This is a genomic window from Nonomuraea sp. NPDC049269 (assembly GCF_043197155.1).
Taxonomy (GTDB): domain Bacteria; phylum Actinomycetota; class Actinomycetes; order Streptosporangiales; family Streptosporangiaceae; genus Nonomuraea.
The window spans coordinates 914,170-971,840 of record NZ_JBICSO010000003.1 but is presented as its reverse complement, the minus strand read 5'-3'; the positions used below and the strand labels follow the sequence as shown (position 1 = coordinate 971,840).

Below are 57,671 nucleotides of genomic sequence, written 5' to 3'. Positions count from 1 at the left end.
GCCGGGCCGTGCGAGCCGACCCGTACGGGCCGCTCGGCGGGCTTGACCGGCCAGTACGCGCACGGCCCCATGTTGACCGGCATGCCCGCGGTCAGCGGGTGGGCGATCCGGTCACGCGCCACCTGCCGCTGGTGCGCGGCGACCGAGTCCGGCCACTCGACGTCGTTGCACATGGTGGCGCCGGCGGTGGCGGCGGTGTTCTGCAGGGCGGCCGCCGGCGGTGTGTTCGACGGGGGCAGTTCGCCCGTGGTCAGGGCGGCTCGCATGAGCCCGGCCAGCATGGGGAAGTTCGCGTCGGAGTAGAGCGCGTTGAGCATGGTCTCCCGGAGGAGGTTGCCGTTCAGCTCCGCGGGATTGGCCCCCGGCCACGGCAGGGGCTCGCGGTCCAGGTCGGCGGCGAGCTTGAGGAAGGTCTGGCGGACCGCCGCCGCGTCGGTGCCGAGGCCGTACTCGCCGTCACGGGCCGCGGCCCAGGCGGCGAAGTCGGGGAAGCGGTCCTCCACGCCGACGGTGTAGTTGGCCAGCCACTGCCGCGCCACCCGGTTCGGATCGGGATCGTCGTTGCTGTCCAGGACGACCCGGTCGGTGCGCTCGGGGAACATGGTGGCGTAGACGGCGCCCGCGTAGGTGCCGTAGGAAACGCCCCAGTAGGAGATCTTCCGCTCGCCCAGCGCCCGGCGGATGCCGTCGATGTCCCGGGCCTCGTTGCGGGTGGAGATGTGCCGGATGAGCGGCCCCCCGTTGCGGGCGCAGGCCTCGGCGATCCGGCGTGACCAGGCGGCGTTCTCCGCGATGCCGCCGTCGGCGTCGGGATACGGCTTGAGCCTGGTGAGCGAGAGGTCACGGGTCTCGAGCCCGCACGAGACCGGTGAGCTCTGGCCCACACCGCGCGGGTCGAACCCGACGATGTCGTAGCGGTCGAGCACGTCCTGCGGCAGCTTCTTGACCAGGGCGCTGGGCCGGTTCAGGCCAGGGCTGCCCGGCCCGCCGGGGATGAGCAGCAGCACGCCACGGCGTGAGGCGGGCTTGGCGGTCCTGATCCGCGACACGGCCAGCGAGATCGTCGGCCCGCCGGCCGCCTGGTAGTCCAGGGGGACCTGAAGGGTGGCGCATTCCTGCCGTGCGTCGACACCGGGCCCGCCGGGGCAGGCACTCCATGAGGTGGCCGCCGCCTGCGCGGGGGCGACGATGCTCGCGGCAAGGAGGGCGGCGGTTGCTCCGGTGGCGGACAGTCTCGCTAGGTTTCGCATCGGGGGTCCTCTTCAGTTCGGCTTGTGTGATCGACTCTGTCGGGCCGTGGATCTTCGAACCAGAGACCGCGTCACCGAAGACCCATGACCTGCTCACGAAACGGACAACCCGTAGGCTTGCCCCCGGTCTGAGACGGGGGAGTGAGTTGTCGCAGGTTCCGGTGCCGCGCCTGGCGCGGGGGATCGTCATCGTGGTGCTCGCCGGGTTCACGTCCGTCTATCTGCTGGCGGGCTCGCCGCTCGCGATCGTGGCGTTCGGGCTGCAGCTCGTCTACGTGCTGCGCTCCCTGCGGCGGTTCAGGGGGCCGTGGCTGCTGGTCGTACAGGCGCTGGTCGGTTACGCGGCCACGCTCGGCTTCGGCACCTCGGTCGGGCTGCTCGGCTTCCTGGGCGGGTCGCTGCTGCTGACCCCGGCCTGGCCGCTGGCTCCACTGGTGGCGGTCAGCGCCGCCGTCGCCGGACCGGCGGACCCCGCGATCAGCATGGTGCTGATCGCCCTGGTGGTCTACGGTCTCACCCGGCTCACCGACCGGGTGGACGAGATCCACGCCGCCCGGCTGGCGCTGGCGCTGGCGGCGGCGGACGAGGAGCGGCTGCGCATCGCCACCGGGCTGAGCGACGGCCTCGGCAGGAGCCTCGCCGCCATCGCGGCCGGCGTCCGGTCGGTTGTGGATCAGCCGGAACGCGCCGCGGAGGTGCTCGGAGAGGTCGTCGGCACCGCCCGCAGCTCCCTGGCCGCCGCCAGGAACGCCGCCGCGGACTACCGCGCCACATCTCTGGCGCCCGAGATGACGACCGCCCGCGCGATGCTGACGGCCGCGCTGATCAAGACCGAGACGCGGGTCGGGCACTCCGAGCCGCTCGGTCCCGCGGGCGCGCTGCTCGCGGCGGTGCTGCGCGAGGTGGTGACCGAGGCCGTACGGCAGAACACCGCCAGAACGTGCGTGATCGAGACCACCACCGCCGACGGGACGGTCCGGCTGCGCGTCACCCACGACGGCGCCCGCACGGCCGAGGACGAGAGCCTGGCCGACCTGGCCGCGCAGCTCAGCCAGGCGGGCGGCAGCCTGACCACGGGCCTGTCCGCCGAGGGCTGGCTGACCGTCGACGCCGTGCTGCCGGAGGGGCCGGTGCGGGCCGAGGAGGACCCGGGCGCCTACCGGCTGTCCGTCGCGCTGCTCGCCGCCGTGCTGGTCGGGTTCTCGATCAAGGCGCTGCTGCTCGTCCCCGCGAGCCTGCTGGTGCCGGCTGCGGCCTGTCTCGCGGTGATCGTCGTCATGCAGCTCCGGTACGTCAACGGACGGCACATGGCCGCGCTCACGGTGCTGGCGCTGCTGGTCTACCTGCCGATTCCGGTGTTCGGCCGGGCCTGGGTGGGGGTGGCCGGGTTCCTCGCCGGCCCGATCCTGCTCGCGTTCCGGTGGCGGGTGGCCTGGCCCCTGGTCGGGTGCGTGACGGCGAGCGTGGCGGCGAGCGCGGTGCTGCTCGGCCTGCCGGTCCCGGTCACGGTCAACTTCGCCGCGAGCACGGTCGTGACCGGGCTGGTCATGTACGGGCTGATCGAACTGGCCCAGCTCGTACGGGAGTTGCAGGAGGCCAGACAGGCGCTGGCCCGCTCCGCCGTGGTCGAGGAGCGCCTGCGCGCCGCCCGCGACCTGCATGACCTGCTGGGGCACAGCCTGGCCGCGATCCTGCTCAAGTGCGAGTTGGCCAGACGCCTGGACCCCGCGCGGGCCCGGGACGAGCTGGCGGACGTGCTGGCCATGGCCGAGAAGGCGGAGGCGGACCTGCGGGTGATCTCCGGCGAACAACCGGTGATGTCGCTGGCCGCCGAGGCCGCATCGGCACGGTCGCTGCTGGCCGCCGCGGGCATCCAGGTGGAGCTCGACCTCGCGCACGGGGAGCTGTCCACGGAGGTGGAGAACGTCCTGGGCACGGTGCTCAGGGAAGCGGTGACCAACGTGCTCAGGCACAGCTCGGCCCGGCACTGCGCGATCACGACGGTCGTGGAGGACGGAGTGGTACGGCTCCGCGTACGCAACGACGGCGTGCGTCCGGCGGAGGGGCGGCCTGGTTCGGCCGGGATCGGCAACCTGACCACCCGCCTGGCGGCGCTGGACGGACGGCTCGGCACGGCGCGCGAGGACGGCTGGTTCGAGCTGACGGCCCAGGCGCCCAGCTCGAACCGGCCGATCGCGCAGGTCGGTTAGATCCAGCCCGCCTCGGTGGCGATGCGGACGGCGTCCGTGCGGTTGCGGGCGTTGAGCTTGGCGACGATGGCGGTCAGGTAGTTGCGCACCGTCCCCGCGCCCAGGAAGAGCAGGGACGCTATCTCGGCCGCGTCGGCGCCGCCCGCCGCCATGCGCAGCACGTCGGCCTCCCGAGGCGTCAGCGGGTTGTCGGCCAGGTCCCAGGCGGTGACCGCCAGCGAGGGGTCGAGCACCCGCTTGCCGGCGGCGACCTCGCGGATCGCCGAGACCAGGTCCTCGGGCGGCGCGGTCTTCAGCAGGAACCCGTCCACCCCCGCCCCGAGCGCGCGGCGCAGGTGCCCCGGCTTGCCGTGCCCGGTCAGCATGAGCGTGCGGCACGACGGCAGCTTCACGCGGAGTTCGGCCGCGGCGGCCAGGCCGTCGAGCGTGCCGGGCATGTCGATGTCGAGCACCGCGACATCCGGCCGGTGAACCAGGGCCGAGGGGATGGCGGCGTCGCCCGACTCGACCGCGGCCACGATCTCCAGGTCCGGTTCGAGGCCGAGCAGCGCGACCAGGGCGCCCCTGATGACGTGCTGGTCCTCGGCGAGAAGCACACGAATCACAGTGGTATGTCTATCAGTGTCCGGATCATGATGACGTCATGGTGGATGCGTGATCGGCTCTCTGTTCCGCGCCGTCCCTGGTCAGCAGGGTAGAAGCCATGACAGACGTGCTGCGCTTGGACGCGGTGAGCAAGGTGTACGGGAAGGGGCAGGGCGCGGTCGCGGCCCTGCGCGAAGTGTCAGCAGGCATTCCCCGCGGGAGCTTCACCGCGGTCATGGGCCCTTCGGGGTCGGGCAAGAGCACGTTCCTGCACTGCGCGGCGGGGCTGGACGTGCCGTCCTCGGGTTCGGTGCGGCTCGGCGGCACCGAACTGGCCGGGATGGACGAGACCGCGCTGACCGTGCTGCGCAGGCAGCGGATCGGCTTCGTGTTCCAGGCGTTCAACCTGGTCTCGGCGCTCACCGTGATCGAGAACATCACGCTGCCGCTGCGGCTGGCGGGCGTGCGGACGGACCGCGCGTGGCTTGACGAGGTCGTGTCCAAGGTGGGCCTGGAGGGGCGGACGGGCCACCGGCCCGCGCAGCTGTCCGGCGGCCAGCAGCAGCGGGTGGCCATCGCCAGGGCGCTGGTCACCAGGCCCGAGGTCGTGTTCGGTGACGAGCCGACCGGTGCGCTGGACACGATGACCGCCCGGGACGTGCTGACGTTGCTGCGGGAGATCGTGGACGGGACGGGACAGACGGTGGTGATGGTCACCCACGACCCGGTGGCCGCCTCCTACGCCGACGCGGTGCTGTTCCTGGCCGACGGCAGGATCGTCGACTCCCTGGCGGCTCCCACCGCGGAGCGGGTCGCCGAGCGGATGACCAGGCTGGGAGCGTGGGTGCGATGATCTCGGTGGCACTGAAGACGCTTCGGCACCGCAAGGCCGCCTTCGCGGGGGCGTTCGTCGCGCTGTTCTGCGCCGCCGCCCTGGTCTGCGCCTGCGGCATGCTGCTGGACACAGGACTGCGCGGAAGCGTCGCCCCCGAGCGCTACGCGGGCGCCCCGGTGATCGTCACCGGGGATCAGTTCGTCCACCAGACGGTCCGCAAGTCGGAGGAGAAGACCAAGACCAAGGCCAAGCAGCTGTCCGAGCAGGCCTGGGTGCCCGCGTCGCTGGCCGACCGGCTGCGCCGGGTCCCCGGCGTCTCGCGGGTGGTGACCGAGGTGACCTTCCCCGCCTACGTGGCGGGCCGCCGGTTCCAGGGGCATGGCTGGGAGTCGGCGGCGCTCACGCCGTACACGTTGGGTACGGGACGGGCGCCGAAAGCGGAGGGTGAGGTGGTCGTGGAGGCCGCGTCGGGGTTCTCCGTGGGCGCCCGCGTGCCCGTGCGGACGGCGGCCGGGAGCAGGACCTACCTGGTGACCGGTGTCACCGCCCAGGATCTGCCCAGCCAGGACACGCTGTTCTTCGCCCCGGCCGAGGCCCGGCGCCTGGCGGGACGGGCGGGGCAGGTCGGCGCGATCGGCGTCTTCCCCCGGGTGGATGTGTCCGAGGCGCTGAAAGATGTGGCCTCGGATGGACGGGCGGCGCTCGCCTACACCGGGGACGAGCGCGGCGCCGCGGAGTTCCTGGGCGCCGAGAAGGCGCGGGTGAAGCTGATCAGCCTGGGTGGCGCGCTCGGCGGGACCGCGCTGCTGGTGGCGATCCTCGTGGTGGTCGGCACGTTCGCGCTCTCCATCCAGCAGCGCCAGCGGGAGATCGCCCTGCTCAGGGCCGTTGCGGCCACCCCCCGCCAGGTGCGCGGGATGCTCGGCGGCGAGGCGCTGCTGGTCGGCGTGGTGGCCGGGGCCCTCGGCTCGGCGGCCGGTGTCGGCCTGGGATTCTGGTTGCGGTCCAGGTTCGTCGCGCTGGGCGCGATGCCGGAGAACCTGCGGCTGGTGGTCAGCCCGTTCCCCATGCTCGCCGCGCTGGGCGCGGCCGTGCTGGCGGCCTGGGCGGCGGCTCACCTCTCGGCTCGCCGCGCCGTGCGGATCCGTCCGGTGGAGGCACTCGGCGAGGCCGAGTTGCCGACGGCGCGCGTTCCCGCGGGCCGGATGGTCGCTGGTCTGCTGTGCGCCGCGGGCGGCGTCGTGCTGACGCTGGTGCTGTCGGTCCTGTCGACCGAGGCGGCCTCCAGCCCGCTCACCCTGCTCACCGCGCTGGTGTGGACGGTCGCCGTGTCGCTGCTCGGCCCGGTGATCGCCCGTACGGCGACCGCCCTGCTCGGGGTGCCGCTCCGGGCGGCCAGGACGGCCGGATACCTGGCCGGCGCCGGCCTGCGGGCCACGTCCAAGCGGCTGGCCTCGGTCGTCACGCCGCTCAGCCTGATGGTGGCGATGACCTGCACGATCCTGTTCGTCCAGACCACGATGGGGCACGCCGCCCAGGAACAGGCGACGACAGGCACCAGAGCGGAGCACGTCCTCGGCCCGCACGTCCCGTCCGGCATGGCGGCGGCCGTGCGCGGGCTCCCGGGTGTCGAGGCGGTCACCGAAGTGCTGCGTACCTCCGTGCGGGTCGGCCTGGACAAGTACGGCGCGCAGGCCGTGACCGCCGACGGGCTCGGCAGGACCATGGACCTGGGCGTGGTCGCCGGCTCGCTCGACGGCCTCGATGACGGCTCCGTCGCGGTCAGCCGGACGGCGGCCGAGCGGCTCGGCGTCTCGGCGGGCGCGAAGCTCCGCCTGACGCTGGGCGACGGCACCCCCGCCGAGCTGCGCGTCGTCGCGATCTACTCACGCGGGCTGGGCTTCGGTGACCTCACGCTCTCCCGCGCGCTGGTGGCCGGGCACGTGGACGACCCGCTCGGCACCGTGCTGGTCGCGGCTCCCTCCGTGACCCGGGCGGAGCTGGAACGGGCCGCGCCGGGAGTCGGCGTGCTGGACCGGGCCCAGGCGGTCGAGGCGGGCGCGGCCAACGCCGAGGTGAACTACGTGGCGATGGGCCTGATCATCGCGTTCACCGCGATCGCCGTGGTCAACACCATCGCCATGTCCACCTCGTCGAGGTCGCGGGAGCTCGCCCTGCTGCGCCTGGTCGGCACCACCCGCCGGCAGGTGCTGCGGATGCTGAGCCTGGAGACCCTGGTCGCGGTCGCCATCGCGGTGGCACTCGGGACGGGGATCGCGCTGATCACCCTGGTGGCGTTCAGCACGGGCATGACCGGTTCGGTCGTGCCGCACATCCCGCCGCTCACCTACCTCGCGGTGATCGCCGCCGCCGCGGCCCTCGCCCTCCTCGCCACGGCGCTGCCCGCCCGGCTCGTCCTCAGCCGGCGTCCGGTCGAGCTGATCGGCGCACGTGACTAGCGGCGGTCGTACTGTTCTGGGCATGAGCTTCGCCGGCACCTCCCGGCCGCGCCCGCGCTGGTTCCACGCCCGGACAGAGCTGGACGACTTCGCGATCGTCAGCTACCGGGTGGACGAGGACGCCCTGGCCCGGCACCTGCCACCGGGTTTCGCCCCGATGAAGATGACCTTCGACGATGGTCCCGGAGCCCTGGTGTCCGCCGTCGCCTTCCGCGATCGGGACTTCCACTTCCGGTTCTTCTCGCCGGTGGGGATCGACTGCGGGCAGATCAACTACCGGGCCTACGTCACGGCGTACGGCAAGCCGGGCGTCTGGTTCTTCGGCACCCGCCTGGACCACCCGGTCGTCGCGATCCCGCAGCATCTGTGGGGGATGCCGTGGAGCCGCGAGCGCATCGTGATCGAGGCGGACTGGGACGCCGACCCGGCCCGCTGGCGACTGGTGGCCGGGGACGCCCGCTGCGAAGCGGCCGAGCTCACCCGGGAACCACTCACCCGGCTGGCCGGTTTCACCGACGAGTCGGACTGGCTGGAACGGCTCACCCATCCCACCCAGGGCTGGTACCGGCGCCGGGACGGGAAGGTGGGGGTCTACAGCATCTGGCACCCGCCGATGCGGCCCCGGTATCTCGTCGCCGACTCCGCGAGATTTCCGCTCTTCGAACGGCTCGGCCTGATCACGCCGGACGCGTCGCCGCACTCGGTGCTGGCCCAGCCGCGGCTGAGCTTCGACATCCACACCCCGCCGCGCCGCTTCCGCCCGGAAACATAGGCGGCGCTGCGGCCGTGGGATAGCCCGTCCGCGTTCGAGCACGGTCCGACGGCGGATGGCCCCGTCCGCGTTCGGACGGAGCCATCGTCAGGTTCTACCGGACCGGGGCGTAACCGGCGGCCCGGGTGGTGAAGGTGCCCCGGCCCTGGGTCCGGCTACGCAGCCGGGTCGCGTACCCGAACACCTCGGCCAGCGGCACGATCGCGGTGATCACCACCGTGCCGGCCCGCGCGGTCGAGCCCGAGATCCGGCCGCGCCGGGCCGCCAGGTCGCCGAGCACCCCGCCGGCAGCGTCGTCGGGCACGGTGGCCGTGACCTCGACCACCGGTTCCAGCAACACCATGAGGCTGGCGCGCAGTGCCTCGCGCAGCGCGAGCCGGCCGGCCGTACGGAACGCCAGCTCCGAGGAGTCCTTGGGATGGGTGGCTCCGTCGGTCAGGGTGATCCGCAGGCCGGTAACCGGGTGGCCCCCGAGGGGTCCATCGGCCAGGGCGTCACGGCAACCGGCCTCCACCGCCCGGACGTACTCCCGTGGCACCCGGCCGCCGACGACGGCCGAGTGGAACACCGCGCCGTCGGCGGCGTCCAGCGGATCCACGTCGAGGACGACGTGGGCGAACTGGCCCGCCCCTCCGTCCTGCTTGACGTGCCGGTACAGCAACCCGGAGACCCCGCGAGCGACCGTCTCCCGATGGGCCACCTGCGGCCGGCCGATGCCGACATCCAGCCCGTGGGCGCGGCGGATCTTCTCCGCCGCGACCTCCAGATGCAGCTCGCCCAGCCCGGACAGCACCGTCTGACCGGTCTCGGCGTCGGTGCGGACCACGAGCGAAGGGTCCTCCTCCACCAGCCTGGCCAGCGCCGACGCCAACCGGTCGACTTCGGTGCTCTTGCGAGCCTCGACCGCCACGGAGACCACCGGATCGGCCACCGTCGGCGGTTCGAGGAGCAGCGGCGCCTCGGGTGCGCACAGGGTGGCGCCGGTGCGGGCCGCCTTCAGCCCGACCACCGCGACGATGTCCCCGGCCGCCGCCCGGTCCACCTCGGTGTGCCGGTCGGCCTGCACCCGCAGGATCCGGCCGATCCGCTCGGTGCGCCGCGCGCCGGTGTCCAGCACCGCGTCTCCCTTCCGCATCGTTCCCGAATACACCCGCAGGTACGTCAGCCGCCCGGTGGCGGTCGACTGCACCTTGAACACCAGCGCGGCGAACGGCCCCGCCGGGTCGGCGGCGCGTTCCCGCACCTCGCCGTCGTGGGTGCCGCTCACCGCGGGCACGTCCAGCGGCGAGGGCAGATAGGACACGGCGGCGTCCAGGAGCGGCTCGATCCCGCGGTTGCGGTACGCCGATCCGCACAGCACCACGACGCCCTCACCGGTACGGGTCAGGTCGCGTAGCGCGGTGGCGAGGGTCCGCGCGGAGATCGCCGACTCCGCGCAGAACTCCTCCAGCGCGATCGGGTGCAACTCGGCCACCGTCTCCTCAAGCAGCCGGCGGCGCCGCTGCGCCTCTTCCCGCAGAGCGTCCGGCACCGGGCCTTCCTCGACCGTGTCGCCGGACCAGACCCATGACCGCAGACGCAGCAGATCCACCACCCCGGTGAACCCGTCCTCCTGCCCGATCGGCAGTTGGACCACCAACGGGACCACGTGCAGCCGCGCGCGGATCGACTCGACCGCCGCGTCGAGGTCGGCGCCCGCGCGGTCCAGCTTGTTGACGAAGGCGATCCGCGGCACCCCGTACCGGTCGGCCTGCCGCCAGACCGACTCGCTCTGCGGTTCGACCCCCGCGACGCCGTCGAACACCGCGATCGCGCCGTCGAGCACCCGCAGCGAGCGCTCCACCTCGTCGGAGAAGTCGACGTGGCCCGGGGTGTCGATCAGGTTGATCCGGTGGCCGTCCCAGGAGCAGCTCACGGCAGCGGCGAAGATGGTGATCCCGCGGTCGCGCTCCTGTGAATCGAAGTCGGTGGTGGTCGTCCCGTCGTGTACCTCGCCACGTTTGTAGGTGGCGCCGGTGATGTAGAGGATCCGCTCGGTGATGGTGGTCTTGCCGGCATCGACGTGGGCGAGGATGCCCAGGTTGCGGACCCTGGTCAGGGAGTCGGGGAGATGTCGGTGCAGGTTGGTACGCATGGCCTGTGGCCCTTCGGGACGCTCCAAAGAGGACAGCGCGATTCCCGGACGAACGCAGCTTGGGTTTGGGCAGGCTGAATGATCAGGTGTTCGTCAGGGACGTCCAGTGCCGGCCGCGCAGCCGACCCCGGGCCGACGAAGACACCAGGATCACCTCGTACCGTGACGGGGGGATGACCGAAGCGGTGCTGTGGCGCACGGTCGGCTCCCCTCACTCGTCAATGCGCCCGCAGCGGGCGCTGTTCGTGGCGAGTGTACTGAAACCGGCGTACGTGGGGAATCGGTTTTTCTTCCCGAGCTGCTCGGCGTGCCTCGAAAGGCGTGTCGCTCCCTGGAACCGGCGGACGGGACAGCATCATGGATATCGCTGTTATTGCCGCCGAAGAAGGAAAGCGTAGATGCGAAATCTGGGCAAAGTCGTCGTCGCTTTGATGGGCGCCGCCGCCCTCACGATGTCCGCCTCGGTGCCTGCCGCGAGCTCTGTCGCGGAGTGGAATGATTCCTTCTCCACCGGAATGGCGGCCCAGCACAAGGCCTACCGCGCTCATTACGGCGCCGAGCCCCTGGACCTCGACCCGGAGTTGACGCGTTACGCCACTCGCCGGGCGCAGAAAATGGCCGCCGCCGACGGCGCGCTGAGCCGCTCGCATGGCCCTTATGGGGAAAATCTCTTCATGTCATGGCCGAACCAGCCGACGGCTGCCGAGGTGGTCAAGGCATGGATGGACGGGGCTGCCGAATATGACTACGACAATCCCGGATTCAGCAATGCCACGGGCAATTTCACGCAGGTGGTCTGGAAGAGCAGCAAGAAACTCGGCGTCGGCTTGGCCCGCAGTGTCTCCGATCGCTGGTACGTCGTAGCCGTTTACGACCCGCCGGGAAACTACACCGGCCAGTTCGCCCAGAACGTCGGGCGGTACCAGTAGGTCTGTGGGGCGATAACGGGAAATATCGGAAATCTCCGGCGCCGCTGTGCGGCCGGACGCTAGCCTTGGCGCGGCCTTTGGGGATCAGCTGATCGTAGCGGGGTGGACGGTGACGGTTCCTCGGGTGCTGGAGTTCCGGGAACCGGAGCGCATCGGTGACCACCGGATCTCGGCCGTGCTCGGGGAGGGCGGCCAGGGCAGGGTGATGGGCACCGCCACCATCGGCGACATGCTCACGACGGCGCGGGCACGGCAGCAGTACCGGTACGGCTTCGGCCTGCGCGGCACGACCGGCACGATCGGCATCACCAGAACAGAGGGCCGCAGCGCCCAGGACTAGGCGAGCCAGGCAGGTGAGCCGGTGGGCGACAATCGAGGTTGTGCGGTTTCGGGTACTTGGTCCTTTGGCGGCATGCCGTACCGACGGGAGCCCGATGGCGACCGGCGGGCCACGGCTGCGGGCGCTGCTCGCCCTGCTGCTCCTGGACGCGGGCCGGATCGTCACCGGCGAACGCCTGATCGACGGCCTGTACGGTGACCAGCCCGGCGCCGTGAACGCCCTGCAGTCCCAGGTCTCCCGGTTACGCAGGGGGCTCGGGTCGGACGCGCCTGTGGAGTTCCATCCGGCGGGATACCGGCTGGCCGTCGATCCGGCCGAGGTCGACGCGCTCGTCTTCGAACGTCTGGCCGCCGAAGGCCGCGCCGCGGGGTCCGCCGAGGAGCGGGCCGCCGTGCTCGGCCGGGCGCTCGGGCTGTGGCGCGGGCCGGCGCTGGCGGACGTACGTGACGCGCCGTTCGCTACGGCCCAGGTCACGCGACTGGAGGAGCTCAGGCTCGACGTCACGGAGGAGCGGATCGAGGCGGAGCTGGCGCTGGGGCGGCACCGCGAGCTCGTACCCGAGCTGCAGGGCCTGGTCGTGGCCCATCCGGTGCGGGAACGGCTGCGCGGGCAGCTCATGCGGGCCCTGTACGGGAGCGGGCGCCAGAGTGAGGCGCTCTCCGCGTTCGAGGCGGCCCGGAGCGTGCTGGCCGAGGAGCTCGGGGTGGATCCGTCGCCGGAGCTGGCCGCCGTCCATCTGGCCGTACTCCGGGGCGAGCTGCCCGTTTCACCGGTGAATTTCGCTGCTCGGGGTGCTCCGTCACAGTTGACCAGCTTTGTGGGCAGGAACGAGGATCTCGGCGCCATCGCGGAGCACCTCACCGCCGCCCGGCTGGTCACGCTGATCGGCCCCGGTGGCGCGGGTAAGACCCGGCTGGCGATCGAGGCATCCGTACGGCATCCGGGCGAGGTCGCCTTCGTCGAGCTGGCCGAGCTGGGCGAGCGGGCCGAGCGGGCCGAGGGCGGTGATGTGGCGCGGGCCGTACTGGCCGCGCTCGGCCTGCGCGACGGCCTGCTCTCCGCCCAGGGTTCCGCCCAGGAACAGCGCTCTCCCGGCGAGCGGCTCGTCGTGGCCCTCTCGGACCGTCCGATGCTGATCGTGCTCGACAACTGCGAACACCTCGTCGAGGCCGCTGCGGCCCTCGCCCATCGGCTGCTCAGCGCCTGTCCAGGCCTGCGGGTCCTCGCCACGAGCCGGGAGGCGCTCGGCGTCACGGGCGAGACGCTGTTCCCCGTCGCCCCGCTGGCGCTGCCGGCCGAGGGCGCCCCGCCGCTGTCCGCGCCCGCCATCCGTCTGTTCGCCGACCGTGCCGCCGCCGTGTGCCCCGGGTTCGCCGTCGATGGGGGTAACGCGGGTGACGTGCTGCGGATCTGCCGGGCGCTCGACGGGCTGCCGCTGGCCATCGAGCTGGCCGCCGCCCGGCTCCGCGCGCTGCCGGTGGCCGAGGTCGCCGCGCGGCTGGACGACGCGTTCGGCCTGCTGTCCCGGGGGAGTCGTACGGCCCAGCCGCGGCATCGGACGTTGCGCGCGCTGGTCGAGTGGAGCTGGGAGCTCCTGGACGTACCGGAACAGCGGCTGGCCAGGAGGCTGAGCGTGTTCGCGGGTGGAGCCACGCTGGAGTCGATCGAGGCCGTCTGCGGGGAGGCCGACGCCGTGGAGGTGGTGGCGGGGCTCGTCGACAAGTCGCTGGTCGAGGTGGTTGGCGATCGGTATCGGATGCTGCGTACCATTCACGCCTTCTGCGCTGAGCGGCTCGCCGAGGCGGGAGAGGCCGAGCGGCTGCGGCGGGCGCACGCCGAGCACTTCCAGGCCCTGATGAGCACGGCCGCGCCGCACCTGCTCCGTGCCGAACAACTCGAATGGCTCGCCCGCATCGACGCCGAACACGACAACCTGCTCGCCGCCGTCCGGTGGGCCGTACCGGCCGATCCCGAGCTGGGGTTGCGGCTGGTCGCGGACCTGGTCACGTACTGGTGGCTGCGTGGCCGCCGGGCGGAGGGCGCGGGTCCCGCCCGCGCGCTGCTGGCCGCCGTCGGCACCGAGCCGCCCGCCGAGCTGGCGGGCGAGTACGTCCTCTGCGTCCTCGGCGCCACCCCCGGCGGCGGCGCCGAGCCACGCCGGCACCTGGCGACGGCCAAACGGCTCATGGCCTCGATGAACCTGGTCGAGCACCGCCCTCAGCTCATCTTCTTCTGGGCCACGTTCGCCGGTCCGTCGGACGCGGACTACCGCGACGCCATGGCCGAACGCATCCAGACCGGTGCCGATCCCTGGACGGACGGGCTCGGCCACCTCGGCCGCGGCGTGCTCGCGCAGCTGCTGGCGGGTGACGTGGCGACGGGAGAGCGCGAGTTCGAGCTGGCGCTGGCGAGCTTCCGGTCGCTCGGGGAGCGCTGGGGCATGCTGACCACGCTCTCGGAGCTCGCGGAGCTGGTGTGCTGGCGGGGGGACGGCGAGCGGTTCGCGGCGCTGGTGGCGGAGGCGTTGCGGCTGGCGGACGAGCTCGGCGCCGTCGAGGACCGGGCCGACCTGCTCTGCCGGCGCGCGGAGGGCACGATCCTGCTGGGCGACCTGGACACGGCCCGCGCCTCCTATGAGGAGGCACTGGAGCTGGCCCGCCGAACCGGCGCCCTGGAGGCCGCGGGAAAGGCCCGGCACGGGCTGGCGGAGGTCGCCCGGCTGAGCGGGGACCTGGCGGGGGCACGGCGCGCGTACGAACAACTGCTGACCGAACACCGGACCGGCACCGGACGTCCGGACGAACACCGGACCGGCACCGGACGTCCGGACGAGTCCGCGAACCTGGGGCCGGAGGCTGCCCTGGGGCGCCCGGACGAGCCGTCCGGGGGGTCGTTCGGGGCCGATCTTGGCCATGTGGGGGTGTTGATCGCGCTGGGCTGGATCGCCGTGCAGGAGGGCGAGGCGGTGCGGGCGGCGGCGCTGCAGCGGGAAGCGGTGGACCGGGCGCTCGGTCTGCACAGCCGGCCCCTCGTGGCGTTGGCGGTCGAGGGGCTCGCGGGCGTGGCGGGGCTGACGGGGGATCACGAGCGGGCCGCCGTGCTGCTGGGCGCCGCCCGTACCTGGCGGGGCACGGCGCTCACGGGTGATCGTGACGTCGCCCGCGTGTCGGCCCTGGCCCGTGAGCGGCTGGGTGACGCGGCCTATGAGAAGGCGTACGGCCGCGGCGACAGCTACGACCGCGACGGCCTGCTGGCGATCATCAGCCCGGATGGCCCACCCCGGAGCCCGCAGTCCGGCGCTGGCTAGGGTGTCTGCGATGAGTGGTGAGCGGGTCATAGGCGGGTACGCGCTGCGGCGAGTGCTCGGGCGGGGCGGCATGGGTGAGGTGCACCTCGCCACCACGCCTACCGGTGGCCTGGCCGCGGTCAAGGTGATCCATCCCGAGCTGGCCCGCGATCCCGCGTTCCGGCGGCGGTTCGAACGCGAGGTGGCCGCGGCTCGCCGGGTGGCCAGGTTCTGTACGGCTCCGGTGCTGGACGCCGGGCTCGACGGAGATGTCGCTTATCTCGTCACCGAATACGTTAAAGGGCCAGATCTGGCGCAGGCCGTACGGGAGCAGGGGCCGCTGTCCGGCTCCGACCTGGAGGCGCTGGCGGTGGGCATCGCGACCGCGCTCGGCGCCATTCATGGGGCGGGGGTCGTTCACCGGGACCTCAAGCCGTCGAACGTGCTGCTGTCGCCGCTCGGTCCGCGCGTGATCGACTTCGGCATAGCGCAGCTCGTCGACGCCGACAGCCTGGCCAGCCAGGCGATCCTGGGGACACCCGCGTTCATGGCGCCTGAGCAGGTACGCGGGGAGCCGCTCGGGCCGGCGGCCGATGTGTACGCGTGGGGTGGGGTGATCGCTTTCGCGGGGACCGGGCGGTTGCCGTTCGGGGGCGGGGCTCCGGCTGAGGTGCTGTACCGGATCGTCAACGAAGGGCCGCGGCTGGACGGCCTTGATGAGGGTCTGCGGGACGTGGTGGAGCGGGCGATGGCCAAGGAGCCGCGTGGTCGTCCAACGGCTCAGCAGCTGCTGGCGTCCCTGATGGGAGGCACGCATCTCACCCCGGCCACAGCCACTCAGGTGGTGGAACGCACCTGGACCGGGCCTCGTGGCTTGGCAGGACCGGTTGACGGGGCGTTCTTGCGGGGTGCGGGACCGGTTGACGGGGCGTCTGTGCGGAGCGCGGGACCGGTTGACGGCGCGTCCGTGCGGAGTGCTCACGGTATTAGCGCGTCTGTCCAGGGGCCGCCAGATGTGAGCGGAACCGCCCTTGTCACTCCTGCTGCACATGCGTCCGGCCAGATTGCTCCAAGCGCGAGCGGTGATGTCTGGGACGCGGCTGTACCGAGTGCCTCTGGCCGGAATGCGCTGTCGGACGGAGGATCCCCGCAGGCTCGTGGTGGGGTGGCGCGGCGTCGGTGGCCGTGGGTGGCGGCGATCGTCGTCGCCGTGGCCGCTGTGGTGGTGGGGCCCGTGGTGGTGCCTCGGATGTGGGAGGGGCGGCCGTACACGGCGGGGTTCGGCGACTCCTGGGCTACCGGGGCGTCCGACGGCGGGGACGCGCGGGTTACCGGGAGTGACTACGTGCTGACCGCCAAGCCGGGGTGGCGCCTGTGGAAGTCGGCGCCCGCTCGGGAGCCGGACGGCGGCGTGGTGGTGAGCGCGAAGGCGCGGCGCGAACAGGGGTCCGGCGAGTACGGCGTGTGGTGCCACGGCTCGGCGAGCTCGGGGGACCGCTACGAGTTCGGGGTGAGCGGCTCGGGGCAGGTCACGATCGTCAAGCGCCGTACCGGGCAGAAGGGCACGCCGCTGTACGGTCCGGCAGCGGCCAAGGTTTCGGCCGGGACCAACCGGATCGTCGCCGAGTGCGCCGATGTCGGCAGCGGCGGCGGCAAGGTGGGGTTGCGGATGTGGGTGAACGAGCGGCTCGTCGCCGAGGTGTCCGATGCGAGCGATCCGCTCGGGTCCGGTGAGGCCGGGGTTTATGCGGCGCCGGACGCCAAGGAGGCGCTACGCGTACGCTTCGAGTCGTTCGCCACCGACCGCACGAAGGACTAAGCCTCCCAAATGCCGAAATTCCCGGCGCTGCCCGACGAGGAGGGACACAGTCCTGTCCGGTTCCGGGTACTGGGACCGCTCCGGGTCGAAAGCGGGCCGCAGCCGGGGTCGCAGCCGCACGCGCAGCAGGATCGGCAGCCCGGGCCGGGGTCGGAGCCGCACCGGCAGCCCGGGCCAGGGCCGGAGGCCGACCCGGAGCCGAGGCAGCAGTTGCAGCCGGGACCGGCGAAGCATCGGGCGGTGTTGGCCGCGTTGCTGGTCTCCGCCGGGCGGGTGGTGCCGATTGAGCGGTTGATGGCCGTGGTGTGGGACGACCGGCCGCCGGCCTCAGCGGAGTCGGTGCTCAGGGTGTACATCAGCGGGTTGCGCAAGATCATCGACGGGATCGCCACCGTCCCCGGCGGCTACCTGATCGAGGTCGAGCCGGATGAGGTCGACTGCCACCGGTTCGAGCGGCTCGTCGGCGAGGCTCGGCGGGCCAGGGAGGCGGGCCGGGCGGAGGTGGCCGTCGAGGGGTTCCGGGCGGCGCTGGCGCTGTGGCGAGGGGACGCCCTGGCCGATATCGAGTCCTCCTACCTGCGCAGGACACGGGCCGTACCCCTGGAAGAGCTCCGCCTGACCGCGCTCGAAGAACGTGTGGAGCTGGACCTGCTGCTGGGCAGAGGCGGTGAGGTCGTCGGCGAGCTGCGGGCGCTCGTCGGGGCGTACCCGCTGCGAGAGCGGGCGTGGGCGCTGCTGCTCGACGCGCTGCGCCAGGCCGGGCGGCGAGCGGAAGCACTGGCGGCGTACCAGGAGGCCCGCCGCGTGCTGGTGGATGAGCTCGGCCTGGAGCCGGGCGCCGAACTGGCCGAGGCACACCGGCGGGCGCTGTCGAGCGAGGAGCCGCAGAACCCGCCGACAAGCGACGGGCAGCAGGTAGGCGATGGACTGCGACATTCGCCGATAAATGATGCACCGCCGGATATTTCGGATTTCACGGGGCGGGTGGCCGTCCTCGACTGGATCGCCGCCGGAGTGCCCGGGCAGAGGAACGCCCCCGTGCACCTGGTCGTGCACGGGCCGCCAGGATGCGGCAAATCCGCCGTGGCCGTGCGTGCCGCCACCATGATCGACCTCCCCGACGGCCGCCTCTACGCGTCGCTGCGCGACCGGCAGCCCAGCGCCGTGCTGGAAGACCTGCTCCGATCCCTGGGTTGCCCCGACGGCGCTGTGCCCGCCGCGTCGGAGGAGCGTGTACGCCTTTATCGCGGTATAACGGCCCAACGCAGCCTCCTCGTAGTGCTCGACGACGCCACGGACGAGGCCCAGGTACGCCCGCTGCTCCCCACCGGTCCGGGCAGCCTGACGCTGGTGACCAGCCGTTCCCCGCTCGCGGGGTTGGAGGCGGCCAGGGCGTACGAGCTGGGCGTCTTCGAACCCGGCGAGGCCGTGGCCATGCTCGCCGAGGTGGTGGGCCGTGAACGGGTCGACGCCGAGCCGGCGGCCGCCGAGCGCATCGTACGGCTCTGTGATGGTCTGCCCCTGGCCCTGCGCATCGCCGGATCCCGCCTGGCACGGAAACCGGGCTGGACCCTCGAACACCTGGCCGGACGGCTGGGTGACGAGCGGCGACGACTGGACGAGCTGAGCGCGGGCGACCTGGCCGTCCGCGGCAGCCTGGCGCTCGGTTACCAGGGGCTGGCCGACTCCGAGCGGCGGCTGTTGCGCAGGCTGGGCGCCCTGTCCGCGCCCGACTTCGCGTCCTGGGCGCTGGGCGCCGATCTGGAGCCGCTGGCCGAGGCTGGCCTGCTCCAGTCACGCGGCCTCGACGAGGCAGGCGGCGAGCGGTACGGCTGGCACGACCTGACCCGCCTGTACGCCGCCGAACGCCTGGCCGCCGAGGACGGAGGCCCGGCAGCGGTGCTGGCCGAGCTCGCGGGCGAGATCCTCGACCGAACCCGGCAAGCCAGAACAGCCCTGCTCCCCGCCGAACCCGGCTCAGGCCGCACCCTGGCCCGCACCGCGGAACAGGTGCTGGAGTCCGGTTCGGGATCGTCGGGAGTACGGGGTCTGGGGCCCGGTTCGCGGTGGTCAGAGGCGCGGGGTCGCGAGGCGCGTTGGTCGGGTGATGGGACTCCGGAACCCGGTTCGGGCTGGGTGGGGGAGCCGAGCTTCGGGTGGGTGGCGGACCGGAGCGTGGGGTGGACCGGTGGGTGGGCGTTGGAGACGGGGCGGTTGCGGGCCGACGCTCGGTGGTTGAGTGCTGAGCGACGGTTCCTCGTGGCGGCCGTAGGGGACTTTCATCGGGCCGGGCTGCACGAGGCGGCCTGGCGGTTGGCCTTCTATCTGACTCCGCTGTTCGAGCTGGGCGCGCATCACGACGACTGGCACGTCACCGCCGCCACCGGTCTCGACTCGGCGCGGGCGGCGGGGCATCGGGAAGGTGAGGCGCTGCTGTTGCGGGGGCTGGCCGATCTCCATCGGGCGGAAGGTCGTCCCGAGTCCGCCGCGGCCGCGCTGAGGGCCGCTCAGCCGCTGGTCGAGGGGCTGGAGCTGGCCCGGATCATGTTGCGGCTCGGTCTGGTCGAGCGGCGTCCGGCCGAGGCGGAACGCGCGCTGGCCAGATGTCTTCAGGTGTTCGAGGAGGCCGGTGATCGGCGCGGCACGGCCGACGCGCTGCGGGCTCTGGGTGTCGTACGCGGCGATGTGGGGTTGGTCGAACGGAGCCTGGACGCGTACGGCGACTTGGGCGACCCGCGCGGAGAGGCGGAAGCCCTGCTCGACCTGGCCAGGCTGCACCTCGGCGCCCACCACTACGCCCGGGCGCGCGACTGCGCCCAGCGGCGGATCAGGATCAACCGGCGCCTCGGGGACCGGCTGCCGGAGGCGGCCGGTCTGCTCGTGCTGGCCGACGTCGCAGCCGCCGAGGGTGATCCGGAGCAGGCGGCCAGGCTGGCCGGCGAGGCTGAGGCGACGTTCACGGCTCACGGCGACCGGAGAAACGCCGCAAAAGCCCTGATTATCCGCATAAAAGCGCACCTCGACCTTGATGAGATTGATGCTGCGGTTGATGGGCTTGCGCGTGTTATGGGAGAGTCTGACAGCTTCGGTGAGCCCCGGAGCACCGAGGTCGAGCTTCTGTCGCAAGAGCTGCGCAGACGCCGCGGCCTGCGGATCTAGGCGCGCGGTCTGCGGGGTCCGTGGCCTGCGGATTTAGTCGGAGTCCGCAGGACTATGCGGATCCTGAAGGTCGCCCGGCTACCGTCGGCCCACAAGTTCCACCCCTACCGGCAAAGGTGATCAGAACATGCGGAAGACGATCGCGCTGGCCGTCGCGGCGGTCGCGTTGACCGGCTGCGGGATGCTCCCTGGCCAGCAGGGCGGCAGCGGCGAGGAGCAGACGGGTCAGACCAGCGAGGCCGCGCCAACCGCGCGGCCCACCGAGCTCAAAGCCTCCGCCGAACAGCAGCAGACCGCACCCCCGCAGGAGACCAAGGCGATCGCGAGCCGGGAGACCAAGGTCGGGTCGGGCGGTCAGTACGGCAAGGCCCGCGTCGACATCACCGCGCTCAAGCGGCAGGGCAGGACGATCAGCCTCAACTGGACCGTCACCGCCACCGACGGCAAGGTCAACCTGCACAACGGCATGGGCAGCGGCACGCTCGACTTCACGGTGTCGGCCGTCTCCCTGATCGACCCGGTCAACGCCAAGCGCTACCGCGTCGCCCGCAACGGCACGGGCGAGGACGCCAAGTGCGTCTGCTCGGGCACTCAGGGGCAGTTCCTGGAGTCCGGCGACGCCACCACGCTCTACGCGGTCTTCGCCGCCCCGCCGCCGGACGTCACGAAGATCAATGTCGAGATGCCGATGATGGGCGTGTTCACCGATGTTCCGATCTCTTAGCGTCGCGCTGGCCCTCGTCCTGTCCCCAACGGTCCTGTCCCCGACCCCGAGCCCGGCTCCGCCCGTCAACGCCACCGGCCCGGTGGAAGACCTCGTGCTCCCCGTCGAGGACATCATCGGCGAGGTCGAGTCGCTCGACGGCACCGAGAGCGAGACCAAGCTCGGCAAGCAGGTCACGGTGGCGCTCACCAGTGACGTGCTGTTCGCGGTGGACAAGTGGGTGCTGACCGCCGAGGCGAGAAAGCGGCTCCAGGAGGTGGCGCGCAAGATCGACGCGGAGGGCGCCGGGGGTGTCGTGAAGGTCGAGGGGCACACCGACGACCAGGGCACCGACGCCTACAACGTCACGCTGTCACAGCGCCGGGCGCAGGCCGTACAGCAGGCCATGCGCGGCCTGCTGACCGGCGGCGACGCGGACCTCCAGGCGAAGGGGTACGGCGAGAGCCGCCCGAAGGTGCCCAACATCGTCGACGGCAAGCCCGTCGCCGCGAACCGGGCCAAGAACCGCCGGGTGGAGCTGGTCTTCACCGTCAAGCAGTGAGCTCGGCCAGCCCGTCGCCCATCGGGGTACGGCTGTACAGCACCGATCGGCCGCTGCGCGTACGCGAGACCAGGCCCGCCCTGCGCAGCACGGCCAGATGGCCGCCCACGCCCCCGAGCGTCATCGAGAGCTGGGCGACGAGCTGGCTGGTGCTGGCCGGGCTGTCGAGCGCGGCGAGCACGGCCGCCCGGCCCCGCCCGAGCAGCGCGACCAGGCCGTCGGCGGCGGGCGAGCCCCGCTCCCAGAGCGCGGCGACCCCGTGCGCGGGATAGGTGAGGCCGTACGCGCGCGGCGGATCGAGGTAGACGTACGTGGCGCCGAACGCGTTCGGCATCAGCACCACGCCCACGCCACCGAGCCGGTGCGAGGCCCCGCCGACCTTGCCGAGCAGGATGCGCTCCTCCTTCAACGCCATGTCGATGCCCAGGCGGCCGAACACCTCCGTCCAGCCGTACACCGCGAGCCGCCCCGCCCGCCGCACGATGTCGCGCTCCAGCAGGGCGCGCAGCCGGGGCCAATCAGGGGCGAGCAGCTCGTTCCAGAACGCTTCGAGCGCGCCGGCGACCCGCACGGGGACGTCGGGAACGTCGAGCGCCGGATCGACCGCCCGGCCCCGATGGCTGAGCCGCAGGTCGGCGGCGGCCCGGGCGGCGGGCGTCCGCCGGACGGCGGCCAGTTCCCGCTCGAAGGTGACGTCCACGCCCTCGGGTGGCACGCAGTAGAAGTCGGGCGCGTAGTCGGTCACCCGATGCAGCCGGATCAGGGCCCGCAGCACCGGACTGTCCGCCAGCAGCCGCTCGTAACGGTCGCGCACGCGGGCCGTCCAGATGGGCAGGCCGGGCGGTACGTGCTGGCCGCTCAGCACGTTGAGCGCGCCGACGACCTGGCTCATCGGCGACAGGCCGAACCTGACCTTCGCAAGGTCCTCGGGCGTGCACTCGAGATGCGCCATCCGTTCCGCCTCCCGACGAAAAGAACGGTCATCCTAGCGAGCGTCAATCGCCCGGCAGAGTGCCCAGGGTGACGGTGACCGTCTTGGTCGAGTCGTCCTCCTTGACGACCTCCACCTTGACCTGCTGCCCCGGCTTGAGCGCGGACAGCTCCTGGGCGAGTACGGGCAGTGTCGCCGTGTCCTTGCCGTTGACGGAGATGATCACGTCACCGGGCTGGATCCCGGCCTTCTCGGCCGGGCCGCCCTTGTCGACCTTGGCCACGGCGACCCCGGCCGGCTGGCCGTTGTCACCGATGATCGTGCTGCCCCTGATGCCGAGCGCGGCCCGGTGGCTGTTGGTGACCTTGCCGTAGCGGACGATCTGAGCGGCGATGTCCGTCGCGGTGTTGCTCGGGATCGCGAACCCGATGCCCGGCGCGGCCCCGCCGCCGAGGTCCGGGTCCGTCGCCGCGAGCGTCGGGATGCCGATGACCTGCCCGGACAGGTCGACCAGGGCGCCGCCGCTGTTGCCGGGGTTGATCGCCGCCGACGTCTGGATCGCGCCGCTGATCGTCGCGCCGGGCGAGCCGGGTTCCTGCGGCTCGCTCACGGTACGGCCCAGCGCCGAGATGATGCCGTCGGTGACGCTGCCCGACAGCCCCAGCGGGTTGCCCATGGCGAGGACGAACTGGCCGACCCGGAGCTTCGACGAGTCGCCGAACCTGGCCGGTGTCAGCCCCTTCGGGTCGTCCACCTTGATGACCGCCAGGTCGCCGCCGCTGAAGCTCTTGACGAGCCGGGCCTTGCTCGAAGCGCTGCCGGTGGCCAGCGTCACGTCCATCCGGGTGGCGGAACCCACGACGTGCGCGTTGGTGAGGATGTGGCCCGCGGAGTCGTACACGATGCCCGAGCCGAGCCCCTCCTTGGTGGTGATCTGCACGATCGACGGCAGCACCCGCTGGATGACGCGCTCGTAGGACAGCTCCAGTGGCGGCGCGGACACCTCGGAGGGAGACGGCGTCACCGACGAGGGCGGGATAGTGGTGATGGTGGTGGGTGCCGGGGCCGAGCATGCGACCAGGAGCATGGCGGCGGCGGTCGCCACGGCGACCTTGCTCATGCAGGGCTAGTGCCCCGCTCAGCGAGGCTCATGCGGAGGCGGTGCCCCGCTCAGCCGGGAAGCCGGGAAAGATACGCCTCGCGGACGTTACGCCTGCTCAGCTTGCCCGTAGGCGTACGCGGCAGCGTGTCGCGGAACTCGATGACCCGCGGGTGCTTCAGCTTGGCGAGCCGCGGCGCGCAGTGCCGCATCAGCTCGGCGGTGAGCCCGCCGGTCTCGGCTCCCGCGGTGGGCTGGACGAGCGCGACGACCCGCTGGCCCCACTCAGGGTCGGGCACGCCGATCACCGCGACGTCGGCCACGGAGGGGTGTTCGAGCAGTACCGCCTCGATCTCGGCGGGATAGATGTTGACGCCGCCCGAGATGATCAGGTCGGTCCTGCGGTCGAGGAGGAACAGGTAGCCCTCGTCGTCCAGGTAACCGATGTCTCCGGGTGTGTAGGCGGGCCCGCGCATGGCGGCCGCCGTCTTGCCGGGGTCGCCGTGGTACTCGAAGCGGTTGACGCCGCCGATGTAGACCAGCCCCGGTTCGCCGGGCGCGACCTCCTCGCCGCCGTCGCCGACGATCGTGAACGTCATGCCGTCGAGGGCCCTGCCGACCGTGCCCGGCCGGGCCAGCCACTCCGCCGACGACACCATGGTGGCCACGGCCGCCTCGGTGGAGCCGTAGTACTCCCACAGCACGGGCCCGAGCCAGTCGATCATGGCCTGCTTGGTCGCGGGCGGGCACGGCGCCGCGCCATGGTAGAGGTGCGTGAGCGAGGACAGGTCGTACGTCTCCCGATCCGCTACGGCCAGCAGCCGGTGGAACATCGTGGGCACCATGAACGCGTTCGTCACCCGATACCGCTCGACCAGCCGCAGGGTCTCGGCCGCGTCGAACCGCTCCGGCGCCACGATCGAGTGCCCGAGCTGCAACGCCATCATCGCCTGCCCGTACGGCGCCGAGTGGTAGAGCTGCGAGCACACCAGGTGCACACCCCCGACCGGCAGCCGGAAGTGCGTCCAGCTCTTGCGCATGAGGATCGGATAGAGCTCCTCGGGCGTCAGATCGAGCAGCCGTCTGCGCACGCCCTTCGGCCGCCCCGTGGTGCCGGAGGTGTAGAGCATCATCGACCCGGCCCGCCGGTGCTCCGGCGCGCTGTCCGGCTGACCGGTCACGAGCTCGCCGACGGTGAGCGCGGCGGGGGAGACCACCGCCTTCGCGCCGCAGTCGGCCACGATGTAGGCGATCTCCTCGTCGGTGAAGTGCCAGTTGACCGGTACGTGATACGCGCCGATCTGGTACGTCGCGAGCATCATGGTCAGGGCGTCGAGCCCGTTCCTGAGCACGGTCACCACCGAGTCGCCCCGCGCCACCCCGCGCGCGGCCAGGCCGTGGGACGCCTGGTTGGCGCGAGAGAGCAGCTCACCGTAGGTCGCGCCGTCGGGGCCCAGCAGGGCGGGACGTCCGGCGTCGGCGGCGGCGATCTCGTAGAAACCTCTCATGCCCGTGACCATACAGAACTAGATTCTGCACGGGGAATAGCGGAATTATCCCGCTGCTTCGTGACGTAACCTGAAAGCCATGGCGGACGTCGGTGACCAGATACCATCCTCGGACTCTCCCACCACCCCGTTCAGGAAGATCGTTCTGCCTACGGACGAGACGGTCACGGTCTCCCGGCCGCCGGAGCCGCTCGCGCCGCTCCCCCCTCTGCCTCCGCCGCCCCCGCCGCTCAAGGGTGGGCTGCTCGCCCGGATCGGCGACGTCCCGATCAAGGTCGTCTACCTGATCGGCGCCATCATCGCGACCGTGCTGGCGGTCATGCTGGTGTTCGTGATCTTCTCCGGCGACGTGCCGAAGGACGCGCGGCAGGCACCGCGGCAGGTCGCCCCGGTCTCGCCGGTGCCGGGGGCCTCCGCGTCGCCCAAGCCGTCGGCGACCGCGGTTCCGGCGGTGCCGAAGAACCTCGCCTACCCCCAGCAGTCCGGGACGGCGACCGTCACGATCGGCACGATCTCCGACCTGGCGACCGGGATCAGCTACCCGCGCCTGGGGCTGCCGTGGACGGCCAAGTCGTTCGCGCCGTTCGCCATCGCCCAGCGCGTCGGCAAGGTGGCCGTCCCGCACACGGTGATCGCCTCGGCGATGCTGCCCGGCGCCACCCCGAAGACCAAGCCGGCCAAGACCGCCGACTACCGCGAGCTCGCCGTCAGGGCCGTCAACTGGTCGCTGCGCACGCAGTATCCGGCGGGCGCGACGCTCGCCTGGACCGGATCGCAGAAGGTGCCGGTGGGCAAGGGCTGGATGCTCGGCTACAAGGTCACCTACACGGTCTCGGGCAAGCAGAAGACGTCGCAGGCCATCGTGTCGATCCACGAGGTGGGGAAGACCAAGCCGGCGATGCTGCTCGCATCGATCCCCCAGGGCGGCAAGTCGCACTACCGTGACCTGAACACGATCGTGCTGGGCGTCCGGACCCTCTAGTTCAGAAGCATGCTCTAGAATATGGTTCTGGCATATGTCGGGCCTGGCTGGAGGATGTGCGATGGCGATCGGGTTGAGCGAGGAACACGAGGCGCTCCACGAGTCGGTGAGCGGCTGGGCGGACCGGAACATCCCCGCCGAGCTGCTGCGATCCGGCTCGGATGGGCGTCCCGCCTTCTGGCCGGGGCTCGCCGAGCAGGGGCTGCTCGGCCTGCACCTGCCCGAGTGGGCCGGCGGCTCCGGTTACGGGCTGCTGGAGACCGCGGTCGCCGTCGAGGCGCTGGCCGAGCGGATGACGCCGGGGCCGTACGTGCCGACCGTGCTGGCCAGTGCGGTGATCAACGCCTCCAAGCGGCCCGAGCACCTGGAGTCGTTCGCCGACGGCACGCTCACCGCCGCGGTCGCGCTGACCAGCACGCTGACCGGGACCCTCGCCGAGGACGGTGCGCTGATCGTCTCCGGTACGGCCGAGCCCGTGCTCGGCGCCTCGCTGGCCGACGTGCTGGTGCTGCCGGTCTCCACGGCCGAGGGCGAGGAATGGGTCATCGTCGACGCCTCGTCCGCCACCGTCACGGAGATCAAGTCCCTCGACCTGACCAGGCCGGTGGCCAGGGTGGAGCTGTCGGAGGTGCTGGTGCCCGACTTGGGCATCCTGGGCGGCGTCCAGAGCTCCGACGTGCGCAATCTCGCCGCGATCCTGCTCGGCGCCGAGGCCGCGGGCCTGGCCTCCTGGTGCGTGACGGCCGCCGCCGACTACGCGAAGGTCCGCGTCCAGTTCGGCCGCCCGATCGGCCAGTTCCAGGGCATCAAGCACAAGCTGTCCCGCATGCTCGTGGCGCTGGAGCAGGCGCGCGCCACCGTCTGGGACGCCACCCGCGCCGACGGCAAGGAGCTGGACTACGCCGCCGCGATCGCCGCGGTGATGGCTCCCGACGCGGCCGTACAGTGTGCCAAGGACGCGATCCAGACCTTCGGCGGCATCGGCTACACCTACGAGCACGACGTGCACCTCTACTACCGCCGCGCGCTCACGCTCCGCGCGGTGCTCGGCTCGTCGGCCGAGTGGGCGGCCGCCGTCACCGCGCTCGCCCTGCAGGGCGTCACCCGCGAGATGGAGATCGACCTCCCCGAGGACGCCGAGGAGCTGCGCGAGTCGATCCGCGCGGAGGTCGCGGCGCTGAAGGAGCTGGAGGGCAAGGAGCAGAAGCGGGCGCTGGCCGCGGGCGGCCTGGTCATGCCGCACCTGCCGAAGCCCTGGGGCCGCGGCGCCAAGCCGCTGGAGCAGGTGCTGATCGCGCAGGAGCTCAAGGCCGCGCGGGTGAAGCTGCCCGCGATGATCATCGGTGCCTGGGTGGTGCCGTCCATCGTCTCGTACGGTACGCCCGAGCAGCAGGAACGCTTCCTGCTCAAGACGCTCAGCGGCGAGATGATCTGGTGCCAGCTCTTCTCCGAGCCCGGCGCCGGGTCCGACCTGGCTTCGCTGCAGATGAAGGCGGAGAAGGTCGAGGGCGGCTGGAAGCTCAACGGCCAGAAGGTCTGGACCTCGGTCGCGCACGTCGCCGAGTGGGGCATCTGCATCGCCCGCAACTCCTCCGAGGGCTCCAAGCACGAGGGCATCACCTACTTCCTGGTCGACATGAAGGCGCCGGGGGTCACGGTCCGGCCGCTGACCGAGATGACCGGCGAGAACCTGTTCAACGAGGTCTTCCTGGACGACGTGTTCGTGCCCGACGAGCTGGTCGTGGGCGAGGTCGGCCAGGGCTGGAAGGTCGCCCGCAACACGCTGTCGAACGAGCGGGTCTCGCTCTCGTCCGGGTCGGGCGGCACCGGGGCGTCCGTGCCGGACCTGCTCGGGCTGGTGGGGCGGCTCGGGCGGGAGCTGTCGCCGGTCGAGGCGTACCAGGTCGCGCAGGTGATCTGCGAGGGGCACTCCATCAACGCGCTGTCGCTGCGCGTGACGCTCAAGCAACTGGCGGGGGGCGAGCCCGGCGCGGACGCCTCGGTACGCAAGCTGCTGTCGACCGCGCACGCCCAGCACGTCTCGGAGTCCGCGGTGGAACTGCTGGGGTCCGCGGCCGTGGTGGCCGCCGACATGACGCTCGGCGACGCCGGCTACTGGAACCGTGCGGTGCTCGCCACCCGGGCGATGACCATCTACGGCGGCACCACGGAGGTGCAGCTGAACATCATCGGGGAGCGCATGCTCGGCCTGCCCAGGGACCCCGAGCCGGGCAAATGACGGCGGGGGCCGGGCTCTGGGAAACGGCTGGGTTTTGGGAAACGACCCGGCTCGTGGAGGAGCCCGGCCCTCTACGGGGCCTCAGGAGGGATTGACCGGCTGGAGCGGGCTCGGCGTGCCGTCGCGCCACGGTCTCGGGATGCCGATCTTGATTTCACCGAGGCAGGCGGCCGGGCCGTTCAGCGTACGGATGACGAGCTCGGTCCCGCCGCCGTTGGTCGCGGCGAACGTCCAGCCGAAGCCCTTCTCCGCCGGGGTGTCGGCCTCCGCGGTGCCGAGCCGTACCGACAGCCGGGTGGCGGCCGGGTTGAGATAGCCGACCTGGACCGTCCACTCGCCCTCGGGCAGCCGCACCGGCAGCGGGAAGCGGACCTCGCGCGCGCCGACCGGCGTGCAGCCGGAGGCTCGCGCGGGGACCGTCAGGCCGTCGATGCTCACCGGGCGCAGCCGGCCCTCCTGGTCGAAGATCAGCGGGTTGCGTATCGGGCCGCTGAGCCGCCTGGTCCAGGTCACCGGGTGTGTCGCGATCGGCCCGAGCACCTTCGAGGCCAGCGCGTAGTCGTAGAAGAAGATCGGATAGACGACCTTGGCGGGCACGTGCGTGTCGAGCACGACCGCGTTGTCCGGGACGCGCTTGAGCGCCAGCCTGCCGGTCTCGACGTAGCTCTTGACGTGCGCGCCGAGCGGCAGGCGGCCGTACGCGGTGACCGACCAGACCGAGCCGAGCGCGAACGCGGCGGTCAGCGGCAGCCAGACGAACCTGAGGCGCGGCCAGACCCGCAGCCAGGGGCGTTCCTCACCGGCGAGCGGGATGAACGCCAGCCCGATGGCGATCGCCACGACCATGGCCGTGGAGGAGACGTAGCGGAGTTCGGCGCCGCTCAGGTCCGGGCCGAGCTGCTGGATCCGGCCGATCATGACGGGCACCACGTCGGCGAGCGTGAAGTAGGCGAGCAGCACCAGCCACGCCAGCCAGGCCCGCCGCCTGAAGAACACGGAGACCGCCAGCACGACCACCGCGACGCCGAGCCCGGCCCAGACCGCCGTGGGCGGCGGCGCCGCGGTCGCGTAGTCCTCGCCGATCGGTAACCACTGCCAGGGCCCGCCCAGAGACGTCGGTACCAGCGAGCTGGACAGCAGCGTCCAGGCGAAGCGCGCCGCCAGCCCCGCGTCGGGCAGGGTGGGCTGGATCGTGTCGTTGGTGAGCTGCACGGAGGTGAGGAGCTGGCGGAAGAACACGCCCGCGTAGACGGCGAGCACGCCCGCGTAGAGCAGCCAGGCCCGCCACTGCCCCCGCCAGCCGAGCCAGCCCACGCTCAGCGCGAGGGCCAGCACCAGGATGAACGGCGCCTTGACGAAGAACGCCATCGCGAACACCGTCCAGCCCGCAGCGGCCAGCGCGTGCCTGAACCGGCCCGTCCTGGTGTAGAGGACGTGCGAGCAGAGCGCCATCGGCAGCGCGATCTGGAACGGCAGCGTCTCGATCACCACCGCCCACCACGACAGCGACGAGATCGTCATCGGGGTCAGCAGGTAGAACGCCAGCGGCACCAGGATGGCCGGGCGCGCCCCGAACAGCAGCCGCAGCAGCCGGAGCAGGGCCAGGCTCGCCGCGCCCAGCAGGCTGATCGTCACGACATGCGCGAGGACGTCGTTGTAGACGCCCAACCGGCCCATCGCCCACTGGATCGCGAACGGGCCGGGCACCAGGTGGCCGTAGTCGACCCGCATGAGGTAGTCCCACGTCAGGTCGTGCTCCAGGCCGCGGGCGATGAAGGTGAAGTCGTCCTGGCGGAAGTACGTACGCCTGACCAGGCCGAACTTCCACACCAGCTGTACGGCGATCATCACCAGGGCAGCGGCCACCACGGCGTCGCCACCGCGCAGCCAATGACGTGCGCCCACCGTCGTATCGCTCGTCGCCACCCCGCCCCCTCAGCCGGAAGCGTAGCCATTGGTGGGATTTATGCGGAATGGTCGTTGTGCGGTTGTGATGTCATAGCGGGATGCCGCACACGACCCGAGCAGGACCGCTGTCGGCCGTGCTCGGTCTCGCCCTCGGCTGCCTCGCCCTCGGACCCGCTCTGGGCTGGGGTTTCGTCCTCGTGCAGGACATGGTCTTCGTGCCGGACCCGGCCTTCTCGCGCTTCACGTTCGGGCTCGCCGGCGGGGCGCCGCGGGTGGTGCCCAGCGACGCCGTGGTCACCGCGCTGGCCTCCGTGCTCCCGGCCGAGCTGGTGCAGAAGGCGATCCTGCTGGGGATCTTCGTGCTGGGTTGTTCGGGTGCCGCGCTGCTCGTGCCCGCGGGTTTCCTCGGGGCCCGGCTGGTGGCCGGGGCGTCCTACGTGTGGAACCCGTACGTGGCCGAGCGGCTGCTGATGGGGCAGTGGGCGCTGCTGCTGGGGTACGCGGGCCTGCCGTGGGTGGTGCGCGCAGTCCGCGCGGGGCGCGGGCTGCTGCCCGCCGTGCTGCCCGCCGCCGTCGGCGGCTTCGCGGCCATGACCGTCACCGCCCTCACGGCGCTGCCGGTCAGGCCGGACCGCGTCGGCCCCCTCACAGCGCGGCCGGCCAAGCCGGACCACACCGGCCTCCGCACGGCGCTGCGGGCCAGGCCGGATCACGTCGGCCCCCTCACGGCGCTGCAGGTCGCGGGCCGGCGCGTCCGGGTGGGAGTGGTGCTGCTGGCCGTCAGCCTGCCGTGGCTGCTGCTCGCGCTCCTGCGGCCGAGCGGGCTGAGCGGGGATCCGGTGGGCGTGGACGCGTTCGCGGCCAGGGCGGACGGGCCGTTCGGGGCGGTGGGCAGCCTGCTGTCGCTGGGCGGGATCTGGAACGCCAACGCCGTTCCGGCCGGGTACGAGACGGCGGTGGGCTCGGTGGCGCGGCTGGCGCTGGCCGTGGCGGGGATCGTGGGATTCGTGCTGATGAAGGACCGGCCGAGGGGGCTGGGGGTGGCGGCGGCTATCGGGTTCGGGATCGCCTGTCTGGGGGTGACCGAGCCGGGGCGCGTGGTGTTCAGGTGGCTGGTGGGGGTGTGGGGCGGGTTCGCGGTGTTCAGGGACGCGCAGCAGTTCGTCGCGCCGCTCGCCCTGCTGGCCGCGCTCGGACTCGGCGCCCTGACGGAGAAAGCCGGGCGTTGGGCCGGTTTGATGGTGCTCGTTCCCCTGGCCGTGCTGCCGACCCTGGCCTGGGGCGGGGCGGGGGCGCTGCGGGCCGTGAGCTACCCGGAGAGCTGGAGCCAGGCCCGCGAGGTGATCCGCCGGGATCCGCGGCCGGGGGACGTGCTGGTGCTGCCGTTCGAGTCCTACCGGAGGTTCCCCTGGAACGGGGACCGGGCGGTGCTCGACCCGGCGCAGCGCTACTTCGCCGTGCCGGGGCGGAACGTGGTCGCCAACGACTCCGTACGCGTCGGGAACATGGTCGTCGGGGCCGAGGACACGAGGTCCCGCGCGGTAGAACACGTACTAGAAGCACCCTCGCCAGACCTGGCCGCAGCGGGCTTCCGGTACGTTGTGGTCGACGCGGGCACGCCGGCCGAGCGGCGGCGGTTCGACGGCTGGCTCAGCGGAGCGAGCCTGCTTGTGGCCATAGATGACCTGAGACTGTACCGACTCGACGGCTAATTTGTACGGTTTTGATAAGACCAAGTCCGTTGATCAGCGGATTTATTAAGATTTCGTAGAGCTACTTCCGAGTAGCAAGAATTGGTTCTAGGTTTGTGAGGCCCGTTCATTTGCCGCTCGAGGAGGAACCCCCCGTGATCAAGATCCTCTTAGCAGCGATCATCGGTGTCGCCGTCGCCGCGCTGGTCGCGACGGTTACCACCGTCTCCTTCACCGGGGCCACCGCGACGCCCGTCAACAAGCCGCTCTACAACTACGGCGACCGGTAGTCCGAGCCGTTATGCCGCCCTCCCCCCTTGGGGACGAGAGGACGAGCCGACCACCACTGCTCGAGATCGTCGTTCCCGCCTTCAACGAGGAGCGGCGACTTCCTGGGGGGCTCCTGCAGCTGTGCGCGAAGCTTGCCCGCATGCCGTTCCCGACCGCCGTCATCGTGGTCGACAACAACAGCACGGACAGCACCGGTGAGATCGTCAGGACCTGGCCGCGGGGGCCGGTTCCGGTCCGGCTCGTCGAGTGCGCGACTCCCGGCAAGGGTGCCGCCGTCCGTGCGGGGTTGCTCGACACCCGTGCCCCCTTCGTGGGCTTCTGCGATGCCGACATGGCCACCGACCTGAACGCCATCGATGTCGCGTTCGGGCTGCTGCTCTCCGGTGAGCGCGTGGTCGTGGGCTCGCGGGCGCACGCCTTCTCCGACGTGGAGAACCGGCACAGCCGGGTCCGCGAGCTGGGTGCCGTCGGCTTCCGCGCGCTGGCCAGGGTGCTGGTACGCGGGGTGAGCGACACCCAGTGCGGCTTCAAGTTCTTCGACGGCGCGCTCGTCCGCGAGGCCGTCGCCGGGCTGCGTACCTTCGGCTTCGCCTTCGACGTCGAGCTGCTGGCCCGCTGCGTCGCGCTCGGCTCGACCGTGCTGGAGATCCCGGTCAACTGGCGGGACATGCCCGGCTCGCGCTTCTCCCCGGCCAGGCACGGCGCCGGCATCCTGCTGGAGCTGGGCCGGATCTGGCTCAGGCTGCGCGCCGCTCCGAGCCCCGGCGTCAGTCCGAGGTGGGAGCAGCCGCTCGACCCCGTCGGATCTCCGTGAACGTCGCCGTCGTCAACTGGCGTGATCCGTGGCACCCGGCCGCCGGTGGCGCGGAGACGTATGCCTGGGAGATGGCCCGCCGCTTCGCGCGCGCCGGCGACCAGGTGTGCTTCGTCACGGCGCGGGCGCCGGGTCAGCGCCGGAAGGAGACCATCGAGGGGGTACGGCTGGCTCGCATGGGCGGGCCGTTCACCGTCTATCCTCTGGTGCTGGTCTGGCTGGTGCTCCGCCGTGGTGCGTTCGACGCGGTGCTCGACTGCCAGAACGGCATCCCGTTCTTCACCCCGCTGGTGCTGCCTCGCCGTACCAAGATCATGTGCGTGGTGCACCACGTGCACGACCGGCAGTTCGACGTGCATCTGCCCCGGTGGCTTGCGGTGTTCGGGCGGTTCCTGGAGGGGCCGGTGTCGCGGTGGACGTACCAGGGGCACGAGAGCGTGGCCGTGTCGCCCTCGACCGTGAGCGCCATGCGCGAGCGGCTCGGCTGGATCGGCCCCATCCACATCGTGCCCAACGGGGTGAACGTCTCCACGAACGGCGACTTCCCCCGCAGTCGGACGCCGCGGCTGGTCTGCGTCGGCAGGCTGGTCGCGCACAAGCGCGTCGACCTGCTGCTCGACGCGGTGAGCCAGCTCAGGAAGCAGTGGCCGGAGCTCACCGTGGACGTGATCGGCCGGGGCCAGGAGGAGGCGCGGCTGCGCGCCCGGCTCCCGGAGGGCGTCACCATGCACGGCTACCTGCCCGAGGCGGAGAAGGAGCGGCTGATCGCCGCCGCCTGGCTCCAGGTCAACGCCTCGCAGGGCGAGGGCTGGGGGCTGTGCGTGCTGGAGGCCGCCGCGCTCGGGGTGCCGACCGTCGCGTTCGACGTGGACGGGCTCAGGGACGCGGTACGGCACGGCGAGACGGGCTGGCTGGTGCCCGAGGGCCTCGGCAGCACCGGCCTGGCCAAGGGCATCGCCGTGGCCCTCGACGAACTAAACGACACCTATAGCGCGAAATGTCGGGAATGGGCGGGGAAGTTTTGCTGGGACCGGAGCGCGGAACGGCTGGCCGCGCTGGTGCGTGGCCGGACGGCGGGACCCGGCTGGGAGGAGCCGTGATCGACAGGGTCCGGCACAGGCTCTGGCTGGCACTGTGCTGCCTGGGCTTCGCCGTGCTGACGTTCACCACCAAGCCGGGCAACGTCATCTCCGACACCAAGCTCGACCTGGCGCTCAACCCGATCGGCTGGCTGGAGCGCGCCGCCCATCTCTGGGACCTCCAGCACTTCGGCCAGCTGCAGAACCAGGTGGCCGGCTACCTGTTCCCGATGGGCCCGTTCTTCGCGCTCGGCGACCTGGCCCACCTGGCGCCCTGGGTGACCCAGCGGCTCTGGCTGACGGTGTTGCTGTGCGTGGCGTTCCTCGGTGTGGAGCGGCTGGGCAGGCAGCTCGGCGTCGGCACGCCGGGCACCCGGATCGCCGGCGCGCTGGCGTACGCGCTGGCGCCGCGCACCCTGTCGATCATCGGCGAGATCTCGATCGAGTGGCTGCCCGCCGCGATGCTGCCGTGGATCCTGATCCCGCTGCTCACCGCCACGGAGACGGGCCAGCGGGCCAGGGCGGCGGTCCGATCCGGGCTCGCCGTCGCGCTCTGCGGCGGCGTGAACGCGGTCGCGGTGCTGGCCGTGCTCATCGCCCCGGCGCTCTACATCCTGACCCGGCCGAACCCGGTGCCCCGCTGGCGGATGCTCGGCTGGTGGAGCGGCGCGGTCGCCGTGGCCACCCTGTTCTGGTGGCTGCCGCTGCTGCTCGTGGGCCGCTACGCGTTCTCCTTCCTGCCCTACACCGAGACGGCCTCGACGACCACGCAGGTCACGTCGCTGACGAACGTGCTGCGGGGCGCCTCCGACTGGGTGCGCTACCTGACCGTCGGCGGCGTCACCGACCAGCCGGCCGGCTACGCGATCGCCACCTCGGCCGTGCTGGTCGTGATCACCGGACTGCTGGCCGCGCTCGGCCTGGCCGGGCTGGCCCGGCGCGACCTGCCCGCGAAGGGCTTCCTGCTCGTGCTGTTCATCGTGGGCGTGGCCGCGCTGGTCGCCGGGCACATGAGCGCGCTGGAGCCGGTCGTCGCCGAGCCCGTACGGTGGCTGCTTGACGGGCCGCTCGCGCCGCTGCGCAACCTGCGGAAGTTCGACCCGCTGGTCCGGCTGCCGCTGGCGTTCGGGCTGGCGCACCTGCTGGCCGGGGCCCGGCTGCGGCTGCGCTCGGTGGCCCTGGTCGCCCTGGCCGGGCTCGTGCTGCCCGTCTTCAACCAGGGGCTGGGCGCTCCCGGCGACTTCAAGGAGGTGCCGCTCTACTGGCGGCAGGCGGCGGCCTGGGTGAACGAGAACGCCGGAGACGACGGCGTGCTGGTCGTGCCCGGCGCCAAGTTCGGCGAATACCTCTGGGGCCGGCCGATGGACGACCCCATGCAGCCGCTGTTCACCGCCCGCTGGACCACCCGGCAGGTCGCGGCCGCCGGCTCCGTGGGCCTGACCAGGCTGCTCGACGCCATCGACCAGCGGCTCACGGCCGGCTACGGTTCGCCGGGGCTGACCGACGTGCTGCGCAGGATGGGCGTGCGCTACCTGGTCGTCAGGAACGACCTGATGCGGGCGAACCTCCAGGGCGCCTGGCCGTCCCGGATCTACGAGGCGCTGCGCGAGTCGCCGGGCATCACGAAGGTGCGCTCGTTCGGCGGGGAGGTCGGCGACACCGTCACCGACGACGTGATCGAGTCGGTGGACTGGCCGTTCCCCGCGCTGGAGGTCTATGAGGTGTCGGGCAGCTCCGACCTGCTCAGCGTGCAGTCGGCGGGCGATGCCGTACAGGTGCGGGGCGGGCCGGACTCCCTGCTCACGATGGGCGACCTCGGGCTGCTCGGCGACGGTCCCGTGCTGGTGAACGGCGACGCCGGCAAGCGCGAGACGCCGGCCGTGGTGAGCGACGCGCTGCGGCTGCGCGAGCGGCAGTTCGGTGAGATCCGGTCGAACTGGACGCCCACCCTGACGGCCGACCGGCGCGACGACTTCTCCGGGGTCAAGACGCTCGACCTGCTCGAAGACGGCTGGCTGGGCGACACCGCCACCGCCGAGTACGACGGCATCTCCAGCATCACCGCCTCCTCCTCGGTGGCCGACGCCGACGCGGTGCCCGGCCTCAGCGCCACCGGGCGCAGCCCGTGGGCCGCCATGGACGGCGACTACGAGACCGGCTGGGAGAGCGGCGGCTGGCACCGGCCCCAGGGCGAGTGGCTGCGCGTGGACCTGCCCAGACCGCGGGTGATCCCGTCGTTCCAGGCGACGTTCACCAACAACGTGCTGCTCGGGCAGTCGGTCAAGCGCGTGGCCGTGGAGACCGAGGGCGGCCGGATCGAGCAGGACGTCCAGCAGACCAACAGCCCGCAGAAGCTGCGCGTCCCGCCCGGTGCGACGAGCTGGCTGCGCGTCCGGATCCTGGCCACCTACAACGCCAACTGGAGCTTCGTGCAGCGGGTGGGCATCACCGAGCTCACGATCCCCGGCATCCTGCCCGGACGGACGATCCGGCTGCCCGGCGAGGGCGGCGACGCCTTCGTGATGGACCGGGGGCTCGACTCCCGCCCCTGGTGCATGCGGAACCAGAGCCGCTGGATCTGCAACCCGCTGCTGGCCAGGCCGGGCGAGGAAGGCGCCGGATTCGATCGGACTTTTACCGTTAAGCAGGGGCAGAAGGCCGCTGTACGCGGCTCCGCCATCCTGCGGGACGCGAAGCTCGTCGACCGCTTCACCCGGTTGGGCGAACTGACCACGGTGACCGGCTCGTCGCAGGCGAGCAAGGACGCGGTCTCCGCGCCGAGGTCGGCGTTCGACGCCGACGGGGCCACCACCTGGCTCCCGGCCGCCAGTGACCCCGAGCCCACGCTCACGCTCGGCTGGAAGGCCAGGCGCGTGCTCTCACGGATCCAGATCGCCCGGCCCGGCGGCGACAAGCAGCCGCTCGACGTGGTCCTGACCGGTGACAAGGGCGCCGTGCGCAGCGGCCGGGTGGACGCCAACGGCTACCTGAGCTTCAAGGCGCTCGCCACGACCCGGCTCAAGCTGCGCTTCTATGCCGCCTCCAAGAAGCTGGAGGTCACCGAGCTGGTGATCCCCGGTGTCCAGCCGGCCAGCAGGCCGGAGGGCGTGCCGTTCCGGCTGGCCTGCGGGCAGGGACCGAGTCTGCAGATCAACGGCGTGACCGTGGCGACCAAGGTGACCGGCACCTTCGCCGACCTGCTCGAACAGCGGCCGGTGAAGTTCACCGGCTGCTCGAAGGCCGCGCTCACGACCGGCGACAACCGGGTCAGGGCGGCCGGCTGGGACCCGTTCGCGGTGGAGAACCTGGTGATCGGCTCGCTCCCGGCCGAGCCGCCGGCCGTGGAGGGCGCGGCGGTCCCGGGCTCGTGGACGTCGTCGGCACGCGAGGCGAAGGTGACCGCGCCGAAGGACGCCTTCCTGGTCGTCAACGAGAACTACAACGCGGGCTGGCGCGCCGAGCTCGACGGCAAGGAGCTGCGGCCGGTCCGGATCGACGGCTGGAAGCAGGCGTGGGAGCTGCCCGCCGGCACGTCCGGGACCGTGCGCATGGAGTACGTGCCCGACCGACCCTACTGGCTCGCGCTCGCCCTGGGGTTGGCCGGTATCGCCCTGCTCACGCTGCTCGCCCTGGCGCTACGCGGGCCGCGTCCCGAGCACGTCAGGGCGACCGCCCTCGCCGGCGAGTCGCGGCTGTCCCGCTGGCGGGTGCCGTACGTGATCGTGCTGGGGCTGGCCTTCGGCGGCTGGGTGGCGGACTGGCCGGGCATGCTCGCGGCCCTGGCCGCCGTCGTGGCGGTGCTGCAGCTGCGGGCACGGTGGGCGGCGGCCGTGCACTGGGGGGCCGGCTGGCTGTTCGGCGCGGCGACGGTGGCGCTGGCGGCGGCCATGGCGCTGCGGGACCGTGGAGTGGACGTCGGGCCGCTGATGGATCAGGTGCCGCAGCTCGTGGCCTGCGCGGCCATGGGCGTGCTCTTCGGGCAGCTCGTCACGGAGCAGGAGCCACCGGCTCCTGAGCCGGAGCCGGCGAAGGCGGAGCAGCCGCTGGCCGACGCCCGGCGAGCCTGAGCGCGTTCTCCTCGACGAGGTGATAGCTGGCGGCGCTGATCAGGAGTGAGGCGATGAACGTCAGGATCGCGACCTTCACGAAGTCACCGGTGAACGGCTGGTCGCCGGTGACCTTGTAGTAGAGGGTGATCACCGGCGCGTGCCACAGGAAGAAGCTGTAGGAGATGCGGCCCAGGTAGGCCGTGACCGGGTTGCCCAGCACGCGGTGCCGCAGCGAGTCGTGCCTGGATGCGAGCGCGAACGGCGCGATCACGAGAACGGCCACCGACGTCTCCAGGATCATCCGCCAGAGCGACTGCGACAGCGTGGGCAGCGTGAGCGTGCGCGGGCCGGCCAGCTCGGTGCTCAGCACCGCGTACAGCAGCAGCGCCAGCACCAGGAGCTGCGGCGCAAGCGCGTCGACCACCTTGCTCTGCTTGATCCACACCGACAGCACGGCCATGGCCATGCCGGCGGCGAAGTAGATCAGGTGATGCGGCAGCCAGAGCGCCAGCTGCGGCTGGTCGTAGACGTGCGAGATGATCACGCTGGTCAGCGAGATCACCGGCAGCACGGCGATGCCCGCGAGCAGCCTGACCGGCCGGTTGCCGCCGCGCGCCCAGCTGTGCAGGGCCCAGACGTTCAGGACCCAGGCGAGCACCGGCAGCAGCAGGTAGAACGCCATCTCGATCGGCATCGTCCACATCTGGTAGAGGCCGTCGGGGGCGCGGTTCTGTTCGGTGTAGTTCTGCAGCAGCAACAGCCACTTGGCCCAGCCGGTCCAGTCGAGCGAGCCCCACGCCCACAGGGCCAGCGCCGTGACCAGCCAGTAGGCGGGCAGGACGCGGACCATCCGGCGCCAGAGGTAGCGCCCCGGCCTGGGGCGCGGCGTGTCCTCGATGACCGCGCGGGCCCACGGGCGGTAGAGCAGCAGGCCCGACAGCAGGAAGAAGATGGGCACGGCGATGCCCAGCCGGGTGGTCATCCAGGCGAACATGCCCTCGCGGTAGATGATCCCGGTGTTGCCACCGACGTGCAGCACCCAGACACCGAGCGCGGCCAGGGCTCGGATGCCGTCCAGCGCGGCGTCCCTGCCCGCCGGTGGGCCCACCGGCGGGTCCGCCGTCGGGCCCTTCGCGGGCGCCTGTACGGCACTCATGGGCGTTTCCTGAGCACGAGGACCAGGTTCCACGTCGCGAACTCCCTGACGATCGGCACCTTCAGCATCGGCCGCCACCACCAGGGCAGGTAGCGGGGCAGCACGTCGACCAGGTCGGCGTCCGTACGGGTCCGCGCCCAGCGCAGCCCGTCGGCCACCGACACCGGATAGAGGCTCTCGCCATAACGGTTCTTGGGCGGCTTGCCGTACTTATCCTCATATTTCCGGGCGGCCCGGTCGCCCCCCAGGTAGTGCCAGGGCGAGGTCTCGTGACCGCCCCAGGGGGAGAGCCAGTTCGTGTACGCGAGGAAGATCAGGCCGCCGGGCCGCGTGACCCGCGTCATCTCGGCCGCCATGCGCCACGGGTCTGGAACGTGTTCCAGCACGTTGGACGAGAAGCACACGTCGAAGGAGGCGTCGGCGAGCGGCAGGTCCAGGGCGCTGCCGAGCACGCCGCCACCGGGCGTGCCCTGCCCGGCCAGCTCGCCGGCGTCGACGTCCACGCACAGGCAGCGGGCGCCGTCACGCCTGAAGGCGTCGGCGAAGTATCCCGGCCCGCCCCCCACGTCGAGCACGGTCCTGCCGTCCAGCGGGACGTAGTGCCGGAGCTGCGCGGTGGTGTCGGCGGCCAGCGTGGCATAGTAGGCGCTCGGCGTGGCCTGCTCGGACCTGAAGGCGCGGAAGAGGCGGATGGATCTGGCCAGATCGGCGCGCATGCTCGCGGCTCCCGGGGGTTGACGGGCTCCCACAATAGAACGAAGCTCTGGCCGAGGCGAGACCGCTGAGGGGGCGGCGCGGTAACATCCCGCTCTGACCGGCTTCATCGTAGAACCTGTTCCGATTCGTTATGCGGATGTAGCTGCAGCGATCTGTCATCAAATGCTACTTTCCAGTAGCGATCATGTTGCGGGTGTATCACACCCGCGGTTGATGTCCGGGGGGACAAGTAACCGGTTCTCGTATCCCTCGACCGCCAGGAGGATCCAGAATGCGACGCACACCTGTACTCGTTCTCGTTGCCGTCGGGGCATTTCTGGTGGTACTCGCGGGCATGGTCCGCTTCTGGGCGGCGGACAAGATCATCGCTGCTCCCGCGGCCCAGTACAGCGTCACCAAGCTGCAGGCTCCGGGTGCCCAGTACTTCTCCATCGCCGACGGCAAGGTGCTGACCGCGGACCTCAGCATGCTCGTCACCACCCGTGGCGACGTCAAGGAGGCCACGGACAACCGGGTGGTCTGGGACCAGTTCACCGTGGTGGACGACGTCACCAACCACAAGCCGCAGATCAGCTTGTCGGAGCGGCGCAGCGCCTTCGACCGGCGCACCGGGGTGGGCGTCAACTGCTGCGGGGTCAGCGTCGACAAGGAGCCGGTGAAGCTGGAGGGGCAGATCTACCTGTTCCCGTTCGGCGTCGAGAAGAAGACCTACAAGGTCTTCAACCAGACGGCCAAGCAGGCCTTCGACACGACCTTCGTCGGTGAGGACACCGTCAACGGGCTGCCGGTCTACAAGTTCCAGCAGAACATCCCGGCCACGAAGGTCGCCACGCTGACCGCCCCCGGCTCGATGTTCGGCGTGACCCAGTCGGGCGACATCCAGCTCGACCGCTGGTACGAGGGCACCGACACCTACTGGGTCGAGCCCAACAGCGGCGCCCCGGTCAAGCAGGAAGTGCGGCGCAACGAGACGCTCAAGACCCAGGACGGCGTCGAGCGTGCCAAGGCCCTTGTCGCCACCGCCTCGTTCACCCCGCAGACCATCACCGAGATGGTGCGCACCGCGACCGACGCCAAGAACCAGATCGCGCTGCTGAAGACCACGATCCCGATCGTCCTGCTGGTGCTCGGGCTGGTCGCGCTGGCCGTCGCGGTCATCCTCGGCCGCCGTCGCCGCGAGAGCGAGTAGCCGGTAACGCGTAAGAGGGCGCCCCCGATCAACGGGGGCGCCCTCGTTCGTTTATGCGACCGACGAAAAGTTCTAGTACTAGAACGCGTTGCAGTTTCTTCGCCGCCGGTCGTATTGTCGGGCCCATGCGGACACGTGTGACGGACATGTTCGGAATCGAGCTCCCGATCTTCGCCTTCAGCCACTGCCGGGACGTGGTCGCCGCGGTCAGCAAGGCCGGCGGCATGGGCGTACTGGGAGCCCTCTACTTCACCCCCGAAGAGCTCGAAATGGAGCTCAAATGGATCGACGACCACGTAGACGGCCACCCGTACGGCGTCGACGTGGTCATGCCCGCCTCCTACGAGGGCGCCGACTTCGCGCCCGAGGAGCTGGTGGGCCGCCTGCAGACGATGATTCCCGAAGGTCACCGGAAGTTCGTCGAGGAGCTCCTGGCCGGACACGGCGTTCCCGCCCTGTCGTCGGACGCCGACGCGGGCAAGGTCCTGCTCGGCTGGACGGACGCCACCGCCCGTCCGCAGGTGGAGGTGGCGCTGCGGCACCCGATCGCCCTGCTGGCCAACGCGCTGGGCCCGCCGCCGGCGGACGTGGTGGAGCTGGCCCACTCGCACGGCGTCAAGGTCGCCGCCCTCGCCTCCACCCCGCGCCACGCGCTCAAGCAGGTCGAGGTCGGCGTGGACGTCGTGGTGGCGCAGGGCACGGAGGCCGGCGGGCACACCGGCGAGATCTCCACCATGGTGCTGATCCCTCAGGTGGTGGACGCGGTGGACGTACCCGTCCTGGCGGCGGGCGGCATCGGCAACGGCCGCCAGATGGCCGCCGGCATGGCTCTGGGCGCCGAGGGCGTCTGGACCGGCTCGCTGTGGCTCACGGTCGAGGAGGCCGACACGCCCGAGATGGCCAAGCAGCGCATCCTGGCGGCCACCTCGCGCGACACCGTCCGCTCCCGCAGCTGGACGGGCAAGCCGGCCAGGCTGCTCAAGAACGAGTGGACGGACGCCTGGGAGTCGCAGGAGTCACCGGGGACGCTGCCGATGCCGCTGCAGTTCATGCTGGTGTCGGACGCGCTGCGCCGCATCGGCCGCTCGGACGCCGCCGAACTGGCCACCTTCCCCGCCGGCCAGATCATCGGCATCATGAACCAGGTGCGGTCCACACGCGACGTCATGTACGCGCTGATGGAGGAGTACGCGGAGGCCATGGAACGGCTCGGCCGCATCACCGGGGACTGATGATCGTCCGCGAGGTAGCGGGCGCGATCCCGCTACCTCGCACGCCCTCGCGCTCAGTGGCCCTTGTAGACGGCGGGCCGCTTCTCCTTGAAGGCGCGGGCGCCCTCGCGGGCGTCCTGGGAGCCGATCACCGGCCAGCCGATCTCGTCCGACACCTTGAGCGCCTCCGGCTCCGACAGGTCGAGCGTCTCCCGGTACGTACGCAGGATCGCCTGCACGGCGAGCGGGCCCGAGGCGGCGATGTCGTCCGCGATCTCCCGCGCCACCGTCAGCGCCTGCCCATCCGGTACGACCCGATTGACCAGCCCCATGGACAGGGCCTCCGCCGCGGTGACGGCGCGGCCGGTGAGCAGCAGGTCCATGGCGTGGCAGTAGGCGATCTGCCGGGGCAGGCGGATCGCGCTGCCGCCCATGGGGAACAGCGCCCGCTTGGCCTCGAACAGGCCGAGCGTCGACGACTCCGCCACCACCCGCAGATCGGTGCCGACCAGCAGCTCGGTGCCGCCCGCGACCGCGTAGCCCTCGACCGCCGACACGATCGGCTTGGTCGGCAGGTCCTCGCGGAGCAGGCCCTTCCAGTGGAAGTTGGGGATCTGGGCGGCGCGGGCCTGCACCTCGGTGTCCGTCGAAGGCTGTCCCATGGCCTTGAGGTCGGCGCCGGCGCAGAAGGTGCCCGCCGCGCCCGTGAGGATGGCGGCCCTGACCTCCGCCTCGGCCGACACATATGCCCAGGCCGAGGCCAGGCCGATCAGCATGTCGGAGGAGAGCGCGTTACGGGCCTCCGGCCGGTTCATGGTGACGATCACGACATGGCCGTCGCGTTCCACCTGGCAGTGGGGGGTGCTGATCGGCAGGAGCTCCACGGACGCCTCCAGGTAACGAATCAAGCGCTTGTTAGGCAGCGATCCTACCGCGTGGAGAGCGGGCGGACGAAGATGGCGGCAGGACCACGATCAAGCGCTTGCTACAGCCTGGACGCCGGGATACGCTGCCCAGGCAAAACGAGAACAAGTTCTTGTTTATCGGGGCCTCGGACCACCTGAAGAGGAGTTTCGATGGGCACGCTCGGTTTCTGGCGGCTGGCGCAGGCGGATCCGGACTGGATCGCGTCCGTCGATCCCGACGGTACGGAACACCGTGCGGGCGACCTGCTGGCCCGGTCGAACCGGCTGGTGCACGGCCTGCGCGAGCTCGGGCTGAAGCCGGGAGACGGCATCTGCGGCCTCGTGCCGAACGGTGTGGACGGGCTCGTCCTCTACCTGGCCGCGTTACAGGCCGGCTGGTACTACACACCGATCAACTGGCACCTGACCGGACCCGAGATCGCCTACATCGTGGCCGACAGCGAGGCCCAGGCGTTCTTCGTGGACGCCAGGTACGCGGTCGAGGGAGTCAGGGGCGCCGAGGCCATCGCGGCCGAGCGGCGCTTCGCCGTACAGGATGCTGATATTCCGGGGTTCAGGCGGATCAGTGAGCTGACCGACGGGCAGCCGGACACCGCGCCGCCCGACCGTACGGCCGGGCTGACCATGCACTACACCTCGGGCACGACCGGCAAGCCCAAGGGCGTCCGGCGGCCACTGAACGGGCTCGACCCGGACGACGCAGCCGAGATGCTGTCGTTCCTGCCGGGTCTGTTCGGCATCACCCGGGGCCGGCCGAACGCGCACCTGATCACCTCGCCGAACTACCACACCGCCGTCACGCAGTTCGGCGGCACGGCCCTGCACATGGGCCACACGCTCGTCTACATGGACAAGTGGGACGCCGAGGAGATGCTCCGCCTCTGCGAGAAGTACCAGGTCACGAACTCGCACATGGTGCCCACGCACTTCAAGCGGCTCCTGGCACTGCCCGAGGAGACCCGCCACAAGTACGACCTGTCCTCGCTCAAGTGGATGATCCACGCGGCCGCCCCTTGTCCGGTGCCGGTGAAGTGGGCGATGTTCGAGTGGTGGGGCGACTGCGTCTACGAGTACTACGCGGCCACCGAGGGCGGCGGCACCCTGGCCACGCCGGAGGGCTGGAAGGCGCACCCGGGCACGGTCGGCTCGGCCTGGCCGATCAGCGAGCTGCTCATCGTGGACGACGCGGGCGAACCCGTGCCGACCCGGACCCCCGGGACGATCTACATGAAGATGCTCGGCACCGGGTTCGTGTACAAGGGCGACCCCGACAAGACCGCCGCGAACCGGCTCAAGGAGTACTTCACTGTCGGCGACATCGGTTACCTGGACGAGGACGGCTTCCTCTACCTGTGCGACCGCAAGGCCGACATGATCATCTCGGGCGGCGCGAACATCTACCCCGCCGAGATCGAGAACGAGATCATGATCCACCCCAAGGTCGCGGACGTGGCGGTGTTCGGCATCCCGGACGACGACTGGGGCGAGCAGATCAAGGCCATCGTCGAGCCCGCGCCGGGTTCGGCGCCGGGCCCCGAGCTCGCGGCCGAGATCCTCGCCTCGCTGGAAGGCCGCCTGGCCCGGATGAAGTGGCCCAGGTCGATCGACTTCATCGAAGAGATGCCCCGCGAGCCCAACGGCAAGCTGCTCAAACGCAAACTCCGCGCACCTTTCTGGGAGGGACACGACCGTGCCATCTGAACCGCTGGTGGCGGAGCACGTACTGGAGTTCCCCGGCGGATACATGCGCACGACCGGGCCGGTGATCGGGCGGTTCCTGACCGAGCTGCGCGGCGGCCGGATCGTCGGCGTGCGGACCGCCGAGGGCAAGGTGCTGGTGCCGCCGCTGGAGTACGACCCCGCGAGCGGCGAGGCGGTCACGGACGAGTTCGTCGAGGTCGGGCCCGCCGGGACGGTGACCGCGTGGGCGTGGGTGGCCGAGCCGCGCGACAACCACCCGCTCGACCGGCCGTTCGCCTGGGCGATGATCAAGCTCGACGGCGCCGACACCGCGCTGGTGCACGCGGTCGACGCGGGCAACGCCAAGGCGCTGGAGATCGGCGCCCGCGTGTGGCCTGTCTGGCGGAACGAGCGCACCGGTCACATCAGCGACATCTCTTACTTCGCGCCGGAAGTCACGAAGATCGTGTCCAACGTGCGGGCCGACTACCGGCTGCAGGTGGGCGGCGGGCTCCTGACCTTCCTGGAAGGCGTCGAGCGCGGTGTGTTCCTCGGCGGCCGGTGTCCCACCTGCGACAAGGTGTACGTCCCGTACCGCGTCTTCTGTCCCCAATGCGGCGGCCCGATCGGCGACCAGCTCGAAGTGCCCGACACCGGCACGATCACCACGTACGCCATCAACAACCTGCCCGACCCGCGTGCCCCCGAAGTGCCCTTCGTGTCGGCGTACATCCTGCTCGACGGGGCGGACATCCCTATGATCGCGCTCGTCGGCGGCGTCCCGGCGCACGAGGTGCGGCAGGGCATGCGGGTCAAGGCCGAATGGGTGCCCGAGGACGAGCGGACGAAGTCGATGGCCAACGTCCGATGGTTCGCCCCCACCGGCGAGCCGGATGTGGAGCTCTGATGCGTGAAGTAGCCGTTGTCGCGTTCGCCCAGACCCGCCACACCGACCATGACGGCGGCCTGAGCGAACCCGAGCTCATCCTGCCCGTCATCAACGAGGTCAAGGAGCTGACCGGGCTGAAGAGGTTCGGCTTCACCTGCTCGGGTAGCTGCGACTACCTCGCGGGCGCGCCGTTCTCGTTCGTCTCCGCGCTCGACGCGCTCGGCGCCTGGCCGCCGATCTCCGAAAGCCACGTGGAGATGGACGCTGCCTGGGCGCTGTACGAGGCGTGGGTACGCCTCCAGCACGGCGACGTCGACTCCGCCCTGGTGTACGGCTTCGGCAAGTCGTCACTCGGTGACCTGCGCAAGATCATGACGCTTCAGCTGGATCCCTACTACCTGGCGCCGCTCGGTCTCGACCAGCTCTCCTTCGCCGCCCTGCAGGCCAGCGCCGCCGGCGCCGACCGGAAAGAGCTCGACGAGATCGTCCGGCGCAGCCGGGCCGACGGCCGGGCCAACCCGTACGCGTTCGACCTGCCCGAGGACGTCACCGACGAGTACGCGGTCGAGCCGATCAGGAAATCGGACGTCGCCCCCATCACGGACGGCGCGGCGGCGATCGTCCTGGCGGCCGGGGACCTGGCCAGGGAGCTGTGCGCCAGACCCGCGTACATCAGGGGCATCGCGCATCGGATAGAGCCGCATTACCTGGGTATGCGGGACCTGGCCCGGTCGGCCTCCGCGGCCGATGCCGCTCGTGCCGCGGGGGTCGGCAAGGGTCCCGTCGAGGTGGCCGAGCTGCACACCCAGTTCGCCCACGAGGAGCCGATCCTGCGCCAGGCGCTGGAGCTCCCCGAGGGCACGGTGATCAACCCGTCCGGCGGCCCGCTCGCCGCCAACCCGGTCATGGCCACCGGCCTCATCCGCATCGGCGAGGCGGCCCGGCGCATCCACGACGGCACGGCCGCCCGCACGGTCGGCCACGCGGCCGGCGGCCCCTGCCTGCAGCACAACCTTGTGACCGTCCTGGAGGCATGAGAAATGGGCAACAGGTGTGCCGTGATAGGCGTCGGCCAGACGTACTACACGACCAAGCGCAGGGACGTGTCGATCGCCGGACTGGTCCGCGAGGCGGCCGTCAGGGCGCTGGACGACGCCGGGCTGACGTTCAAGGACATCGACGCGGTCGTCATCGGCAAGGCGCCCGACCTGTTCGAGGGCGTGATGATGCCCGAGGCGTACCTGGCCGACGCGCTCGGCGCGGCCGGGAAGCCGATGATGCGCGTGCACACCGCGGGCAGCGTCGGCGGCTCCACGGCCCTGGTCGGCGCGAGCCTCGTCCAGGGCGGCGTGCACGATCGGGTGCTGGTCGTGGCGTTCGAGAAGCAGTCGGAGTCCAACGCCACCTGGGCGCTCTCCACCCACCTGCCGTTCAGCGCGTCGCTGGTGGTCGGGGCCGGCGGCTACTTCGCGCCGCACATCCGGGAGTACATCCGCCGAACCGGCGCGCCCGAGCACATCGGCACTCTGGTGGCGGTCAAGGACCGGCTGAACGCCCTCAAGAACCCCTACGCCCACCTGAAGATCCCCGGCATCGACCGGCGGATGGTCGAGTCGACGCCGATGCTGTGGGAGCCGATCCGCTACCTGGACACCTGCCCATCCAGCGACGGCGCCTGCGCCATGGTCCTGTCGTCGGAGTCGGCCGTCACCGGCACCCCCGCCTGGCTGCACGGTACGGCCATGAGGTCCGAGCCGATCTTCCGCGCCGGGCGCGACACGGTCAGCCCGGAGGCGGGCAAGGACTGCGCCGCCGACGTCTACCGGCAGGCGGGCATCACCGACCCGCGCCGCCAGATCGACGTGGCCGAGGTGTACGTGCCGTTCTCCTGGTACGAGCCGATGTGGCTGGAGAACCTGGGCTTCGCGGCAGAAGGCGAGGGCTGGAAGCTCACCGAATCGGGAGCCACCGCCCTCGACGGCGACATCCCGTGGAACGCCTCCGGCGGGGTGCTGTCCAGCAACCCCATCGGGGCGTCGGGACTGATCAGGTTCGCCGAGGCCGCGCTCCAGGTGCGCGGCATGGCGGGGGAGCACCAGGTGGACGGCGCCCGGCTGGCGCTCGGCCACGCGTATGGCGGGGGAGCCCAGTTCTTCGCGATGTGGATCGTCGGACGGGAGAAGCCCTGATGGAGTTCAACCACGCTGACCTGTTCGAGGGGATCGCGGACGCGATCGGCGACCGGGTGGCCGTCGTCTGCGACAACGAGCGCCGCACCTACGCCGAACTGGACGCCGAGGCCAACCGGATCGCCCACTACCTTCTGGAGCTCGGCATCCAGCCCGGCCAGCACGTCGGGCTGCACCTGTACAACAGCATCGAGTACATCGCCGGGCTGCTCGCCGCGCTGAAGATCCGCGCAGTGCCGATCAACGTCAACTACCGCTACGTCGAGTCCGAACTGCTCTACCTCTACCGGGACTCCGACATCCGGGCGCTGATCTACGATGTGGAGTTCGACGCGCGGGTGTCGGCGGTCATGGGCGGGGCGCCGCTGCTGAAGCACCTGATCTCGGTCGGCGGCCAGTCGTCCGTCGCGACCGCTGTGCCGTACACCGAGGCTCTGAAGCGCGGCGCGCCCTCGCGCGGCTTCGAGCCGCGCTCCGGGCAGGACGTCTACATCATCTACACCGGCGGTACGACCGGCATGCCCAAGGGCGCGATGTGGCACGTCGAAGACCTGTTCATGGCCTTCGGCGGCGGCAACCCGTACGGCGATCCGCTCCCGACGCCGCAGGCGGTGGTCGACCAGGCGGCCCAGAAGGAGCCCATGGTAATGATGGCGGCCGCGCCGCTGATGCACGGGGCCGCGCAGATGGGCACGTTCATCAGCTGGTGGATGGGCTCGACCGTGGTCTACGTGCGCCGGTTCGAGGCCGACACGGTGTGGCGGGCGGTCGGGCGCGAACGCGTGGCCACGATCAGCATCACCGGCGACGCCATGGCCAGGCCCATGGCGGAGGCGATGGAGCGAGGCGACTACGACGTGTCCTCGCTCATCGTGATCAGCTCGACCGGGGCCATCCTCACCGGAGCCGTGCGCGACCGGCTCCAGCGGGCCCTGCCCAACATCATGATCCTGGACAACTTCGGCTCCACGGAGTCCGGCTTCACCGCCTCGGGCGTGGCGGGCTCCTCGCCCGAGAGTGGGCTGCGCTACCAGCCGAACGCCACAGCCGGGCTCGCCGTGCTCGACGAGAAGCTGCGGCCCGTCGAGCCGGGCTCAGGCGAGCTGGGGACGGTGGCCAAGTCGGGGCGGGTCGCCTTCGGCTACTACAACGACCCGGAGAAGACCGCCCGTACGGTCGTCACCGACGCCGAGGGCACCCGGTGGCTGCTGACCGGCGACCTGGCCAGCGTTGACGCCGACGGCACCGTGAACGTGTTCGGGCGCGGGTCGCAGTGCATCAACACCGGTGGCGAGAAGGTGTTCCCCGAAGAGGTGGAGGCGGTGCTCAAGGGGCATGAGGCGGTCTTCGACGCGGTGGTGACCGGGGTACCGGACGAGCGGTGGGGCAACCGGGTGGCGGCCGTGATCGAGGCGCGCGAGGGGGCCGGGGTGACGGCGGACGAACTGGACGCGCACTGCCGACAGCACTTATCGGGGTACAAGGTGCCTCGTACGTATGTGTTCGTGGACGAGATGGTCCGCTCACCGGCGGGCAAGGCCGACTACCGGTGGGCCCGCACACAGGCGGAATCCGCCGGCGCGTAACCCGCTCGTGTAGGGGGCGTGGATCGCTGGGTCAGCGGCTCGTGTAGTGGCGTAGGTCGGCTTCGACCTGGGCCGCTTCGTCGGCTTGGCCCGTCTGCTTCAGCAGCTCCAGCCTGCCGCGCAGGACGTCGCCCAGCATGGCGCCCAGATCCCCGTCGCCGGTGCTGTCACGGGTCAGCAGCAGCCCGCGTAACAACCGCTCGGCCGTGCGCAGCGCGTCCTCCGCCGCCTCGTGATGGCCCAGCCCCGTCCGGCAGAAGCCGAGCTGGGCGTGGGCCACGGCGCTGAGCAGGTCGTCCTCGATCACCTGGGTGCCCCGATGCAGCACGACGCTGGCCTCCAGCGCCCGCCCCGCCGCGATCAGCGCGTCCCCGAGCATGAGCATCCCCCTGGCCAGCTGACCCTTCAGAACCGGGTCGCCGGCCGCGAAACGCTCCAGCGCCGCCACCGCCTCACCCAGCGGCCGCACCGACTCGGCGTGCCTGTTCTGCAGGGCGAGGGCGGCGCCCAGCGACAGCCCCGCCAGGGCCCGCCCGGTATGCGCACCGGCCGCGTCGCTCCCCTCCGCAAGCAGCCCGTCGTAGACGGCGACGGCCTCCCTGGCCCTGGCCTCCGCCTCGGGCCGGCCGTCCGCCAGCAGGCCGTCCACCAGCACCGTCTCCGCCTCGGCCGCCAGGAGTAGCCGGGCCGGGGTGGGCGGGAGCTGCTGGAAGGTGTTCACGGCCTGGGTCAGGTGGGCCATGGCCTCCTGTTTCCTGCCGTACCCGTGCGACACCATGCCCCGCACCTGAGCGGCCCTCGCCTGGATCGGCAGCATCCGCGCCCCGGAGGGACCTGGCAGGGCTCGGTCCTGCTCGGCCTGTGACCAGGCGATGGCCTCCAGCGCGTCGCGTGGCCGATCGAGCGCGGCCAGTGTCGCGCCCAGCACCGCGTACGTCATGGCCGCGACGACCGGCTCGTCCAGCTCGTCACAGAGATCGGCGGCCCGCTCGACCTGAGCCAGAGCTTCAACGGTCCGATGCCGCCCGAGCAACGCACTGGCGTGGAGACACAGGGACCGCACCAGCATGCCGCGTTCTTCGTCCTCAACGGCGTCGCCCAGCAGGTCGATGGCCTGCTCGACGGACGCCGTCCCGGGCCGCCCCAACTCGTACTCCAGATCGCCCAGCATCCCCAGCGCGAGGCCGAGCCGACCCCGATACCGATCGGGATGGACCGCGGCCAACCCCCGGAACACCCGAACGCCCAACTCCGCCACGGCCACTTCGCTGTCACCCACCGCCACGGCTCCACGGACGAACACGCCGAGGCACTCACTCAGGGATTCGTGTAGTTCAGCCCACTCCAGCTCACCGGCGGTCATCTCAAGCGCCTCGACAGCGGAGACCAGATACGGCACAGCCTCCTCGAACCGCCCGAAAGGGGTGGCGGCGAAGATTTCGGCCGCCTCCGCCGAAGCCGCCTGGGCCTCGCTCACTCTGCCCGCTGCGACCAGCCACGCCGCCACCTCGGCCAGGGCACCGGCCAGGGCGATCCGGTCGCCGCCGGCACGCAGGTGCTCGACCCGGAGTTCGGCCAGCGTCGCCTCCAAAGCGCACCCTCCCACGGGCCGCTCCAGGCGGCGGGCCCCCGGATTCCCCTCCTGTCGTAACCTCAGCGCGGCCGCCGCAGCCCCTGTCTCCGGGTCTCCGCGCAGCAACCGGAGCACGGCATCAAGCCGGTCACCGAGCCGCGGGGACGGGTCGTCCGCAGTCTCCGCCAGCAGCTCGCCGAGCCGACCGGTGACCAGCGACCGCAGCGCCGACCGTACGGCGGGCCGCCCGCTCGACAGCCGTAAGACGTCCAGCATCCTCACCAGGTGCCCGACGGTCCTGGCGGGATGGTCGTACACGGCCGGCACCAGTGCGGCGAGGCCCTCGGTCTCGGCCAGGAGCTGCTCGGCCACGACCTCCGGCCCCAGAGGTGCCAGCCTCGTGCCCTCAGCACTGTGAGGCGCCGACGTAGTGCCTCCAAGAAGAGATTCCCCTGAGGAGGTGCCTGGGAAAAGCCTGGTCAGCCAGTCGCCCAGGGCCAGTCCGCGGTCATGTGCCTGGGGCACCGCCGACAGCAGTTCGTGCAGCTCTTCGCGGGTGGGCGTGGTGAGCGTGACCAGGGCCACCGCCTGCCGGGCCGTCGCGGCGTCCACCGGCTCGTGCCCGTCCGGCCATACCGTCATCCACTGTTCCAGCTCGTACATCAGGAACCGGCTGACCAACTCCCCGTCCGCCGCGACGTCGTCCCCACGCAGCCGCATCAAGGCGGCAAGCTGTAAGCGCAGCGGATCGTCATACCCCGGATCGCCGACCTCGGGCAGCACCGCCCGGGGCGGTGCGAACGCCCGTATCGCCGCCGCCGCGTGCGCGGCACGCTCGGCGGCCGTCAGCGGACGGCGGCCGAGCTGAACGGTGATGGTGTTCAGCCCCTCTGACAAGGCCATGGCCAGGCGTCGCCACCATTCGCCGTCGGTGGATTCGCGGGTGAGCAGCAGGATCCTGACCCGGGGACGGTGCTGCCGGGCGGCCAGGTGCCGGACGAGCTGGCCGATGGCCGTCGCCGACGGTTCCGGGTGGTCGAGGGCGAGGAGGGTGGGGCGGAGTATGCCGAGGCCGGTGGCGCGGTGCGGGTCAGGGAGGAAACCGGCGTCCCATCCGGCCTCGGCGAGCTCGGTGCAGAGTTCGCCGGCCAGCCGGGTCTTGCCCGTGCCGCCCGCGCCCGTCAGCACCGCGATCGACAGGGGGCTCGGGTCGTGGGCCCAGGTTCGCAGGGCCGCCCGTTCCTCGTCGCGGCCCAGGAAGGGGACGACCGCGTGGTCCGGCGTCAGCAGCGGCCAGTCGGGGCAGTCGGGCGGCAGCGGTTCGCGGGCGGGCAGCAGCAGGCTCGACAGGGGGAGCAGGCCGTCGTGACCTGCGTGGACCTCGACGACGTACTCGGCCCCGAGGCAGTGCGGTGGCCTGTCCATGGGGTCCGCCTAGTCGCTACGTCCCGATGTGTCGTCCTCGACGAGGGTGCCACCACTATCCCATCAGGGATCGTTCCCGGGCAGGAGATTGCCCGGCTTGCTAAGCCTTCTCGCCCGTGAGCAAGGCCGCCAGGCCGAGGTAGACGAGGCCGCTGCCGATGTCGAGGCGGCGCCGCGCCCGCGTGGAGCGGCGGACCCGGCCGGCCAGGGCGGAGGAGAGCAGGGCGTACGTGCCGTCGGTGGTCATGCCGAGTGCCATCCACAGCAGCCCGAGCACCAGGATCTGCGGCGCGATCGGACCCACCGCCGGGTCCGTGAACTGCGGTAGGAACGCCAGGAAGAAGATGGCCGTCTTGGGGTTGAGCACGTTGACCACGAACCCCTCCCAGAACATCCGCCGCCTGGAGTGCACCTCCACCTCGGCCACCTCCTCGGCGGGAGCCCGGCTCATCAGCTTGCGCACCCCGAGCCAGACCAGGTAGGCGACGCCTCCGTACTTGATCACGGTGAACGCCGTGGCCGAGGCGGCCACCAGCGCGCTGATGCCCAGCGCCGCGGCGACCACGTGCACCACCGAGCCCGCGTGGACGCCGAGCACCGAGACCAGGCCGGCCGACCTGCCTTGCGCGACGCTCCTGGTGACGATGAACAGGACCGCGGGACCCGGCACCAGGAGGAGGGCGAGAGTGGCCGCGCAGAAGAGAGCTAGCGTCGCGAAATCCGGCATGTCGCTCATAGTAGGCGTACGACCCTCAGCGCGGTCAAAGGGGTTTCCGCGCGACGGCTCAGACGCTCTCCAGCAGGGCGGACAGCAGCGCCTCGGTCGCCGGCGGGTGGGGCGGGTCGCCGTAGATCGCCGCGTACACATGCCTGGTGGACCCCGGGATCGCGGCCACCTCCACGTCCGGGTGCCGGTGCGCGGAGAGCGCCAGCCCGGGCAGCACGGTCAGCCCCATGCCCGCCGCCACCAGCGCCTGCACGGCCACGATGTCGTCGCTGGTGAAGGAGATGCGCGGCTCGAACCCGGCCTTGGCGCAGAGATCGAGCAGATGACTGCGACACCGGTCACACCCGGCGATCCAGGAATCACCGGCATGTGATCCCAGCTCCCCGGAGACGGTAGAAGACACCAGATAGCTGGGGTCGTCGAGCAGGTGGATCATCTGGATCCCCGGGTCCTCGGGCGCCGTGTCGTCGTAACGGAAGATCACCGCCACCTCCACCCGTCCCGCCCGCAGCAGCCGGAGCGCCTCCGGCGGCTCGGTCTCCGTGAGCTGCAGCCGCAGTCCGGGGTGCGAAGCCTCCAGCCGGATGGCCGCCTTGGGGATGAACGTGCCCAGCGCGGACGGGAACGCCGCCAGCCGGGCCCGCCCCGAACGGAGCCCCACGTGCGCGGCGAGCTCGTCGGAGGTGGCGTCGAGGCGCCCGATGATGTCGGCCGCCCGCGAGGCGAGCAGCTTGCCGGCCTCCGTCAGCCGGATGCCGCGCCCCACGCGCTGCACGAGCTTGGCCCCGGTCTCGGCTTCGAGGCGCGCCAGGTGGTGGCTGACCGACGGCTGCGAGTAGTGCAGCTCCTTGGCGGCGGCGGTGAGCGAGCCCCTGCGCGCGACGGCGACCAGCACGCGGAGCCGTACGACATCGAGCATTCATCAAGCATATCTATTGATGAGCCAGAAGACTTCTGTTGGACCTATGGATCGGAACGTAGCACCGTAGGAAGGGAGAGCGACCTTCAAGGAGACGCCATGGAAACGGTCCTGATCCGGCCGGGGCTCGACGACCTCGTGTCGGACATCAGCGACATCACCGCCCGGGGCCTCGCCCCGCGGGAGACCGCGTTCGCGGTGGCGGATCTGCTCCGGCCCCGGCTGTCCGGGCTCGACCTGCTGACGCCGGCGGAACGAGCGGGATCGCCCGACACGTACGTGTCCCAGGCGCTGTACGCGAGCGATGACTTCTCCGTCGTGGCGGTCGTGTGGCGGCCCGGCCAGTTCACGGTGATTCACGATCACGTGTCGTGGTGCGCGTTCGGCGTGATCAGCGGGATCGAGCACGAGACGCTCTACCGGGACATGGGGGATCACCTGCTGGAGATCGGGCAGGCCGCCAACCTGCCGGGCGAGGCGAGCGGGTTCGCGCCACCCGGTGACATCCACAAGGTGATCAACGTGAGTGACGAGGTCGGGGTGTCCGTGCACGTGTACGGTGCCGACGTGCGCCGGCTCGGCAGCAGTGTGCGCCGGGTCTACGACCTGCCCGTCAGGTAGTCCTCCAGGCGATCCGCCAGCTCCTTCGGGCGGGCCAGCATGGGGGCGTGGCTGCCGTCCATCTCGTCGGGCGTGATGCCGAGCCGTACCCGGACCACCTCGCGCATGAAGCCGGCCTCGTGCCAGCGGTCGTCGCGGCACAGCAGGAACCTCGTCGGCACGTCCGGCCACTCGTCCAGCGGCCACGGCTCGCGCATGGCCTTGTCGGTGTGCTCCCTGCTCCGGGTCATCGCCTCGGCGGCGAGCTCGGCGGGCACGTCGTGCATGAACTGCCCGATCGGGTCGTCGATGTCGCGCTTGCCGAAGCCGGTGTTCGCCCACCAGTCGGCCGGGCGCTCGCCGGGAGCCGGGATCATGGCGGTCAGCATCACCAGCAGGTCGACCTTGACGCGGTCGCAGACGAGCGGGCCGATGAAACCGCCCCAGGAATGGGCCACCACGACCAGGTCGCGGCGGTCGCCGATGGCCTCGACCACGGTCGCGGCGTAGTCGCGCAGTCCCGCGGACTCGTCCTCCACGGGCAGGTCGACGGCCACCACGTCATGGCCCCTGCCGCGCAGCTCGGCGTCGAGCAGGTGCCAGTCCCAGGCGCTGCCACCACCACCGTGGATCAGTACAAAGGTCGTCATGTCTGTATGGACCAGTCGGCGACGGAAAACTCATCGATGAGTTTCCCGCACCCGGGAAGTCTGTATCCATGTCCGCCCATCAAGGAGAAGCGATCATGGAACCGATCACCGAACTGGACGCCAGATACAGCGCCGAGGGTGCCACCGCGACCGGGTGGGCCGAGGCGCGCGACACTCTGGAGCGGGCCGAGACGTTCTGGCTCGCCACCGTCCGCCCCGACGGCAGCCCGCACGTCACGACCCTGCTGGCCGTCTGGCAGGACGGCGCGCTCTGCTTCTGCACCGGCGCGGGCGAGCAGAAGGCCCGCAACCTGGAGTCCAACCAGTGCTGCACGCTCACGACCGGCACGAACTCCCTGGAGGAGGGCCTGGACGTGGTCGTGGAGGGGGCCGCGGAGCGGGTCACCGACTCCGGCTGGCTCAAGCGGCTCGCCGACGCCTACGAGGTCAAGTACGGCAGTGACTGGCGCTTCGAGGTCGGCGACGACGCCTTCCTGAACTCGGGCGGCGACCGGGCACTGGTGTTCGCGGTGACCCCGGCCAAGGCGTTCGGCTTCCGCAAGGGCCACTTCAGCCAGACCCGCTGGCGCTTCCGGCCACGCTGAGCCGGGCTTCCAGCAGCCGCACTGGGGCTTCCCGCACGGCTAGGCTGAGCCGTATGCCCGCACAGCGCCCCAGGCGGGCGGACGCGCGCCGCAACCACGACGCGGTGCTGGCCGCGGCCAGGAAACTGTTCGCCGAGCGCGGCGTGGACGCGCCGCTCGACGACGTCGCCCGCCTCGCCGGGGTCGGCAACGCCACCATGTACCGGCACTTCCCCACCCGCCAGGACCTGATCATCGCCGTGTACGCCGACGAGGTGACAGAGCTGTGCGAGGGGGGCGAGGCCCTGCTGGCAGCCGATTCGCCGGGCGACGCGCTGCACGAGTGGCTGGGCGCCTTCGTCGAGCACGTCGCCGGCAAGCGCGACCTGGCGCTGGCCATCCCGAAAGACGGCTCGGCGCTGTTCGGCAAGTGGCACGAGAAGATGCTGGCCACCGCGTCGGCCCTGCTCACCAGGGCACAGGACGCGGGCGAGGTCCGCGCCGACCTGACCGTCCGCGAGCTGATGACCCTCGCCAACGCGATCGCCCTGACCGGCACGGGCCAGTCCGCCCGGCTGCTCGACCTGCTCAGGTACGGAACGGTCGGCAAGCACTGAACGGGCCGTAGCGGGAAAAACTGTACACTTGTTGAGATCTCGCAAAGGGTCCTTTACTCTCGGCCAGAGGCGCGCGTCAGCCGCTGGAAACGGGAGGCACGGAAATGCTGAAAGTGATCGGCGCGGGGTTCCCGCGTACCGGAACCAGCTCGATGAAGGCCGCGCTGGAGCGGCTCGGATTCGGCCCCTGCTACCACATGTACGAGGTCCTGACCCATCCCGAACACGTCGACCGGTGGGCGGCCGTCGCCTCTGGCGAGTCGCAGGACTGGGACCAGGTGTTCGACGGCTACCAGTCGGCGCAGGACTGGCCGGCCAGTGGCTTCTGGCGCGAGCAGGCGGCGGCCTATCCCGACGCCAAGGTCATCCTGACCGTCCGCGACCCCCAGCGCTGGTACGTCAGCATGCAGAACCTCCTCGCCAACGGCCCCCGCCGGCTGCAGACCATGGACCCGTCGCAGCTGCCACCGGTCGCGGCCACGATCTTCGCCTCGATGCGGAGGATGGGCCCGGTGATGAGCAGGATCGGGCAGGACACCTTCGGCCAGGACTGGACTTTCGAAGGAGGTCTGCCCCCCGAGGAGATCGCCATCGAGGCCTACCACCGCCACGTGGCCACCGTCCAGGCGAGCCTGCCCGCCGGCCGGCTCCTGGTGTTCGACGTACGCGAGGGGTGGGCGCCGCTGTGCGAGTTCCTGGACGTCGAGGTCCCCGCCGATGAGCCGTTCCCGCACCTCAACGACTCCGAGTCGATGCAGCGCATGCTTGACGGAATGATGGCCGGCGACGGCCTCCACTCGCCCTTCGGCCAGAGCCGCTAGGTCGATCGCCGCCTCCCGCCTGGCCTTCCGCTCCCAGTACCATCGGAGGCCAGCAGGAGGTGGAGCTCGATGGCAACCGGTAAGACCGCCCCTGACCAGGTGTGCGAGCCCGAGAGCAAGGGTCGGCGCACCCGCCGCCGGATCCTGGAGGCCGCCCGCCGCAGCTTCGGCGAACTCGGCTACGAACGCGCCACCATCCGCGCGATCGCGGCGGAGGCCGACGTCGACAAGTCCTCGGTCATCCAGTACTTCGGCACCAAGCAGCAACTGTTCCGCGAGTCCCTCGACTTCGGCATCGACATCGACTCGCTGACCACCGACGACCCGGGCCGCTCCGCCGAGAACTACCTGCGCGCCATGCTCGAACGCTGGGCCGCCGCCTCCGACAGCCCGATGGCCGTGCTCCTGCGCACCAGCATGACCAGCGAGGAAGCCGCCCAGATGCTGCGCGAGCACGTGACCTCGGTGGCGATCGACCGGATCGCGCCCGGGATCCACGGGCCGGACGCCCGCCTGCGGGCCGCGCTGGCCGGCGCGGTGATGTTCGGCATCACCGTCCACCGCCACCTGCTCCGGAT

At 71.3% G+C, this 57,671-nt stretch carries 44 protein-coding genes (2 of these 44 only partly in view); 30 read left to right on the top strand and 14 right to left on the bottom strand.

The annotated features are described in order from the left end of the window. On the bottom strand, window positions 1–1,250 hold the 5' portion of the coding sequence (locus tag ACGFNP_RS22005; protein WP_393321315.1) for an alpha/beta hydrolase. Its footprint begins 214 nt before the window's first position; only the first 1,250 of its 1,464 coding nucleotides appear in the window; its start codon is at window positions 1,248–1,250; its stop codon lies beyond the left edge, outside the window. Between the two features lie 146 nt (window positions 1,251–1,396). Here ACGFNP_RS22005 and ACGFNP_RS22000 point away from each other — a divergent pair, with 146 nt between their 5' ends. Next, window positions 1,397–3,460 carry a histidine kinase gene (locus ACGFNP_RS22000; RefSeq protein ID WP_393321312.1) on the top strand — a complete coding sequence of 688 codons (2,064 nt, stop codon included), beginning with the start codon at window positions 1,397–1,399 and terminating at the stop codon, window positions 3,458–3,460. On the opposite strand, the gene ACGFNP_RS21995 is transcribed toward ACGFNP_RS22000, so the two are convergent. Beyond that, on the bottom strand, window positions 3,457–4,065 hold the full coding sequence (locus ACGFNP_RS21995) for a response regulator transcription factor (protein ID WP_358339927.1): 609 nt from the start codon (window positions 4,063–4,065) through the stop codon (window positions 3,457–3,459). The genes ACGFNP_RS22000 and ACGFNP_RS21995 overlap by 4 nt on opposite strands. A gap of 98 nt (window positions 4,066–4,163) precedes the next feature. On the opposite strand from ACGFNP_RS21995, the gene ACGFNP_RS21990 reads away from it, so the two are divergent. From ACGFNP_RS21990 to ACGFNP_RS21980, 3 genes are read left to right on the top strand one after another with little or no spacing between them, the layout of a single operon-like run. Further along, window positions 4,164–4,898 (top strand): ABC transporter ATP-binding protein, encoded by a 735-nt coding sequence (locus ACGFNP_RS21990; RefSeq protein ID WP_358339926.1) that lies wholly within the window; start codon window positions 4,164–4,166, stop codon window positions 4,896–4,898. Next, a complete protein-coding gene (locus ACGFNP_RS21985) occupies window positions 4,895–7,339 on the top strand; it encodes an FtsX-like permease family protein (RefSeq protein ID WP_393321578.1) in 2,445 nt (814 codons plus the stop codon). Before ACGFNP_RS21990 ends, ACGFNP_RS21985 begins: the two co-directional genes overlap by 4 nt. A gap of 22 nt (window positions 7,340–7,361) precedes the next feature. Beyond that, window positions 7,362–8,111: a DUF2071 domain-containing protein gene (locus ACGFNP_RS21980; protein ID WP_393321307.1), complete on the top strand. Its 750-nt coding sequence runs from the start codon at window positions 7,362–7,364 to the stop codon at window positions 8,109–8,111. A 94-nt stretch (window positions 8,112–8,205) separates the two neighbouring features. Here ACGFNP_RS21980 and fusA read toward each other — a convergent pair whose 3' ends face one another. Continuing rightward, complete coding sequence (gene fusA / locus ACGFNP_RS21975) at window positions 8,206–10,245, bottom strand: elongation factor G (RefSeq protein WP_393321304.1); 2,040 nt, start codon at window positions 10,243–10,245, stop codon at window positions 8,206–8,208. 398 nt (window positions 10,246–10,643) lie between these two features. Here fusA and ACGFNP_RS21970 point away from each other — a divergent pair, with 398 nt between their 5' ends. From ACGFNP_RS21970 to ACGFNP_RS21940, 7 genes are all read left to right on the top strand, one after another. Next, window positions 10,644–11,174, top strand: a complete 531-nt coding sequence (locus tag ACGFNP_RS21970) for a CAP family protein (protein WP_393321301.1) — start codon at window positions 10,644–10,646, stop codon at window positions 11,172–11,174. 109 nt (window positions 11,175–11,283) lie between these two features. Then, entirely contained in the window at window positions 11,284–11,514 is a 231-nt protein-coding gene (locus ACGFNP_RS21965; protein ID WP_358339922.1) for a hypothetical protein, read from the top strand. Window positions 11,515–11,608: 94 nt separating this feature from the next. Then, on the top strand, window positions 11,609–14,821 hold the full coding sequence (locus ACGFNP_RS21960) for a BTAD domain-containing putative transcriptional regulator (RefSeq protein ID WP_393321298.1): 3,213 nt from the start codon (window positions 11,609–11,611) through the stop codon (window positions 14,819–14,821). Window positions 14,822–14,831: 10 nt separating this feature from the next. Continuing rightward, window positions 14,832–16,619, top strand: a complete 1,788-nt coding sequence (locus ACGFNP_RS21955; protein WP_393321295.1) for a protein kinase — start codon at window positions 14,832–14,834, stop codon at window positions 16,617–16,619. Between the two features lie 9 nt (window positions 16,620–16,628). Beyond that, complete coding sequence (locus ACGFNP_RS21950) at window positions 16,629–19,778, top strand: BTAD domain-containing putative transcriptional regulator (protein ID WP_393321292.1); 3,150 nt, start codon at window positions 16,629–16,631, stop codon at window positions 19,776–19,778. A gap of 127 nt (window positions 19,779–19,905) precedes the next feature. Beyond that, entirely contained in the window at window positions 19,906–20,502 is a 597-nt protein-coding gene (locus ACGFNP_RS21945) for a hypothetical protein (RefSeq protein ID WP_358339918.1), read from the top strand. Further along, window positions 20,486–21,043 (top strand): OmpA family protein, encoded by a 558-nt coding sequence (locus tag ACGFNP_RS21940; protein ID WP_393321289.1) that lies wholly within the window; start codon window positions 20,486–20,488, stop codon window positions 21,041–21,043. The genes ACGFNP_RS21945 and ACGFNP_RS21940 overlap by 17 nt, the downstream gene beginning before the upstream one ends. On the opposite strand, the gene ACGFNP_RS21935 is transcribed toward ACGFNP_RS21940, so the two are convergent. From ACGFNP_RS21935 to ACGFNP_RS21925, 3 genes are read right to left on the bottom strand one after another with little or no spacing between them, the layout of a single operon-like run. Continuing rightward, window positions 21,033–21,995, bottom strand: coding sequence for a winged helix-turn-helix domain-containing protein (locus tag ACGFNP_RS21935; RefSeq protein ID WP_358339916.1), 963 nt, complete (start codon window positions 21,993–21,995; stop codon window positions 21,033–21,035). The genes ACGFNP_RS21940 and ACGFNP_RS21935 overlap by 11 nt on opposite strands. 43 nt (window positions 21,996–22,038) lie before the next feature. Then, window positions 22,039–23,094, bottom strand: coding sequence for a S1C family serine protease (locus tag ACGFNP_RS21930; protein WP_393321285.1), 1,056 nt, complete (start codon window positions 23,092–23,094; stop codon window positions 22,039–22,041). 50 nt (window positions 23,095–23,144) lie between these two features. Next, window positions 23,145–24,581 (bottom strand): AMP-binding protein, encoded by a 1,437-nt coding sequence (locus tag ACGFNP_RS21925; protein ID WP_393321282.1) that lies wholly within the window; start codon window positions 24,579–24,581, stop codon window positions 23,145–23,147. A 79-nt stretch (window positions 24,582–24,660) separates the two neighbouring features. Here ACGFNP_RS21925 and ACGFNP_RS21920 point away from each other — a divergent pair, with 79 nt between their 5' ends. Further along, window positions 24,661–25,563 (top strand): hypothetical protein, encoded by a 903-nt coding sequence (locus ACGFNP_RS21920; protein ID WP_393321279.1) that lies wholly within the window; start codon window positions 24,661–24,663, stop codon window positions 25,561–25,563. A gap of 61 nt (window positions 25,564–25,624) precedes the next feature. Then, window positions 25,625–27,802, top strand: a complete 2,178-nt coding sequence (locus ACGFNP_RS21915) for an acyl-CoA dehydrogenase (protein WP_393321276.1) — start codon at window positions 25,625–25,627, stop codon at window positions 27,800–27,802. A gap of 81 nt (window positions 27,803–27,883) precedes the next feature. On the opposite strand, the gene ACGFNP_RS21910 is transcribed toward ACGFNP_RS21915, so the two are convergent. Then, window positions 27,884–29,728: a hypothetical protein gene (locus tag ACGFNP_RS21910; protein WP_393321273.1), complete on the bottom strand. Its 1,845-nt coding sequence runs from the start codon at window positions 29,726–29,728 to the stop codon at window positions 27,884–27,886. Window positions 29,729–29,808: 80 nt separating this feature from the next. On the opposite strand from ACGFNP_RS21910, the gene ACGFNP_RS21905 reads away from it, so the two are divergent. From ACGFNP_RS21905 to ACGFNP_RS21885, 5 genes are all read left to right on the top strand, one after another. Further along, on the top strand, window positions 29,809–31,422 hold the full coding sequence (locus tag ACGFNP_RS21905; protein WP_393321270.1) for a hypothetical protein: 1,614 nt from the start codon (window positions 29,809–29,811) through the stop codon (window positions 31,420–31,422). 134 nt (window positions 31,423–31,556) lie between these two features. After that, complete coding sequence (locus tag ACGFNP_RS21900) at window positions 31,557–31,691, top strand: hypothetical protein (protein ID WP_281429040.1); 135 nt, start codon at window positions 31,557–31,559, stop codon at window positions 31,689–31,691. An 11-nt stretch (window positions 31,692–31,702) separates the two neighbouring features. Beyond that, window positions 31,703–32,506 carry a glycosyltransferase gene (locus ACGFNP_RS21895; protein WP_393321267.1) on the top strand — a complete coding sequence of 268 codons (804 nt, stop codon included), beginning with the start codon at window positions 31,703–31,705 and terminating at the stop codon, window positions 32,504–32,506. Next, window positions 32,503–33,606 carry a glycosyltransferase family 4 protein gene (locus ACGFNP_RS21890; RefSeq protein WP_358339908.1) on the top strand — a complete coding sequence of 368 codons (1,104 nt, stop codon included), beginning with the start codon at window positions 32,503–32,505 and terminating at the stop codon, window positions 33,604–33,606. The genes ACGFNP_RS21895 and ACGFNP_RS21890 overlap by 4 nt, the downstream gene beginning before the upstream one ends. Beyond that, window positions 33,603–37,652: an alpha-(1->3)-arabinofuranosyltransferase family protein gene (locus tag ACGFNP_RS21885; protein WP_393321263.1), complete on the top strand. Its 4,050-nt coding sequence runs from the start codon at window positions 33,603–33,605 to the stop codon at window positions 37,650–37,652. The genes ACGFNP_RS21890 and ACGFNP_RS21885 overlap by 4 nt, the downstream gene beginning before the upstream one ends. Here ACGFNP_RS21885 and ACGFNP_RS21880 read toward each other — a convergent pair. Next, window positions 37,573–38,790: an acyltransferase family protein gene (locus ACGFNP_RS21880; RefSeq protein ID WP_393321260.1), complete on the bottom strand. Its 1,218-nt coding sequence runs from the start codon at window positions 38,788–38,790 to the stop codon at window positions 37,573–37,575. The genes ACGFNP_RS21885 and ACGFNP_RS21880 overlap by 80 nt on opposite strands. Continuing rightward, window positions 38,787–39,506 carry a class I SAM-dependent methyltransferase gene (locus tag ACGFNP_RS21875; RefSeq protein WP_393321257.1) on the bottom strand — a complete coding sequence of 240 codons (720 nt, stop codon included), beginning with the start codon at window positions 39,504–39,506 and terminating at the stop codon, window positions 38,787–38,789. Before ACGFNP_RS21875 ends, ACGFNP_RS21880 begins: the two co-directional genes overlap by 4 nt. A gap of 272 nt (window positions 39,507–39,778) precedes the next feature. Here ACGFNP_RS21875 and ACGFNP_RS21870 point away from each other — a divergent pair, with 272 nt between their 5' ends. Beyond that, window positions 39,779–40,696, top strand: coding sequence for a DUF3068 domain-containing protein (locus ACGFNP_RS21870; protein WP_358339904.1), 918 nt, complete (start codon window positions 39,779–39,781; stop codon window positions 40,694–40,696). Window positions 40,697–40,821: 125 nt separating this feature from the next. Further along, window positions 40,822–41,928, top strand: a complete 1,107-nt coding sequence (locus tag ACGFNP_RS21865) for a nitronate monooxygenase family protein (RefSeq protein ID WP_358043368.1) — start codon at window positions 40,822–40,824, stop codon at window positions 41,926–41,928. A 53-nt stretch (window positions 41,929–41,981) separates the two neighbouring features. Here ACGFNP_RS21865 and ACGFNP_RS21860 read toward each other — a convergent pair whose 3' ends face one another. After that, window positions 41,982–42,791, bottom strand: a complete 810-nt coding sequence (locus ACGFNP_RS21860; protein WP_393321253.1) for a crotonase/enoyl-CoA hydratase family protein — start codon at window positions 42,789–42,791, stop codon at window positions 41,982–41,984. 192 nt (window positions 42,792–42,983) lie between these two features. Between ACGFNP_RS21860 and ACGFNP_RS21855 the strand changes: the two genes are divergently transcribed. Genes ACGFNP_RS21855 through ACGFNP_RS21835 form a run of 5 tightly spaced genes read left to right on the top strand, consistent with a single transcriptional unit; the run spans window position 42,984 to window position 49,177 of the window. Next, window positions 42,984–44,534, top strand: a complete 1,551-nt coding sequence (locus tag ACGFNP_RS21855) for an acyl-CoA synthetase (RefSeq protein WP_393321250.1) — start codon at window positions 42,984–42,986, stop codon at window positions 44,532–44,534. Continuing rightward, the gene (locus ACGFNP_RS21850; RefSeq protein ID WP_393321247.1) at window positions 44,524–45,420 is read left to right on the top strand and encodes a Zn-ribbon domain-containing OB-fold protein; all 897 of its coding nucleotides are present in this window, start codon (window positions 44,524–44,526) and stop codon (window positions 45,418–45,420) included. Before ACGFNP_RS21855 ends, ACGFNP_RS21850 begins: the two co-directional genes overlap by 11 nt. Further along, a complete protein-coding gene (locus ACGFNP_RS21845) occupies window positions 45,420–46,439 on the top strand; it encodes a thiolase domain-containing protein (protein ID WP_393321244.1) in 1,020 nt (339 codons plus the stop codon). Before ACGFNP_RS21850 ends, ACGFNP_RS21845 begins: the two co-directional genes overlap by 1 nt. 3 nt (window positions 46,440–46,442) lie before the next feature. Then, window positions 46,443–47,591, top strand: coding sequence for a thiolase domain-containing protein (locus ACGFNP_RS21840; protein ID WP_358339900.1), 1,149 nt, complete (start codon window positions 46,443–46,445; stop codon window positions 47,589–47,591). Further along, the gene (locus ACGFNP_RS21835; RefSeq protein ID WP_393321241.1) at window positions 47,591–49,177 is read left to right on the top strand and encodes an acyl-CoA synthetase; all 1,587 of its coding nucleotides are present in this window, start codon (window positions 47,591–47,593) and stop codon (window positions 49,175–49,177) included. Before ACGFNP_RS21840 ends, ACGFNP_RS21835 begins: the two co-directional genes overlap by 1 nt. A gap of 31 nt (window positions 49,178–49,208) precedes the next feature. On the opposite strand, the gene ACGFNP_RS21830 is transcribed toward ACGFNP_RS21835, so the two are convergent. From ACGFNP_RS21830 to ACGFNP_RS21820, 3 genes are all read right to left on the bottom strand, one after another. Continuing rightward, complete coding sequence (locus tag ACGFNP_RS21830; protein WP_393321238.1) at window positions 49,209–52,175, bottom strand: hypothetical protein; 2,967 nt, start codon at window positions 52,173–52,175, stop codon at window positions 49,209–49,211. A gap of 100 nt (window positions 52,176–52,275) precedes the next feature. Then, a complete protein-coding gene (locus ACGFNP_RS21825; RefSeq protein ID WP_358339897.1) occupies window positions 52,276–52,902 on the bottom strand; it encodes a LysE family translocator in 627 nt (208 codons plus the stop codon). A 58-nt stretch (window positions 52,903–52,960) separates the two neighbouring features. Then, window positions 52,961–53,821, bottom strand: coding sequence for a LysR family transcriptional regulator (locus ACGFNP_RS21820; RefSeq protein ID WP_358339896.1), 861 nt, complete (start codon window positions 53,819–53,821; stop codon window positions 52,961–52,963). Between the two features lie 99 nt (window positions 53,822–53,920). On the opposite strand from ACGFNP_RS21820, the gene ACGFNP_RS21815 reads away from it, so the two are divergent. Further along, complete coding sequence (locus tag ACGFNP_RS21815) at window positions 53,921–54,442, top strand: cysteine dioxygenase family protein (RefSeq protein ID WP_358339895.1); 522 nt, start codon at window positions 53,921–53,923, stop codon at window positions 54,440–54,442. On the opposite strand, the gene ACGFNP_RS21810 is transcribed toward ACGFNP_RS21815, so the two are convergent. Beyond that, a complete protein-coding gene (locus ACGFNP_RS21810) occupies window positions 54,421–55,071 on the bottom strand; it encodes an alpha/beta hydrolase (RefSeq protein ID WP_358339894.1) in 651 nt (216 codons plus the stop codon). The genes ACGFNP_RS21815 and ACGFNP_RS21810 overlap by 22 nt on opposite strands. Before the next feature lie 95 nt (window positions 55,072–55,166). On the opposite strand from ACGFNP_RS21810, the gene ACGFNP_RS21805 reads away from it, so the two are divergent. The 4 genes from ACGFNP_RS21805 to ACGFNP_RS21790 form a co-directional block, all read left to right on the top strand. Then, window positions 55,167–55,676, top strand: a complete 510-nt coding sequence (locus ACGFNP_RS21805; RefSeq protein WP_393321233.1) for a pyridoxamine 5'-phosphate oxidase family protein — start codon at window positions 55,167–55,169, stop codon at window positions 55,674–55,676. Window positions 55,677–55,729: 53 nt separating this feature from the next. After that, complete coding sequence (locus ACGFNP_RS21800) at window positions 55,730–56,272, top strand: helix-turn-helix domain-containing protein (protein WP_358339892.1); 543 nt, start codon at window positions 55,730–55,732, stop codon at window positions 56,270–56,272. Window positions 56,273–56,376: 104 nt separating this feature from the next. After that, window positions 56,377–57,093 carry a sulfotransferase family protein gene (locus ACGFNP_RS21795; RefSeq protein ID WP_358339891.1) on the top strand — a complete coding sequence of 239 codons (717 nt, stop codon included), beginning with the start codon at window positions 56,377–56,379 and terminating at the stop codon, window positions 57,091–57,093. A 69-nt stretch (window positions 57,094–57,162) separates the two neighbouring features. Further along, a protein-coding gene (locus tag ACGFNP_RS21790) for a TetR family transcriptional regulator (RefSeq protein WP_358339890.1) crosses the window boundary here: on the top strand, window positions 57,163–57,671 show its 5' portion. The gene runs 88 nt beyond the window's last position; the window shows 509 of its 597 coding nt (coding positions 1–509); its start codon is at window positions 57,163–57,165; its stop codon lies off the right edge, out of view.

Bases quoted from the DNA above. Each gene is read 5' to 3' on its own strand.
- ACGFNP_RS21795 (WP_358339891.1), top strand. From the start codon at position 56,377: ATGCTGAAAGTGATCGGCGCGGGGTTCCCGCGTACCGGAACCAGCTCG.
- ACGFNP_RS21870 (WP_358339904.1), top strand. From the start codon at position 39,779: ATGCGACGCACACCTGTACTCGTTCTCGTTGCCGTCGGGGCATTTCTG.
- ACGFNP_RS21810 (WP_358339894.1), bottom strand. From the start codon at position 55,071: ATGACGACCTTTGTACTGATCCACGGTGGTGGTGGCAGCGCCTGGGAC.
- ACGFNP_RS21805 (WP_393321233.1), top strand. From the start codon at position 55,167: ATGGAACCGATCACCGAACTGGACGCCAGATACAGCGCCGAGGGTGCC.
- ACGFNP_RS21905 (WP_393321270.1), top strand. From the start codon at position 29,809: ATGCCGCACACGACCCGAGCAGGACCGCTGTCGGCCGTGCTCGGTCTC.
- ACGFNP_RS21825 (WP_358339897.1), bottom strand. From the start codon at position 52,902: ATGCCGGATTTCGCGACGCTAGCTCTCTTCTGCGCGGCCACTCTCGCC.
- ACGFNP_RS21920 (WP_393321279.1), top strand. From the start codon at position 24,661: ATGGCGGACGTCGGTGACCAGATACCATCCTCGGACTCTCCCACCACC.
- ACGFNP_RS21945 (WP_358339918.1), top strand. From the start codon at position 19,906: ATGCGGAAGACGATCGCGCTGGCCGTCGCGGCGGTCGCGTTGACCGGC.
- ACGFNP_RS21820 (WP_358339896.1), bottom strand. From the start codon at position 53,821: ATGCTCGATGTCGTACGGCTCCGCGTGCTGGTCGCCGTCGCGCGCAGG.
- ACGFNP_RS21980 (WP_393321307.1), top strand. From the start codon at position 7,362: ATGAGCTTCGCCGGCACCTCCCGGCCGCGCCCGCGCTGGTTCCACGCC.
- ACGFNP_RS21845 (WP_393321244.1), top strand. From the start codon at position 45,420: ATGCGTGAAGTAGCCGTTGTCGCGTTCGCCCAGACCCGCCACACCGAC.
- ACGFNP_RS21930 (WP_393321285.1), bottom strand. From the start codon at position 23,094: ATGAGCAAGGTCGCCGTGGCGACCGCCGCCGCCATGCTCCTGGTCGCA.
- ACGFNP_RS21950 (WP_393321292.1), top strand. From the start codon at position 16,629: ATGCCGAAATTCCCGGCGCTGCCCGACGAGGAGGGACACAGTCCTGTC.
- ACGFNP_RS21990 (WP_358339926.1), top strand. From the start codon at position 4,164: ATGACAGACGTGCTGCGCTTGGACGCGGTGAGCAAGGTGTACGGGAAG.
- ACGFNP_RS21935 (WP_358339916.1), bottom strand. From the start codon at position 21,995: ATGGCGCATCTCGAGTGCACGCCCGAGGACCTTGCGAAGGTCAGGTTC.
- ACGFNP_RS21815 (WP_358339895.1), top strand. From the start codon at position 53,921: ATGGAAACGGTCCTGATCCGGCCGGGGCTCGACGACCTCGTGTCGGAC.
- ACGFNP_RS21985 (WP_393321578.1), top strand. From the start codon at position 4,895: ATGATCTCGGTGGCACTGAAGACGCTTCGGCACCGCAAGGCCGCCTTC.
- ACGFNP_RS21830 (WP_393321238.1), bottom strand. From the start codon at position 52,175: ATGGACAGGCCACCGCACTGCCTCGGGGCCGAGTACGTCGTCGAGGTC.
- ACGFNP_RS21925 (WP_393321282.1), bottom strand. From the start codon at position 24,581: ATGAGAGGTTTCTACGAGATCGCCGCCGCCGACGCCGGACGTCCCGCC.
- ACGFNP_RS21800 (WP_358339892.1), top strand. From the start codon at position 55,730: ATGCCCGCACAGCGCCCCAGGCGGGCGGACGCGCGCCGCAACCACGAC.
- ACGFNP_RS21915 (WP_393321276.1), top strand. From the start codon at position 25,625: ATGGCGATCGGGTTGAGCGAGGAACACGAGGCGCTCCACGAGTCGGTG.
- ACGFNP_RS21865 (WP_358043368.1), top strand. From the start codon at position 40,822: ATGCGGACACGTGTGACGGACATGTTCGGAATCGAGCTCCCGATCTTC.
- ACGFNP_RS21940 (WP_393321289.1), top strand. From the start codon at position 20,486: ATGTTCCGATCTCTTAGCGTCGCGCTGGCCCTCGTCCTGTCCCCAACG.
- ACGFNP_RS21835 (WP_393321241.1), top strand. From the start codon at position 47,591: ATGGAGTTCAACCACGCTGACCTGTTCGAGGGGATCGCGGACGCGATC.
- ACGFNP_RS21855 (WP_393321250.1), top strand. From the start codon at position 42,984: ATGGGCACGCTCGGTTTCTGGCGGCTGGCGCAGGCGGATCCGGACTGG.
- ACGFNP_RS21960 (WP_393321298.1), top strand. From the start codon at position 11,609: ATGGCGACCGGCGGGCCACGGCTGCGGGCGCTGCTCGCCCTGCTGCTC.
- ACGFNP_RS21955 (WP_393321295.1), top strand. From the start codon at position 14,832: ATGAGTGGTGAGCGGGTCATAGGCGGGTACGCGCTGCGGCGAGTGCTC.
- ACGFNP_RS21895 (WP_393321267.1), top strand. From the start codon at position 31,703: ATGCCGCCCTCCCCCCTTGGGGACGAGAGGACGAGCCGACCACCACTG.
- ACGFNP_RS21840 (WP_358339900.1), top strand. From the start codon at position 46,443: ATGGGCAACAGGTGTGCCGTGATAGGCGTCGGCCAGACGTACTACACG.
- ACGFNP_RS21880 (WP_393321260.1), bottom strand. From the start codon at position 38,790: ATGAGTGCCGTACAGGCGCCCGCGAAGGGCCCGACGGCGGACCCGCCG.
- ACGFNP_RS21970 (WP_393321301.1), top strand. From the start codon at position 10,644: ATGCGAAATCTGGGCAAAGTCGTCGTCGCTTTGATGGGCGCCGCCGCC.
- fusA (WP_393321304.1), bottom strand. From the start codon at position 10,245: ATGCGTACCAACCTGCACCGACATCTCCCCGACTCCCTGACCAGGGTC.
- ACGFNP_RS21875 (WP_393321257.1), bottom strand. From the start codon at position 39,506: ATGCGCGCCGATCTGGCCAGATCCATCCGCCTCTTCCGCGCCTTCAGG.